General features: G+C 65.0%; 50 protein-coding genes (1 of these 50 running past the window's edge). 24 read left to right on the forward strand and 26 right to left on the reverse strand.

What is annotated here, in order from left to right; translation table 11 throughout:
• Positions 1–159: 159 nt before the first annotated feature.
• Entirely contained in the window at positions 160–1,128 is a 969-nt protein-coding gene (locus C493_RS21525; protein ID WP_007261618.1) for an alkaline phosphatase family protein, read from the reverse strand.
• A gap of 217 nt (positions 1,129–1,345) precedes the next feature.
• Here C493_RS21525 and C493_RS21530 point away from each other — a divergent pair, with 217 nt between their 5' ends.
• The 6 genes from C493_RS21530 (at position 1,346) to fdhF (ending at position 11,847) form a co-directional block, all read left to right on the forward strand.
• Complete coding sequence (locus tag C493_RS21530; protein WP_007261619.1) at positions 1,346–2,836, forward strand: flippase; 1,491 nt, start codon at positions 1,346–1,348, stop codon at positions 2,834–2,836.
• Between the two features lie 134 nt (positions 2,837–2,970).
• The gene (locus tag C493_RS21535; protein WP_007261620.1) at positions 2,971–3,807 is read left to right on the forward strand and encodes a class I SAM-dependent methyltransferase; all 837 of its coding nucleotides are present in this window, start codon (positions 2,971–2,973) and stop codon (positions 3,805–3,807) included.
• Between the two features lie 21 nt (positions 3,808–3,828).
• Positions 3,829–4,767, forward strand: a complete 939-nt coding sequence (locus C493_RS21540; protein WP_007261621.1) for a carbohydrate kinase family protein — start codon at positions 3,829–3,831, stop codon at positions 4,765–4,767.
• A 228-nt stretch (positions 4,768–4,995) separates the two neighbouring features.
• Entirely contained in the window at positions 4,996–6,198 is a 1,203-nt protein-coding gene (locus C493_RS21545) for a glycosyltransferase family 4 protein (protein ID WP_049889572.1), read from the forward strand.
• A gap of 493 nt (positions 6,199–6,691) precedes the next feature.
• Positions 6,692–8,401, forward strand: a complete 1,710-nt coding sequence (locus C493_RS21550) for an NADH-ubiquinone oxidoreductase-F iron-sulfur binding region domain-containing protein (RefSeq protein ID WP_007261623.1) — start codon at positions 6,692–6,694, stop codon at positions 8,399–8,401.
• On the forward strand, positions 8,398–11,847 hold the full coding sequence (gene fdhF, locus C493_RS21555; RefSeq protein WP_007261624.1) for a formate dehydrogenase subunit alpha: 3,450 nt from the start codon (positions 8,398–8,400) through the stop codon (positions 11,845–11,847). The genes C493_RS21550 and fdhF overlap by 4 nt, the downstream gene beginning before the upstream one ends.
• A 691-nt stretch (positions 11,848–12,538) precedes the next feature.
• Here fdhF and C493_RS21560 read toward each other — a convergent pair.
• Positions 12,539–12,976, reverse strand: a complete 438-nt coding sequence (locus C493_RS21560) for a universal stress protein (RefSeq protein ID WP_007261625.1) — start codon at positions 12,974–12,976, stop codon at positions 12,539–12,541.
• A gap of 130 nt (positions 12,977–13,106) precedes the next feature.
• On the opposite strand from C493_RS21560, the gene C493_RS21565 reads away from it, so the two are divergent.
• Complete coding sequence (locus C493_RS21565) at positions 13,107–14,366, forward strand: FAD-dependent oxidoreductase (protein ID WP_007261626.1); 1,260 nt, start codon at positions 13,107–13,109, stop codon at positions 14,364–14,366.
• Between the two features lie 75 nt (positions 14,367–14,441).
• Here the strand turns inward: C493_RS21565 and C493_RS21570 are convergent, their stop codons facing one another.
• The 3 genes from C493_RS21570 to trxA all read right to left on the reverse strand — a co-directional run bounded on the left by C493_RS21570 (position 14,442) and on the right by trxA (position 17,598).
• Positions 14,442–16,070 carry a hydroxysqualene dehydroxylase gene (locus C493_RS21570; protein ID WP_007261627.1) on the reverse strand — a complete coding sequence of 543 codons (1,629 nt, stop codon included), beginning with the start codon at positions 16,068–16,070 and terminating at the stop codon, positions 14,442–14,444.
• A 113-nt stretch (positions 16,071–16,183) separates the two neighbouring features.
• On the reverse strand, positions 16,184–17,242 hold the full coding sequence (locus C493_RS21575) for an NAD(P)/FAD-dependent oxidoreductase (RefSeq protein ID WP_007261628.1): 1,059 nt from the start codon (positions 17,240–17,242) through the stop codon (positions 16,184–16,186).
• Positions 17,239–17,598: a thioredoxin gene (gene trxA, locus C493_RS21580; protein ID WP_007261629.1), complete on the reverse strand. Its 360-nt coding sequence runs from the start codon at positions 17,596–17,598 to the stop codon at positions 17,239–17,241. Before trxA ends, C493_RS21575 begins: the two co-directional genes overlap by 4 nt.
• A 133-nt stretch (positions 17,599–17,731) precedes the next feature.
• Here trxA and C493_RS21585 point away from each other — a divergent pair, with 133 nt between their 5' ends.
• Positions 17,732–18,175 carry a pyridoxamine 5'-phosphate oxidase family protein gene (locus C493_RS21585; RefSeq protein WP_007261630.1) on the forward strand — a complete coding sequence of 148 codons (444 nt, stop codon included), beginning with the start codon at positions 17,732–17,734 and terminating at the stop codon, positions 18,173–18,175.
• 242 nt (positions 18,176–18,417) lie between these two features.
• On the opposite strand, the gene C493_RS21590 is transcribed toward C493_RS21585, so the two are convergent.
• From C493_RS21590 to C493_RS23565, 5 genes are all read right to left on the reverse strand, one after another.
• Positions 18,418–18,840 (reverse strand): CBS domain-containing protein, encoded by a 423-nt coding sequence (locus C493_RS21590; protein WP_007261631.1) that lies wholly within the window; start codon positions 18,838–18,840, stop codon positions 18,418–18,420.
• Between the two features lie 188 nt (positions 18,841–19,028).
• Entirely contained in the window at positions 19,029–19,433 is a 405-nt protein-coding gene (locus C493_RS21595; RefSeq protein WP_007261632.1) for a helix-turn-helix domain-containing protein, read from the reverse strand.
• Between the two features lie 524 nt (positions 19,434–19,957).
• A complete protein-coding gene (locus tag C493_RS21600) occupies positions 19,958–21,811 on the reverse strand; it encodes a cation:proton antiporter domain-containing protein (protein ID WP_007261633.1) in 1,854 nt (617 codons plus the stop codon).
• A 67-nt stretch (positions 21,812–21,878) separates the two neighbouring features.
• Complete coding sequence (locus tag C493_RS21605) at positions 21,879–22,910, reverse strand: sulfite exporter TauE/SafE family protein (RefSeq protein WP_007261634.1); 1,032 nt, start codon at positions 22,908–22,910, stop codon at positions 21,879–21,881.
• Positions 22,911–23,060 (reverse strand): DUF7512 family protein, encoded by a 150-nt coding sequence (locus C493_RS23565; RefSeq protein ID WP_007261635.1) that lies wholly within the window; start codon positions 23,058–23,060, stop codon positions 22,911–22,913.
• A 538-nt stretch (positions 23,061–23,598) separates the two neighbouring features.
• Here C493_RS23565 and C493_RS21610 point away from each other — a divergent pair.
• Positions 23,599–23,952 (forward strand): SHOCT domain-containing protein, encoded by a 354-nt coding sequence (locus tag C493_RS21610; RefSeq protein ID WP_049889575.1) that lies wholly within the window; start codon positions 23,599–23,601, stop codon positions 23,950–23,952.
• A gap of 25 nt (positions 23,953–23,977) precedes the next feature.
• Here the strand turns inward: C493_RS21610 and C493_RS21615 are convergent, their stop codons facing one another.
• From C493_RS21615 to C493_RS21635, 5 genes are all read right to left on the reverse strand, one after another.
• Positions 23,978–24,325 (reverse strand): DsrE family protein, encoded by a 348-nt coding sequence (locus tag C493_RS21615; protein WP_007261637.1) that lies wholly within the window; start codon positions 24,323–24,325, stop codon positions 23,978–23,980.
• 170 nt (positions 24,326–24,495) lie between these two features.
• Complete coding sequence (locus C493_RS21620) at positions 24,496–25,692, reverse strand: MBL fold metallo-hydrolase (protein WP_007261638.1); 1,197 nt, start codon at positions 25,690–25,692, stop codon at positions 24,496–24,498.
• Positions 25,693–25,829: 137 nt separating this feature from the next.
• Entirely contained in the window at positions 25,830–26,954 is a 1,125-nt protein-coding gene (locus tag C493_RS21625; protein WP_007261639.1) for an MBL fold metallo-hydrolase, read from the reverse strand.
• Positions 26,955–27,087: 133 nt separating this feature from the next.
• Positions 27,088–27,654: a class I SAM-dependent methyltransferase gene (locus C493_RS21630; RefSeq protein ID WP_007261640.1), complete on the reverse strand. Its 567-nt coding sequence runs from the start codon at positions 27,652–27,654 to the stop codon at positions 27,088–27,090.
• 123 nt (positions 27,655–27,777) lie between these two features.
• The gene (locus C493_RS21635) at positions 27,778–29,814 is read right to left on the reverse strand and encodes a heavy metal translocating P-type ATPase (RefSeq protein WP_007261641.1); all 2,037 of its coding nucleotides are present in this window, start codon (positions 29,812–29,814) and stop codon (positions 27,778–27,780) included.
• A gap of 375 nt (positions 29,815–30,189) precedes the next feature.
• Here C493_RS21635 and C493_RS21640 point away from each other — a divergent pair, with 375 nt between their 5' ends.
• Positions 30,190–30,627, forward strand: coding sequence for a thioredoxin family protein (locus C493_RS21640; RefSeq protein WP_007261642.1), 438 nt, complete (start codon positions 30,190–30,192; stop codon positions 30,625–30,627).
• A 108-nt stretch (positions 30,628–30,735) separates the two neighbouring features.
• Here C493_RS21640 and C493_RS21645 read toward each other — a convergent pair whose 3' ends face one another.
• The 5 genes from C493_RS21645 to C493_RS21665 form a co-directional block, all read right to left on the reverse strand.
• Positions 30,736–33,813 (reverse strand): PAS domain S-box protein, encoded by a 3,078-nt coding sequence (locus C493_RS21645; protein ID WP_007261643.1) that lies wholly within the window; start codon positions 33,811–33,813, stop codon positions 30,736–30,738.
• 139 nt (positions 33,814–33,952) lie between these two features.
• Complete coding sequence (locus C493_RS21650; RefSeq protein ID WP_007261644.1) at positions 33,953–35,122, reverse strand: inorganic phosphate transporter; 1,170 nt, start codon at positions 35,120–35,122, stop codon at positions 33,953–33,955.
• A 48-nt stretch (positions 35,123–35,170) separates the two neighbouring features.
• The gene (locus C493_RS21655) at positions 35,171–35,632 is read right to left on the reverse strand and encodes a YeeE/YedE family protein (protein WP_193787919.1); all 462 of its coding nucleotides are present in this window, start codon (positions 35,630–35,632) and stop codon (positions 35,171–35,173) included.
• A gap of 1 nt (position 35,633) precedes the next feature.
• On the reverse strand, positions 35,634–36,191 hold the full coding sequence (locus C493_RS21660; RefSeq protein ID WP_007261646.1) for a YeeE/YedE family protein: 558 nt from the start codon (positions 36,189–36,191) through the stop codon (positions 35,634–35,636).
• A gap of 20 nt (positions 36,192–36,211) precedes the next feature.
• Positions 36,212–37,405 carry an MBL fold metallo-hydrolase gene (locus C493_RS21665; protein ID WP_007261647.1) on the reverse strand — a complete coding sequence of 398 codons (1,194 nt, stop codon included), beginning with the start codon at positions 37,403–37,405 and terminating at the stop codon, positions 36,212–36,214.
• 243 nt (positions 37,406–37,648) lie between these two features.
• Between C493_RS21665 and C493_RS21670 the strand changes: the two genes are divergently transcribed.
• Positions 37,649–37,894 carry a sulfurtransferase TusA family protein gene (locus C493_RS21670; protein ID WP_007261648.1) on the forward strand — a complete coding sequence of 82 codons (246 nt, stop codon included), beginning with the start codon at positions 37,649–37,651 and terminating at the stop codon, positions 37,892–37,894.
• Position 37,895: 1 nt separating this feature from the next.
• Positions 37,896–38,486, forward strand: a complete 591-nt coding sequence (locus C493_RS21675; RefSeq protein WP_007261649.1) for a DsrE/DsrF/DrsH-like family protein — start codon at positions 37,896–37,898, stop codon at positions 38,484–38,486.
• A 246-nt stretch (positions 38,487–38,732) separates the two neighbouring features.
• Here C493_RS21675 and C493_RS21680 read toward each other — a convergent pair whose 3' ends face one another.
• Positions 38,733–39,182: a universal stress protein gene (locus C493_RS21680; protein ID WP_007261650.1), complete on the reverse strand. Its 450-nt coding sequence runs from the start codon at positions 39,180–39,182 to the stop codon at positions 38,733–38,735.
• A 51-nt stretch (positions 39,183–39,233) separates the two neighbouring features.
• Entirely contained in the window at positions 39,234–39,599 is a 366-nt protein-coding gene (locus C493_RS21685) for a winged helix-turn-helix domain-containing protein (RefSeq protein WP_007261651.1), read from the reverse strand.
• A gap of 200 nt (positions 39,600–39,799) precedes the next feature.
• Between C493_RS21685 and C493_RS21690 the strand changes: the two genes are divergently transcribed.
• The 4 genes from C493_RS21690 to C493_RS21705 all read left to right on the forward strand — a co-directional run bounded on the left by C493_RS21690 (position 39,800) and on the right by C493_RS21705 (position 43,385).
• Positions 39,800–40,489 carry a cob(I)yrinic acid a,c-diamide adenosyltransferase gene (locus C493_RS21690; protein WP_007261652.1) on the forward strand — a complete coding sequence of 230 codons (690 nt, stop codon included), beginning with the start codon at positions 39,800–39,802 and terminating at the stop codon, positions 40,487–40,489.
• 121 nt (positions 40,490–40,610) lie between these two features.
• Positions 40,611–41,027, forward strand: a complete 417-nt coding sequence (locus tag C493_RS21695; protein WP_007261653.1) for a universal stress protein — start codon at positions 40,611–40,613, stop codon at positions 41,025–41,027.
• Between the two features lie 79 nt (positions 41,028–41,106).
• The gene (locus tag C493_RS21700) at positions 41,107–41,880 is read left to right on the forward strand and encodes an ABC transporter ATP-binding protein (protein ID WP_007261654.1); all 774 of its coding nucleotides are present in this window, start codon (positions 41,107–41,109) and stop codon (positions 41,878–41,880) included.
• The gene (locus C493_RS21705; RefSeq protein ID WP_007261655.1) at positions 41,877–43,385 is read left to right on the forward strand and encodes a hypothetical protein; all 1,509 of its coding nucleotides are present in this window, start codon (positions 41,877–41,879) and stop codon (positions 43,383–43,385) included. Before C493_RS21700 ends, C493_RS21705 begins: the two co-directional genes overlap by 4 nt.
• Before the next feature lie 54 nt (positions 43,386–43,439).
• Here the strand turns inward: C493_RS21705 and C493_RS21710 are convergent, their stop codons facing one another.
• A complete protein-coding gene (locus tag C493_RS21710) occupies positions 43,440–43,988 on the reverse strand; it encodes a DUF7382 domain-containing protein (protein WP_007261656.1) in 549 nt (182 codons plus the stop codon).
• A 96-nt stretch (positions 43,989–44,084) separates the two neighbouring features.
• Between C493_RS21710 and C493_RS21715 the strand changes: the two genes are divergently transcribed.
• The 6 genes from C493_RS21715 to C493_RS21740 all read left to right on the forward strand — a co-directional run bounded on the left by C493_RS21715 (position 44,085) and on the right by C493_RS21740 (position 51,629).
• On the forward strand, positions 44,085–44,270 hold the full coding sequence (locus tag C493_RS21715) for a hypothetical protein (protein WP_007261657.1): 186 nt from the start codon (positions 44,085–44,087) through the stop codon (positions 44,268–44,270).
• Complete coding sequence (locus tag C493_RS21720) at positions 44,267–44,731, forward strand: DUF7311 family protein (protein WP_007261658.1); 465 nt, start codon at positions 44,267–44,269, stop codon at positions 44,729–44,731. The genes C493_RS21715 and C493_RS21720 overlap by 4 nt, the downstream gene beginning before the upstream one ends.
• 31 nt (positions 44,732–44,762) lie before the next feature.
• Positions 44,763–46,862: a type II/IV secretion system ATPase subunit gene (locus C493_RS21725; RefSeq protein ID WP_049889574.1), complete on the forward strand. Its 2,100-nt coding sequence runs from the start codon at positions 44,763–44,765 to the stop codon at positions 46,860–46,862.
• A 7-nt stretch (positions 46,863–46,869) separates the two neighbouring features.
• Positions 46,870–48,615, forward strand: a complete 1,746-nt coding sequence (locus tag C493_RS21730; protein WP_049889577.1) for a type II secretion system F family protein — start codon at positions 46,870–46,872, stop codon at positions 48,613–48,615.
• A 39-nt stretch (positions 48,616–48,654) separates the two neighbouring features.
• Positions 48,655–49,560, forward strand: coding sequence for a DUF7283 family protein (locus tag C493_RS21735; protein WP_007261661.1), 906 nt, complete (start codon positions 48,655–48,657; stop codon positions 49,558–49,560).
• A 104-nt stretch (positions 49,561–49,664) separates the two neighbouring features.
• Positions 49,665–51,629 carry a DEAD/DEAH box helicase gene (locus C493_RS21740; RefSeq protein WP_007261662.1) on the forward strand — a complete coding sequence of 655 codons (1,965 nt, stop codon included), beginning with the start codon at positions 49,665–49,667 and terminating at the stop codon, positions 51,627–51,629.
• Positions 51,630–51,673: 44 nt separating this feature from the next.
• Here the strand turns inward: C493_RS21740 and C493_RS21745 are convergent, their stop codons facing one another.
• On the reverse strand, positions 51,674–52,159 hold the full coding sequence (locus tag C493_RS21745) for a hypothetical protein (RefSeq protein ID WP_007261663.1): 486 nt from the start codon (positions 52,157–52,159) through the stop codon (positions 51,674–51,676).
• On the reverse strand, positions 52,152–52,982 hold the full coding sequence (locus C493_RS21750) for a ParA family protein (RefSeq protein WP_049889578.1): 831 nt from the start codon (positions 52,980–52,982) through the stop codon (positions 52,152–52,154). Before C493_RS21750 ends, C493_RS21745 begins: the two co-directional genes overlap by 8 nt.
• A gap of 1,065 nt (positions 52,983–54,047) precedes the next feature.
• On the opposite strand from C493_RS21750, the gene C493_RS21755 reads away from it, so the two are divergent.
• Complete coding sequence (locus C493_RS21755) at positions 54,048–56,000, forward strand: ATP-binding protein (RefSeq protein ID WP_007261665.1); 1,953 nt, start codon at positions 54,048–54,050, stop codon at positions 55,998–56,000.
• Positions 56,001–56,025: 25 nt separating this feature from the next.
• Here the strand turns inward: C493_RS21755 and C493_RS21760 are convergent, their stop codons facing one another.
• On the reverse strand, positions 56,026–57,135 hold the full coding sequence (locus tag C493_RS21760; protein WP_007261666.1) for a DegT/DnrJ/EryC1/StrS family aminotransferase: 1,110 nt from the start codon (positions 57,133–57,135) through the stop codon (positions 56,026–56,028).
• A 229-nt stretch (positions 57,136–57,364) separates the two neighbouring features.
• Here C493_RS21760 and C493_RS21765 point away from each other — a divergent pair, with 229 nt between their 5' ends.
• Positions 57,365–57,671, forward strand: the 5' portion of a protein-coding gene (locus tag C493_RS21765) for an alkaline phosphatase family protein (protein ID WP_007261667.1). Its footprint extends 1,319 nt past the window's final position; the window shows 307 of its 1,626 coding nt (coding positions 1–307); its start codon is at positions 57,365–57,367; its stop codon lies off the right edge, out of view.

The raw sequence follows: 57,671 nt of genomic DNA on the forward strand, positions 1-57,671 counted from the left end.
TTGAGTGCGGGTTGGAACCTCGAACGCCACGCTCGGCGGAAATCCGATGGTCGGATTCCACGTCCTTCAGGGCGTGGAGGAGGTCAATCTTCGAGCCTTTTGTACGGACGAGCCGAAGCTATCGGTGACGTGGTAATCGCAGCGACTGACGGGCGGCGATCAGACGTAGCCGAGGGCACTCAATCGATCCTCGACGACGTCTTCGTCAGACGCCGTGGCGCTTTTTTGCGGCGGTTCCGCAACAGTACGCCGGCGATCGGCACCCTCGACCTCGAGCCAGGGGACGGTTCGAACCTCGTCGCGATCGAGGCCGCGCGGATGGCCGTACATCCGCATCGGGATCGGGAACCCACGCTCGCCGATCAGGTTGCCGTGGTCGGCGGTGACGACGCTCTTTCCGCCGAGCGACTCGAGCAGCCGTTCGACGTGCGGAAAGAGGAGGTCGAGGTTCTCTCGGTAGGCAGTAAGCACGGTTTCGGCGTCGACGGTCCCGTCATAGATTAACCCGAACCAGGGGTTAGGCGCCTCGCTCCGCTCGTCTGCGTCGAGTTCTTCGATCCCCATATGATCGAACGTGCGCCCGGTCGGACCGAGAAACGGGAAATGTGGTTGCATAAAGTGGACGATCAGCCGTTTGTCGGGGTATCGCTCGTGAGCGGCGATCGCTTCCTCGACGACCGCCTCCGGCTGCACCGTTCCTGCGTCCTCGTCCCAGCGAGTCTCGAGTAGGTTCTCGACCGCGTGGAAGGTGTCGTCGGGAAGTTCGTAGACGTGGGGGTTGGCCGTCACGTACACCGTGTCGTGGAGCGCCCGTTCGGCGAAGTTCGCTTCCATGAACTCCCAGCTGTCGCTGCCCTTCGACCGCACCGCTCGGAGGTCGCCCTCGAGCGGATTCCGGGCCTCGAAGAGATCGTACCGACAGGCGTCGAGGATCAGCAGGTTGTCCCAGTCGGCGGCGATCGCGTCGAACCCGTCGTCGGTTCCGTCGAGGGCGTTCAGCGCGCGCCGGACCCGGGAGTTCACCCGGAGAGTCCAGTGGAACAGCTCTCGGTACACCAGACGCGGGTTCTCGAGCACTCGCCGGAGGTTCTCGCGGGAGTAGTGGTCAGGTAGAATCGCGGACACCATACGGCTACTCGCCTATCGCAGTTGCAATTGTAATGATGACGAAACAGACGCTGTATCGGCGCCATACGCGAGCCGGAAACAACCGTATGCTTCGAAAACCGCCGCCGGCCGCGTCGACGGAACGGGAACCGCTTACGTCCCCGTCAGCAGACGGGATCCGTGCCGTCGTCCCGTAACGACCGCACTACTAACTGGTCGGTACTGGAAATCGAGTCGAATGTCTGAGCAATCGTCCTCGGCACTGGGGTCGTTACGTTCGGTCGCTGACGGTGCGTCGCTTCACTACATCGGGACGATCGTAATCAACCTGGCTGGATTTCTGTTGACCCTCGTCCTGACACGGACGCTCGGCGCGACGATCTACGGGATCTACGCGTACGGAACGATGGTACTCCAGTCGGTATTGACCGTCGCTAATTTCGGAACCGACGTCTCCGCGACGCGGTATCTCTCGGCGAACCGGGACGATACGGCCTACCAGAATCGAATCCTGGGGCTCGCGTACGCGACGACGCTCGGCGTCAGTCTCGCCGTTGCGATCCTCCTCTTCGTCACCGCCCCGACAATCAACGCCTACACCCTCGATCAGCCGCTGTTCACGCCCGCCATGCAAGTGTTCGCGATCGCCCTGCCGTTTCAGGCGCTCACCTACGTCGTCTCGAGCACGTTTCGCGGCCTCGAGATGGCGGTCGGGAAGACGGTCGTTGCCGTCGTCGGTCCGGTTCTCCAGTTGCTTTTCGTCGTGATCGCAGTAGCGATCGGATACTCCGTCCTCGGGGTCGCCGCGGCGTATGCGACCGCCTGCCTCGTGGCGTTCTCGGTCGTGTTCTGGTACGTCCTCAAGCGAACCACTCTTCGGCCCGAGTTCGACTTCTCACGGCGCGAGGCGCTCGATTTCTACGACTACTCGGCGCCGCTGACGCTGTCGGAAGCCGGCAACTTCCTGTTCAAGCGCATCGACGTGTTCATGGTCGGAATCTTCCTCGCAGCTGCTGACGTCGGCATCTACAACGTCGCGGTGCTGCTCGCGACCGTCCTCGCGATGCCGCTGGTCGGCATCAATCAGTTGTTTCCACCGGTGGCCTCGCGACTTCACTCCAAAGGAGCGATTGACGAACTCGAGTCGGTGTACGCGACGGTGACCCGCTGGTCGATCACCGCCTCGGTCATTCTGGCGCTCCCGGTCGTGATCTACCGGACCGAAGTGCTGGCGCTGTTCGGTTCGGAGTTCGTCGCGGGGACGACCGTCGTAATTCTGTTCGTCGCCGGCCAACTGTTCAACGCCGCCGCCGGCCCCGCCAACGACCTGCTGACGATGACGAACCACCAGTATCTCGTCATGGTGAACCACCTGGTATTCGGCGGCCTCAACGTCGTCCTCAACTACATCTTCATCCTGGAGTTCGGTTTGGTCGGCGCGGCGCTGGCGACCGCGAGCGTGCTCGCCGTGTTGAACGTTCTCCGAGTTGCCCAGGTCTGGTACCTCGAGGGACTGTTCGCCTACACCGCGGCGCTGTGGAAGCCGCTCGCAGCTGCGTCCCTCGCCGCCGTCGTGATGTGGTTCGCAGGACTGTACGTCGACGGGTTGCTCCTCGTCGCCGTCGGCAGCGTCGCCGGTGTCGTCGTGTATCTCGCGTCGCTCTATCGGCTCGGACTGAACGAACGCGATCGCGAACTCGCCGGCGAGTACCTCGACATAATGGGCTAAGCGACTGTCTTGATACGACAATCGTCGATTTTCACCTACAGAAACAGATCAGGGAAAGCGGGCGTCGTACACCAACCATAGGTCGGGCTTGCTGAACATTACTAATGTGGCCGACCGCTGTGCAAGACTGTGACATGGATGGGGAAGCAGTCAGCCAGTATTTCGACGCGACGGCCGACGTGTATACCACAGAGACAGAAATCGACGAAATGGATCCGCCGCCGCTCGTCGACGAATTCATCGATCACCGCTGTAAGAAAGGGGATCGACTCCTGGAGATCGGCTGCGGTGACGGGAAATTGCTCGAGTACGTCCTCGAGTACACCGATATTTCGGAAGCGTACGGCATCGATATTTCGACGGAGATGCTTCCGGATCCCGACAACGACGCCCAGGGCCAGTATCTCCACGCCTCGGCGACAGACCTTCCGCTACCGTTCGAGCGCGAGGGATTCGATTTTGTCGTGATGAGCGACGTGCTTCACCACCTCGTCGGCCCATACCGCTGGGAAGCAAAGCGACGTGCACAGGCCGCCCTGGTCGAGGCGACGAACCTCCTCCGACCCGGCGGTTACCTACTCGTGAAAGACATCTTTTACGAGAGTCGAGCTGGTCCTGATACGCTGACCTCGCATCTGATATTTCTCGGGCTCAGACACTGCTCCGGAGTCGCCTCGCGGATCGACGTCGAGGCGTTACCCGGACTGTTAGTATCGTTTTACACTCGTGATGAACTCCGCGAATTACTCCGCCAGTCGGGGACAACGGTCGTCGATCGGTCGATCGAACGGGGGTCGAAACAATCGACTGTTCGTCGATTGCTCGTTGGTGACTCGGGGTGTATCCGGCTGTACGCCGAGAAGAAACGGCGGGACAATCCACCGACAAATGCGAAACGTGTCGACGCGGCCGGTTCGCGATCAGAGGGTGGAGCCGATGCCGAGAACGGGTCCGGAGCGCGCGATGGGTGACTCGCTCTGGAGGTGGGACGAATGACCGAGACACTCGACGTCGTGGCCGTCGGCAGCGCCCTACTGGACGAACAATACGCGGTCTCGAACCTCCCGGAACCCGACGGCGGTGCGTTCGCGTACGACGAATCGGTAGCTTTCGGCGGCGTCGCCGCGAACGTGGCGGTCGCGCTCTCGCGACTGGATCGGTCGACCGGCGTCGTTGCCCGACTCGGTGACGACGACATCGCCGACGCCGTCACGGCAGACCTCCGCACGGAGGGTGTGGCGCTCGACCGGGTTAGACGAGGCGACGAACGGTCGACCTACTGTATGGTCTTTCGCGACGCTGATGGGGAACGAACGATCGTAACCAGGGGAGGGGCCGCGAAGAACCTGCGACTGACCGAACGCGATGAAGCGACTCTCCGATCGGCCGACATCGTGTTCGCCAACGGATTCTGTCCGGACCGAGTCACGAGCAGGCTCTGTAGTCTGGCTGCGAACGGTGCGATCGAACTCGCCTTCGACCTCGCCAGCCCGCTCGACGGGCTAACAGATCGCGGAACCGAACGCGAGACGATCGACGATTTGCTCCCATACCTCGACCTGTTCGTCGCGAACGAGGCGTCCATCAGGTCCTACCTCGGGGATGATGGACGGGACGCGGTCGAGGTCCTGCGGACCAGCGGTGTTTCCCGCGGCGCGCTCACCCGCGGTGAGCGCGGTGCACTCCTCTGGACGGACGACTCGGTCGTCGAACTATCAGCGATGGACGTACCCGTCGTCGATACGACAGGCGCGGGTGACGCATTCGTAAGCGGATTGCTTCATCGGTGGGTGCTCGAGAACGAACCGATGCGGTCTGCCGGCCGATTCGCGACGGCAGCCGCGGGCTACAACTGTACCGAACAGGGTGCCCGTGGTGGGATGGTCGGTGAGGGGCAACTCGAGGACGTGTTGCGGAACCAGCTCGTGTAGGGGACTGTTGAGACGTCCTCGATCGCGGACGGCAGTGTCCGGTCGAGGATGCACACGGGGGAGACGAAACAACGGATCGTTGTCGACGGGTGGTATCGACGCGTCCCTGACGAACAGTGCTGTAATTGTATCCTGACCGTAGTATAACAATTCTATTTTGATACGTTCGTTACTATGGACGTCTGTTCGCTGCAAATGGTTATACCCGTCAATAGTTTGCTCGGCGGCATGAGAGTGGGTGTCTACCACGACAGCATCGGAACGAAACACGCGGGCGGTATCGCCGTCTACGCACGCGAACTGGCCATCGAACTATCGTCCAGACACGAGGTCTACGTGTACACGCAGGAAGGAGAGATCGCACCGGAACTAGCGGACTCGGACGTCGAAGTCGTGACCACGCCACGCTTCGACGTCCCGACGCTCAACGGTCGGCTGTCGTACTCGGTTGGGTGGCCTCTCCCGTTCGGACAGCAGCCGATCTCCAAACTCGCGATGATCGCCTGGTCGGCGTACAACGACGTGCTCGATCACATCGAGGAGCACGTCGACGTGCTGATCGACTACCAGCTCCCGGACGACCTCTTACTCTCGAACTTGGTCGACGTTCTGACGATCTGTGGCTTCCTCAGCGACGAGAGCGGCGGCATCGGGACGGCGCTCCACAGCCGGTACACGAAGACGGAAACGAACTTCGCTATCTCGCCGTATCTGGCCGATCACGTCACCGAAACGCTCGGCTACGACGTCGACGAGGTTGTGCTCCCCGGCCTCGACGTCGATCAGTTCCACCCGGAAACCCTACCGGCGTTCGATCGCGAGGAAGAGACGATCCTCTTCGTCGGCCGCCTCATCGAGGCGAAGGGTATCTTCGATCTCCTCGAGGCGGTCGCGACGCTCGAGCAGAACGTCCACCTCCGGATTGTCGGGGCCGGACCGGCGGAGGGAGCGATTCGCCGTCGGGCTCGGGCGCTCGGGATAGCTGACGACGTAATTCTGGAAGGCGAAGTCCCCCACGAGGAACTCCCAGCCTACTACACCGCTGCGGACGTCTTCTGTCTCCCGACGCACGTCGACAGTTTCGCTATGGTCAATCTCGAGGCGATGGGCTGTGGCGCGCCGGTCGTAACGACCGATCTGGACGGGATCAAGACCTACCTGACCCCTGATGAGAACGGCGTCGCGGTTCCCCCCGAGGATCCCGACGCGCTCGCCGCCGCGCTCGGGGACCTGCTCTCGGATCCCGTCCGCCGTCAAGAATTGGGGCGGAACGCGAGAGCACGAGCCCGCGAATTCTCCTGGAGCGAACAGGCTGCGAAACTGGAACGACTCTGTGCAGCCGAACTGGGGATCGAACCGCCCGAACGCGAGCAGGTCCGCACCCGCGGCGAACCGGTGACGGACTACACCCGATCGACATACGGTCGCTGAGTCTCCTGTCGACCGGTTTGGGATCGACGAGGTGCACAACCATCCCAACGGTCGGAAGCACCGAAATGGCCGGAACAGTTAGCTCTCCCTATCGTTCTGACTGTGGACCGCCGCCACGACGAGTTCGCGTTCGCCGAGGATGTAGCAGTTGCCGACACGCTTGATCGTTACGAATAACCAACGACTATTCGTTCCGCCGCCGAACGAAGCTACATGTTTGGGAACCGACCGTCGTCGTCGAGAAGCGACACCGAATCCGACTCCGAAGCTGCACCCGCGTCCGAAACCGGCCGAGGGCCTCTCGGACGGCCTGCTGCGCTCTTCCTCGCTGTAACGCTACTCGCGTTTGTACTCGTACTCGCACTGGCTGCTCGTCGAACCCGGCGACGCGACGAGCCGTCGCTCGAGCCCCCCTTCTAACAACCCGACCGATACCCCACGCGATCGCCCTCGAGCCCGGGGTTTTTCGTCCTGTGCGTGAAACTCGCGAGCAATGGACGAACGGAGCGAGTCGGGCGACGGGGCGGCGGTGATCCGCGTCGCCGGCGGCTCGACGCACGGACGACGGAATCGACGGGCCCTCGAGGCGATTCGGTCGGCGGCGACCGACGCTCGCGTCCTCGAGACGGGGCCGACGGGAATTTGCGAGTACGAGCCGCTCGTGATGCTCACGCTGGACGACCGGACGGCGTTTCACCCGTCTCCGGGCGCCGGGCGCCTCGAGTCGCTGGTCGACTCCCTCGAGCGCGGCGACCTGCCGACCGATGATGCGATCGCGGTCGTCGATCACGAGCCGACTCCCGAGGCGTTGCCGACTCCCGACGAGGGTCCGCTTTCGGTGGGACAGCGCCGGATTCTCGCCAGATGCGGCTGGCTCGAGCCGACGGCGGTTCCTGTGGGTGGAGTCCCCGACGACGGTACCGACGCCGCTGCTGACGGAGCCGACACCGACGGGGATGGCGATACGACGACCGAATCCGCAGCCGTCTTCGCGAGCGACCACCCCGAGGACGCGTTCGCTCGAGTGCGCGAAATCGGGCTCCTCGGTCGCGGACGGGGCGACTGGCGTACCGACGAGCCGGTCACAGACGAGTGGGAGATCGCCCGCGATGCGGCCGGTGGAGACGCCGCCGTCGACACCGACGACGCTCGAGCCCCCGTCGTCGTCGTGAACGCCAACGAGAGCGACGATCGGAACGAGACCGACCGGCTCCTGCTCGAGTCCGTCCCGGGCGAGGTCGTCGACGGCGCGCTGGCGGTCGCGGAACTGATCGGCGCCGACGACGTCGTTTGCTACTGCAACGAGGCGGACGACCGGGCGCGCGAACGCGCCCACGACGCGGTCCGCAACGCCGCGGAGACGCTCGGCGACCGACTCGAGCGCGCCGCCAGCCCGGAGGTCGTCGTCGGCCCGGACCGGTACATCGCCGGCGAGCCGACGATGGCCCTCGAGGCGATGGAGGGTACCGACCGACTCGAGGCGCGGCTCCGTCCCCCCTCGCCGGCGGAACACGGCCTCTACGGGCGGCCGACGGTCGTCCACACACCGCGGACGCTGGCGCAGGTCCGGCAGGCCGTGCTCGACCCCGACACGTTCGACGCCGACGACGCGGACCCCGGAACGCGACTCCTCACCGTGACGGGCGACGTCGACGCGCCGGCGACCGTCGAACTGCCGACCGGCGGGAGCCTCGAGGCCGTCCGGGAGGCCGTCTCGCTCGAGGGACGGTTCAAGCTGGCCTGCGTCGGCGGCCAGTTCGGCGGCTTCACGCGCTCGCTCTCGCAGTCGCCGTCGGCGCCGGCACTCGAGGGGGCCGGACTCGGCACCGAGGGCGTCGTCGAACTGCTGAACGAGGACACCTGCGTTCTCGCGACGGCCGGGCGCCGAGCGAACTTCGCGATGGAGGAAAATTGCGGACGCTGTGTCACCTGCCGCGAGGGATCCAAACAGCTCACTACCATGCTCAGAGACGTCTACAGCGGCGAGTACCGAGATGCGAAGATCCGCGAACTGACCCGCGTAATGGGCGAGACGAGCCTCTGTCAGTTCGGACGTTCGGCGGCGCGCCCGGCCGTTACGGGGCTGCGCGAGTTCGAACGCGAAGTGGCCGCCCACGCCGAGGGGCGGTGTCCGAGCGGCGAGTGCGAGGTCGGTGACGGCGCCGGCAACGGCGCCCTCCGGGGCCGGGGAGGTGGCCGATGAGCAGCGAGGACCCGGCGAGCCACGTCGACGACGTCGAGGCCGAACGCCGGCCGACGGCGGTCGCGCAACTTCCGTCGGTGCCGAACGTGACCGATCCGCGGCCGAGCACGCCGCTGACGGAGCAGTTCGAAACCGGAACCGCGAACGACCCCGACGTGCGAAGCGCTGGCGTCGGTACCGCCACCGGTACTGCCACCAGCGCCGGAACCGACGCCGACGCTGTCGAGGAAATGATCCGGCTCACGGTCGACGGCACCCCTGTCTCCGTCCCGCCCGGCTCGACGATCATCGACGCCCTCGAGGCCGTCGAGCCCGCTGCGGAGGTCGCGGCGCTCTGTTACTACGACCGCGATACCGAACAGGCGGACGCGATCGGGCCGCGAGGTGCGTGTCGGACCTGTACGGTCCATACCGAGGAACACGGCCTCGTCTCGTCCTGTTCGCACCCCGCCGAGGACGGGATGACGGTCCGGACCGACGAGGACGGGGCAACGGAGGCCCGCGAGGTCAACCTCGACCTGCAGCTGTCGGATCACAACCTGCGCTGTACCACCTGCGGCCAGAACGGCCGCTGCGAACTGCAGGATACCTCGATCGAGCAGGGGGTCGAAGAGCCGCGCTGGGGCGTCTTCGAGGACCGCGACGAGTACGAACCGCTCGACGACACCTCGCCGGCGATCCAGATCGACCGCAACAAGTGCATCCTCTGTAACCGCTGCGTCGAGGCCTGCAACGACGTGCAGGTCGAGGGCGTCCTGCGGATGGAGGGCAACGGCCAGGACACCCGCATCGCCTTCCAGAACGGCGAGGAGACGTTCGACGAGTCCACCTGCGTCTCCTGTGGCCACTGCGCGACCGTCTGCCCGACCGGCGCCTTAGTCGAGCAGGGACTGACCGACGCCGCGACGATCCCGCTGCCGGGCTTCACGCAAGCGAACTCGATCGGGACGGTCCTCGAGAGCCCCAAAGCCGAGACCGCCGACCAGACGGAGGCGCCGAACCGCGACCTGCCCTACGATATCGACGGCCGTGGCGGGGCCACCGATGCCGACGAGGACCTCGCCGGCGTCGCCCGCTTCATGTCGATCGCGAAGGCTCGAGCCGGCGACGCGCGAACCCGGGCTCGGCACACGCTCCTCGAGGCCGGCGACCGCGCGTTAGCGGAGTTCGAACACGTCGCCGAGGAGATTGCCAGCGAGGCGATGCCGGCTGGCCGGCTGTTCAACGTCGCGACGACGATCGGGGACGCGCGGCTCTCCCGAATCACGAAAGCCGAGACCACCTGTAACTACTGCGCCGTCGGCTGTCGATTCGAGCTCTACGGGAAGGACGGCGAAGTCCTCGGCGTCCGACCCGCGGAGGCCGAGGCGGCGCCGGCGAACGACTTCTCGACGTGCGTGAAGGGGAAGTTCGGCTACGACTTCGTCGACGCCGACGACCGACTCGAGACGCCGTTGATTCGCAAGGAAGACGCCCCGGACGGCCCCGTCGGCCGCGAGGCGTTCCGCGAAGCGACCTGGGCGGAGGCCATCGACCGGGTCTACGAGGGGCTCTCCGAGATCCGGGACGAACACGGCGCCGACGCGCTCTCGGTCATCTCCTCGTCGAAGACGACCAACGAGGAGAACTACCTCAACCAGAAGTTCGCCCGACAGGTCCTCGGGACGCCCCACGTCGACAACTGCGCGCGGCTCTGTCACTCCTCGACGGTGGCGGGGCTCCAGCAGACGGTCGGCTACGGCGCGATGACCAACCGGATCAACGAGGACATCGGCGAGACCGACTGCTACCTGATCACGGGTTCGAACACGACGGAGTCCCACCCCGTCCTCGCGACGCGGATCAAGCAGAACGTCCGCGACGGCGCCGAACTCATCGTCTTCGATCCGCGCGAGATCGGACTGGCGGAACATGCGGACCGGTACGTCCGGACGACGCCGGGAGAGGACGTCGCCTGGCTCAACGGGATGATGCGACACATCATCGAGGAGGACCTCTACGACGAGGCGTTCGTCGAAGAACGAACCCGGAACTTCGACGACCTGAAGGAGAAGGTCGAGCCCTTCACGCCCGAACAGGTCGAGGAGCTGACGGCCGTTCCCGCGGCGGAGCTGAAAGCGGCCGCCGAGACGATCGCCACCGCCGACACCTGTATCTTCGGCTGGGCGATGGGGCTGACCCAGCACACCACCGGAACGCGAAACGTGATGGCCATCGCCGACCTCGCGTTGCTGACCGGCAACCTCGGTAAACCCCGCGCCGGGCTCTCGCCGTTCCGGGGGCAGAACAACGTCCAGGGCGGCGGCGGCGACATGGGACCGGCGCCGCACACCCTCCCCGGCTACCAGAGCCTCGGCGACGAGGCCGTCCTCGAGAAGTTCGAGGGCGAGTGGGGCGTCCGCCCGCCGAACGATATCGGGTTGCGCCTCCCCGAGCAGTTCCACGCGATCGACGACGGGGAGCTTCGCGGCATGTTCGTCATGGGCGAGAACCCGGTCCTCTCGGAGCCGGATATCGACGACGTCGAGCGGTCGCTCCGGGAGATCGACTTCCTCGCTGTCCAGGACATCTTCCTGAGCGAGACCGCCGAGTACGCCGACGTCGTCCTTCCGGCCGCCTCCGCCGCCGAGAAGTCGGGGACGTTCACCAACACCGAACGGCGTATCCAGCGCGTCCGGCCCGCGGTCGATCCGCCCGGCGTCGCCGAACCCGACCAGGAGATCCTCATCCGGTTGGCTCGCCGCTTCGGCTACGACTGGGACTACGACGGTCCGGCGGACGTGATGGACGAGATCAGTAGTCTGGTCCCCATCTACGGCGGCGTCACCTACGAGCGACTCGAGGCGGAGCCGAACGGCATCCAGTGGCCCTGCGTCGACGAGGACGACCCCGGAACTCCCTACCTCTACGAGGACGAGTTCAACTTCGAGGACGGGAAGGCTCGGTTCGTCCCGGCCGACTACGCGAGTCCGCCGGACATGCCCGACGAGGAGTACCCGCTCACGCTCTCCTCGGGTCGGGTGCTGTATCACTGGCACACGGGGACGATGACCCGTCGCGTCGGGACGTCGATGAACCACGTCCCGGAGAGCTTCGTGACGATCCACCCCGAGATGGCCGCCGAACTGGGCATCGAGGACGAGGAGTACGTCCGCGTGCAGTCCCGTCAGGGCGAGATCGTCGTCAAATCGAACGTCGAGGACACCGCCGATCCCGGCGTCGTCTTCATCCCGATGCACTTCCCGCAGGGGGCGATCAACAAGCTCACCCAGCACGAACTCGATCCGACGTCGTACATCCCGCAGTACAAGGTGACGAGCGTCCGCGTCACGCCGCTCGACGTGCCGCCGTCGGAGGCGGCCAACCTGGTCGATCCGACGCCGGGCCAACTCGAGGGCCAGCAGGGCGACCCCGACGACGTCGGGGGCCGTCGCGCCGACGACTGACCGCGTGTAGCGCGAGTGGATCGCGAGCGATCGCTCGCTCGAATGGGTGGGTCGGTTGTCGATTCGGATTTTTCGATATGTATGGTGTAATGCCGAGCGATTGTGTTAGAACGGACCAGAAGTTGACGCGTGGCGACCGAACGACCATAATCTTCCTCCCAAATGAATATATTGGCACCTTAGTGCCAAAATAACCATGATTGTCCCATTATATCCTCAGAGTAGCAGTGTTTACCCGAGTAAATACCTTTATTATGGGACGAACGGTAAGTGTAGTCGAGGTGGTGATGACACGAACAACGATGCACCGCACCAACCGATAAGACGGAACCACTGTGGCCTGTGACACCGCATCAGTGTGTGTCGATACCGCATACGGCGAATACGAACGCCTCAACCATGCCCTGATAACGGCGTTTTTCGTTTTGCTGTCCGCGTCGGCCGTACTCGACGTGCCCATCGAGTTGCGTCCCGATCACTGACGCCAGCGGCCGACAGCCGATTTTGTCACCGTTCGCTCGTTCGACGATTTCAGCGTACACAACCCGACCAACACCGACGCGAGTCGCGTGACCTGCGCCGATTCTCGTAGCCACTGATCGTCAGTGTCCATCTGCTCGCAAGATGGCCTCGTGAGCAGTGTGTTACTCGTTTCGACGATACGATAGCAAACCGCTCTCGAAGACGATCGTTACCGAACGATCGTCACCGGCACCGCGACCCGACGACTCACCGTCTCGGCGACGCTGCCGAGTAGCACCCGCGACACGCCGGAGCGGCCGTGGCTGCCGATGACGACGTGATCGACGTCGTGCTCGTCGGCGTACGAGACGATCGTTCTCGCGGGGCGGCCGGTTTCGACGGCCGTCTCGACGTCCGCGACGGATTCGTACCCTTCGTCCTCGAGGCGCTCGAGGGCCTGCTCACAGAGGGTTTCGCCGCGCTCGCGGGCACGGTCGAACGCGTTGACGTCGTAGTAAGCCCCTTCGGTTCCCCCGTAGCTACCCGCGACAGGGTCGACGACGTGCAAGACGGTAAGCTGGCTGTCGGGAAACTGCTCGGCCGCACACTCGAGGGCGGCCCACGACGGCGGCGAGCCGTCGATCGGAACGAGTACGTGGTTCGGCATACGCGTGGAGATGCCGCGGAGCGACAAAGAAACCCCCCGCCAATTTTCACCTGCCGGTCTCCGAACTGGGCGCCGACTCGAAAGCGAACCACGGTGAAAGGTACGTCCCGTCGGAGCCCCTTGGGTCCGTATGGTCACGCAGACGGACGTCCTCGTCATCGGCGGGGGTGCGACCGGAACCGGAATCGCCAGAGACCTCGCGTTGCGGGGCGTCGACGTGGTACTCGCCGAGCGCGACGGCCTCTCCGCGGGCGCGTCGGGCCGCTCACACGGCCTGCTCCACAGCGGCGCCAGATACGCGGAGAGCGACCCCGAGGGCGCCCTCGAGTGCCTCGAGGAGAACCGAATTCTCAGGGACGTCGCCGGCGCCTGCGTCCGGGAGACGGGGGGGTTGTTCGTCCAGCGAAGCGAGGACGATCCGGAGTACTTCGAGGAGAAACGCGCGGCCTGCGAGGAGATCGGCATCCCGGTCGACGTAATCGACGGCGACGCGGCCCGCGAGGCGGTGCCCGGCCTCTCCACCGAGGTCGAACGCGCGATGTGGGTTCCCGACGCAGTCGTGGTTCCGTCGCGGCTGGTCGCGGCGAACGCGGCCGACGCCCGCGAGCACGGGGCGCGAATTCTGCCCCACTCGCCGGTCGCGTCGATGGCCGTCGCGAACGGACGGGTCGAATCGGTTACGCTCGAGCGCGGCGACGGAGCGACCGACGGCACCAGTACCGAGGAGACGATCGAACCGACGTACGTCGTCAACGCCGCGGGCGCCCACGCCGGACGAATCGCCGCGATGGCCGGCGTCGACGTCGAGATGCGGCCGACTCGAGGCGTCATGGTCTCGGTCGAACACGACGGCCTCGAGCCCGTGCTCAACCGCTGTCGCGACCCCGACGACGGCGACATCATCGTCCCCCACGACGGCCAGGTCGTCCTCGGAACGACGAGCGTTCCCGTCGACGATCCCGACGACTACGAGACGGCCGACTGGGAACTCGAGGGGACGATCTCGGAGTGCGCGACGATGTTGCCGGCGGTCGCAGACGCCGAGCGCGTCCGAACATGGTGGGGCGTGCGGCCGCTGTACGAACCCGAGGAGGCCGAACACGGCGGTCGCGGGATCTCGAGAGGGTTTCACGTCCTCGAGCACCCCGACGAGGGGGCAGAAAACTTCGCCAGCGTCGTCGGCGGGAAGCTGACGACCTACCGCCGGATGGCCGAAGCGACGGCCGACCTCGTCGCCGATCGACTCGGCGTCGACGCCGCGTGCACGACGGCCGAGCGCGAACTGACCGGCGCCGCCGACCCCGAGACCCTCGACGAATTCGTCCGCGAGTTCGACGGGCAGGGGCCGACTGACTCCGATTTGATCGGGAGTCCGACACCCGGTGCGTAGCGATCACGACTCCGACTCGAGACTGATCGGTGAGCGCGATAGTAACTCGAGTCCGACGAGGCGATTATCGGTGCGTCATCCGTTTTGGACGAGTCCGCGCGTCATCGTCCGGAGCGACTGCGTCACGGCCGCAGGGTGGGGTAATCCGAGCCGGTAGCGGATCCGATCCTGGCGCTTGAACGGCTCGAACACCGCGGGCTCCTCGAGGTCCCAGATCGTTGCACGGGCGTTCGTCCCACCGTGTCGGGACAGAATCGCGTTCGCGGCGCGACGCCCGGCCTCGTTGGCCGACTCCATCGACGCCAGATCCGAATTCGTCCGGACGTAGTCGCTCGCCAGCGTGAGGTTCGCAACGCCGACGTCGGCCGGCGGCCGGTTCCGAAGCGAGCCGACGGTGTTGATCAGCAGCGGCGAGCGGTTCTCGACCCCGCCGTCGGTCTCGACGATCGCCGGATCGAGGAACCAGTCGACGAGCAGCTCGTCCCGGAGGCGCTCGGCCGGAGCGTTCAGGTGCGCTTTCAGTTGCTCCCAGATCTCCGTCGCGATCTCCTCGCGCGTACACTCCCTGGCCGGCCGCTCGTAGACCAGTCCGGGCGTCTCCCAGTCCGAGGCGATCGCCGAGATAACGCCCGTCGCTTCGTCGGGACCGCGGCCGTCGAGGTCGTAATCGGTCCAGAACTGGCGCTGGGAGATCGACGTGAGCGCCCACGGCGAGTCGGCGTAGACCTGATGACCGCGAGTGAGTGTGACGTCCTCGCTGAGGTAGAACTGGATCCCGTTCATCCACGCCGTCTCGAGCCGCTCGATTCGACCGAGTTCGGGCGCCGCGCGGGTTAGCGCCGGCGTGACGAGTTCGGGAGCGACCTCGACCGGCACGGCGAGGACGTACTCGTCGGCGACGACCGTCTCGCCGTCGGCCAGCGCGGCACCCGTGATCCGCCGACCGTCGAACTCGAGTTCGGTTACGGGTGCGTTCGGCCGGAATTCGACGCCGAGGGTCTCGAGGTGGCGGATCCAGGGATCGATCCAGGCCTCGCTGGTCGGCGCGTTCAGGATGCGCTCGGTCGGCCGCGTCGGATCGAGTTGGCCGAGTAGCAACTGCAGGTAGATGGTTCCGATCGTCCGGGCGCTGCCGAGTTCCGGTCGCAAAGCGACCAGCGACTGGGTTGCGAACGCGAGCCGGTCGCGAAACTCCGGAGAGCGGTTTTCGGCGTCGACGAACGCCCACCAGGAGACGTCGTCGAGCTCTTCAGCCCGACGCGCCTCGCACGACGTCAGCAGATAGCACAGTCGCTCGAGCAGGAAGCGAACGTCTCGGGCGGGCACGTCCTCGGCGAACGCCGGTCGGAGCGACTCGAGCCAGCCGCGGACCGGATCGGGCGTCCGGGTCTCAGCGACCTGATCCGCGGCCGTTGCACTCGCGATGAGCGTCGCTTCGGTTTCGACGAGGTTGTCCGCGACGGTGCTGTCGCCGTCGGGGATCCGCGCCATCGTCTCGACGACGTGGCGATAAAAGGCCGGAAAGAATCGAAATCCGTGTTCGCCGTGCAACGGTCGCTCGGCGTCGGAAAGCGGGATCGATCGGGCCTTCCCGCCGAACTGATCGGTCGCTTCGTAGACGGTCACCGACAGGCCGCGGTCCGCGAGTTCGTGGGCCGCGGTGAGGCCGCCGATTCCGCCGCCGAGTACGGCAACGTCGGTCATCGGGAAGGACTCGGAGCGCTAGCGACCTAACGCTCCTCCCTAACGAAATAGCAATCGCAGTACCTTCGAACGGCACACCAGCGGACCCGCCGAACGAGACCGTTCCCGCGCGGTCAGTCGTCGGCCTGGGCTTCCGCAGCGGCCGGCGCTTCGGCCTCGAGTTCGAGTTCCTGCGCATCGAGCCACGTCTCGGCGTCGAGGGCGGCCATACTGCCGGTTCCGGCGGAGGTGATCGCCTGCCGGTACTCCGGATCCATCACGTCGCCGGCGCCGAAGATGCCCTCGACGGCGGTCTCGGTCGTCATTCCATCGAGCGTCTCGAGGTGGCCCGACTCGGCGAGTTCGACCGGCGTTTCCTCGAGGAACGCGGTGTTGGGGACGTGGCCGACGCCGTAGAAGACGCCGCCGGCGGCGACGTCTTCGCGGTCGACTTCGCCGCCGGCTTCGAGTTTCGATTTCGGCCGTCCGTCGGGGTGAGAGACGAGCGTCGCCCCGGTGACGCCCTCCGCTTGCGAGCCGTGGATTTCGAGCAGTTCGGCGTTCCAGCGGAACGAGATTCGCTCGTGGTCGCGGGCTCGCTCGGCCATGATATCGGAGGCGCGCAGTTCGTCGCGACGGTGGACGACCGTGACGCTGTCGGCGAACTTCGCGAGGAACAGCGCCTCCTCCATCGCGCTGTCGCCGCCGCCGATCACGAGGACGTCGTCGCCGCGGTGGAAGGCGCCGTCGCAGGTCGCACACGTCGAGACGCCGTAGCCCATGAGTTCGTCCTCCCCGTCGGCGCCGACCCAGCGCGCGCTCGCGCCAGTCGCGACGATCAGCGCGCGCGTTCGGAGCGCGTCGCCGTTCGCGAGTTCGAGTTCGAATGGTCGCTCCTCGAGCGACGCGTCTTCGACGGTTCCGTGGACGAACTCGGCGCCGAATCGCTTGGCCTGCTCTTTCCCGCGCTGGATCAGTTCCATGCCGCCGACGCCCTCGGGGAAGCCGAGGAAGTTCTCGACGTCGGTCGTCAGCGTCAGCTGGCCGCCCGGCTCCGGTCCCTCGAGAACGAGCGGCTCGAGGTCGGCCCGTGCGGCGTAGACGGCGGCCGAGAGGCCGGCGACGCCCGAGCCGACGACGACGACGTCGCGAACGTCCGCGGCGGTCTCGGTTCTCTCGGTCCCCTCGCTCATTCCGTGTATCCCTCGATCAGGTCGCGAAGGCGGTCTTCCGGCAGCACGCCGGTGTGCTGTTCGGCCTGTTCCCCGTTCGCGAAGAGGACGATCGTCGGGACGCCGCGAACGCCGAACTCGCCGGCGAGCGGCTGGTTGTCGTCGACGTCGACTTTCGCGATTACGGCCGCAGTGTCACTCGCCAGCCCGTCGAGAACGGGCTCGAGCATCTTGCAGGGACCACACCAGTCGGCGTAGAAGTCCACGAGCACGACGTCGTGCTCGTCGACGACCTGCTCGAGGTGATCCGCTCCCTCGATGTAGACTGGTTCGTCGACCGAGGCGCCGTCCGATCCGCTGTGTGCATCAGTTGCCATCACGTCTTCGTAGGAGCCGATAGCGTTTAAAGGTTTTGTGAGTAATGTGCAATATTGGCACGCCGGAGATCACAACCGGCCGTCCCTCGAGATCCGTGGCAGATTCATACCCCTCGAGACCGTTCGACAGTCCATGGATCGAGTCGAATTCGTTTACACGCTTGGGATGTCCGAAGCGGAGGTCGAAACGCACCTCGAACGCGTCGAGACCGGCGTTCTCTCGCTCGCGTCGGACGACGACGCGTACGCGATTCCCGTCGCCCACCACTACGAGGACGGGTCGCTCTACGTCCGCCTGTCGACCGACGGCTCGAGCACGAAGCTGTCGTACCTCGAGGAGACCGAAACCGCGTGTCTCACGCTGTACGACGTCGACGTGTCCGGGGACTCCTGGAGCGTCGTCGTTACCGGGCCGCTCCGGCAACTCAGCGACTCCGAGCGCGAGGCGTTCGACGCGGCGGCGGTCAACGAATCGTTCCTCGAGTTGCGGGTCTTCGACGAGGATATCGAGGCGATCGACCTCGAGATCTACGAACTCGAAATCGAGACGATCGCCGGTCGGAAAACGGGGGCGTAACGGTCGAAAACTGTCGGCGAAACGTGGAGTACGAACCACGCTGTGTTACAGGACGTGTGGGAAGTTTGTTTTATCTGCACAATATACGCGCGCAAACGTGTCGGCCACACCGTACCGTCGGTACCGCACGCTCATACTGTCGGACACCAGTCAGTGAGACGTCGGTCACGAATTCGCGGTCGTCTCCGACGGTGACGACCGCAGTAGCGCGACCGATCGTCAACTCGTGCTGTCCGGCAGTATCAGTAGGGCGGTCGCTGTGCTCGAACGACGGCGGCGAGTTGCTGGTGTTCGTCTGCGAGCAGTTCGTTCAGGTCGTCGACAGTGATGATCCCCGCCAGTTCGCCGCCGGAATCGACGACGGGAAGCCGACGAACCCCGTGTTCGCTCATCAGTTCGGTCGCCTTGTAGAATCCGGCGCCGCGATCGATCGTACACAGGTCGGTCGACATAACGTCCTCGGCGGTGAGGTCGTTCGGATCCGCGCCGCTCGCGATGACTTCGAGGGTGAGGTCGCGGTCGGTGACGATACCGACGGGTTCGCCGTCGTCGGAAATCACGACGCTTCCGACGCTCTCCGCTTGCATCGTCGTCGCGAGTTCCTGGACTGACGTATCCGTCGCCGCGGTAACGACGTCGCTTCGGGCAAGGTTGTCGACTGGCATGGGTCGGGTATTTCTCCCCACGCTCGAGCGTATAATACTGTGTGGTGTCAGCCCGGCCACAGAGCAGTCACGCCCGGAGCAGTTCGCTACCAGCGGTCGGTTCAGACGCTCGTCACGATTGCCTGCGTGGACGCCACAGTAGTGTTGAGGTACCGCCGTTTCGACACCGACGCAGCGAATCGGACCGATCAGCTCTCGGCCATCGCCGGCTCGCTCTCGACGTGGTCGTACTTGTCCTCGAACTCCTGGATGAGCTGGCCCATCTTGGCGTACCAGTCGTTTAGCATCCGCTGCATGTCGTTTGCGATCTGCGTCGGATCGGTCGGATAGTAGACGTGGTAGTAGCCGCCCTGGTCGTAGTTGACCTGCTCTTTCTGGATGAAGCCGCTCTGGAGCAGCCGCTGGATCGAGCGGTAGGCCGTCGAACGCTCGCGGTCGACGCGCTCGGCGACCTCGTCGATCGTCAGCGGCTCGTCGCTTTCGACCATCGCCCGGAAGCAGTCCTTGTCCAGTTGCTTGAGTCCGTGAATACACTCCAGCAACCCTTCGCACTCCATATCTTGCTGAAGTTGTTCTGCCATCGAATTAGCCATGGTAGCTATACCGAGGGGCCCAACGGGTATAAGGGTTATGCGAATATTGTGCAATTGTGTTGTGCCGCCGTCTCAGAACCTCTCAGTACGAATCCAGCAGTGGCTTCGGCTATTCGAGATCGTCGCACTCGATCAACCGAACGCTGACACAACGTGTGTCTACAGGCTGAACAGGGCGAGTGCCTCGGGGCTTGCCCCCGAGGTACTTCACGTGCGTATAGTACGAAACTCTCGCTCCACTCGACTCTCTCACGGCTGACGTCGTGGTCTCCCGCCTGTGACTCCTGTAACAATTTCCGGTCACAGGTGCGTTGACGACTCGAGTTAGGTTCCGGTTGACCATCGGAACGAACCGTAAAACGCCGCACGCGGCGGCGAGTAGCGGCGCCCAGAGAAGCGTAGACGATATTGTGGGTTGTGCACATAGGGCAATAGCGGTGCACCGTTACCGAACAAGTCGCACAGACGTGTGAAGGCCGTCCAGCGGAACACCCGGTTCGCGCTCGAGCGACGCAATCGACCGCTCAGTCGTGTGGGTGGAACCGTTTGACCGCACGGTCGACGGCCTCGGTTTGGCCGAGGAACGTCACCCGGTCGCCGTCCCGGAGTTCGTGGTCGCCGGTCGGGACTTCGGTCGCGCCGTCGCGATGGGTGAGCAAGCCGACGATGACCCCGTCGGGGATTTCGGCGTTGAGTTCGGCGATCGTTTTCCCGACGAGATCCGTCGCCGTCACTTCGATCTCCTGGACGTCGCCAGTGCGGCCGAGTTCGTTCATCCACGCCGACAGCGACGGCCGTTCGAGGACGTTTTCGAGCGACCACGCGGTCGCCATCGAGAGGTCGATCGCGTGGACGCCGAGCGATTCGAAGGCGTCGACGTTGTCGGGCTGATTGACTCGCGACGCGACCTGTTCGACGTCGAAGGTCGTCTTGGCGAGCTGGCAGACCAGCAAGTTGACGTCGTCGTCGGGCGTGGTCGCGATGACCGTTTTCGCGCCGTCCGCGCCCGCACGTTCGAGAACGTCGGCGCTGGTTCCGTCGCCCTCGAGCGCGCTGAGGCCGCGCTTGCGGGCCGTTTCGACCGCGTCGGGATCGTGATCGACGAGGAGTACGTTTTCGCCGTCCTGTTCGAGCCGTTCTGCGAGGGACAGGCCGACCCGTCCCCCGCCAATGAGTATCGTGCGCATGGGTGAAACGTCGAGGTAGTTCGCGATCTGGCGCGCGAGGCCGGCCTGGAGGACGACCGTCGCGAAGATGATGAGAAAGACGGTTCCGGCGAGCAACTGGGCTTCCTGTGGCCGGCCGAGCGCCTGCAGTTCGACGGCAAAGAGCGTCGCGACGCTGGCGGGGATGATCCCGCGCGGACCGACGGCGCTCAGGAAGAGCCGTTCGTTGCGCGTAAACCGTGCGTTCGTCGTCGAAAGATAGATGACGGCCGGTCGGAGCACCACGGAAATCGCGACGACGACGGCGAGTCCGGCCAGTCCGAGCGCCCGGATATCGCCGAAGTCGATCAGCGCCGCGAGCGCGACGAAGACGAACGAAAGGACGACGACCGAGAGGTCGTCGAGGAAGTCGATCACGTCCTCGTGATAGGGGAGATCGACGTTTCCGAGTGCAAATCCGGCCATCGCGGCGGCGGCGATACCCGTCTCGCTGGCGATCGTTTCGGCGCCGGCGTACGCGACGACGATTCCGGCGAGGACGATCAACCGGGCGTGAAGCGGTGCCGAACACGGCCTGGACCGCCCGCGATCGAGGAGTAGCCACACGACGGCGGCGACGATCGCACCGAACGCGAGTCCGATGACCAGCCGCATCGCGAAGTCGCCGACGAGCGCGGCCGGGGTTCCGTTGCCCGCGACGAGCACTTCGAAGACAGCGACCACCAGGATCGCCGCGGTCACGTCGTTGATGATCCCTTCACCCTCGAGAACGGACGCAACGTGGTCTCTGACGGTAACGACCTGGAGGATGGGACCGACCACCGTCGGACCGGTTGCGATCAACAGTGCACCGACCAGCAGGCCGACCTCGAGGCTGGTCTCGAGGAAGACGACGACCGCGGCCGCCGTCCCGAGCCAGGTGATCGCCGCGCCGACGGTGACGAGTCGGGTCAGCGCCGTCGGACTCTCGCGGAGTTTCTCGAGGCGGAGGTGGTAGCCACCCTCGAAGAGGATGATCGCGACGCTGACGCCGACCATCGCCGAGAGCCCGCCGCCGAACGTCTCTCGAGAGACGACGCCGAGCACCTCGGGGCCGATCGCGATCCCCGCGACGATCAAAAAGAGGACGCTCGGGATCTGCAGCCGGTCCGCGAGGACGCGAGAGGCGACGCCGAGTGCCAGAACGAGTGCGACAATCGCGACGAGACTCACGGCTGTGTACGTTTCGAGCCGAGTGTGTGGTGCCCGTTTCGGCCGTACGGGTGGTTCGACGACTCCATCAGTCACCCCCGTCGGGAGTCGCGCGTGCGTCCGATTCGGCTGCGCCGATCGACTGGATAACCTGATAGAGGATCATCGAGGCGACGAAGAACGACGAGCCGACGAGCAGGAGGACGCTCACCAGATCGAGCGCGCCGGTCCCGAGCCAGTTTGCGAGTTCGCTCAGGGCGATCCCGGCGCTGGCGAGCACCATCATGATGCCGAAGTAGATGATGACGTCGTCTTCTTCGACCATCGTCGTCGCCGCCGAGCCGATACGGGCGCCAAGTGCGCTACCGACCAGCAGCAAGGAGACGACCGTCAGGTCGACGCTGCCGGACATTCCGTAGGTGAACGTGCCGAACGCACCCGAGAACAGCCCGGCGAACAGGCTGGTCCCGACGGCGGCGGTCAGCGGCGTCCCGATCAGGTAGTAGATCGCGGGCATGCGGATGAATCCGCCACCGACGCCGATGAGGCCGGAGATGAGGCCGACGCTCCCGCCGGCACCGCCGATCGTCCACAGCGACGCCCGGCCGCCGGAGGTCAGGTTGATCATCGGCGGCACGTTGTACGACTGGATCTTCTGGCCGACCGCCGGGATCTCGTCGTCGTCGACGTCGTCTTCGCCCTCGGCTTCGTCCTCGTCGTCGAGTTTGGACGCACGGCGTAGGAACAGCGCGCCGATCCCCGCAAGCAAGACGACGTACGCGATGCCCGTGACGAGATTGGCGATTCCCAGCGCTTCCAGACCGAACACGAGTCGACTCCCGAGTTCGATCCCGATCGAGAGGACGACGAACAGGATCGCGCCGAGTTTGTAGTCGACCTGCCCGACGTCGTAGTGTTTCAGGACGGCGATCACGGACGTCCCGAAGTAAAACGCCAGCCCGCTGCCGATCGCGACTGAGGCGGGATAGTCGAGGATCAACAGGGTCGGCGTAATCAAGAAGGAACCGCCCATCCCGAAGAAGCCGAACAGCACTCCGACCATGAAGCCGAAGCTCACGAACAGGGCCAACAGCGGCAGGCTGAGTCCCAGGAACTCCATCTATCGTGCGTTGGCGATCGTCTCGATCAGCGGCGTTGCGACTCGCTCGAGGGCGCCGTACCCGACGTAGAGGGCGACCGCCTGGGCGAGGATAACGCCCACGAGGAGCGTTGCCTGTACCGGTGCGGGGAGGGCTGCGGCCTCGATCATGCGCCCCGACCTCCATTCGTCTTCGATAGTGTGCGGGTCATGGATTGCTACTCACTACTCTCTATTCGGAGAGTGCGTATAACGCTTTTGGGACTGTCGCACAATATTACTGCAGAGTATGTAACGGCTAACCCATGGAAATATCTGTATAGGTTATGCAGATATAGCGCCGATGCTGTCCCTCTCGGATCGCACTGGTGGGTCGTACTACTTCTATGATTAGTTTTGGCGGAATTGTCATAAAGATAATAGCAGATAATTCACTGTGCTAACAGACGGTGCAGTGATGAATGTGTACAAAATGGCACAATAGTCCAACGCAAACGGTGGACCGTTCACCGAACTCCACTAACTTGGGCAGACACGGTCATCGCTGGGACTGCTCCGCGGCCATTCCTGTGACTTCTCGCTCGAGTGACCGAACGGACCGTTCGTCCCGACGGTCTGAGGGAGACGGCACCCTTCGACCGGTAACGCTATTGCGAATTCAACGGAATTGTGACCGAGCTTTATGCCCGACTCGGGTGAACTGTTCCGTATGGCCACCAATACGACGTTCCTCCGAGCCGTGTTACTCGTCATCGCGCTCGTCGTGCTCGTTCCGCTGGTAATGATGGCCGTCGCGTGGCCGACGATGGGCATGTGGGGCGGCGGACACGCATGGAACGACAGCACGTGGACCGGCCACGGTGGGACGGGAATGTGGCTGTTGAGTTGGCTCCCCCTTCTGTTGCTTCTCGCCGTCGGTTACCTGGTGTACAGAGCCGCCGTCCACTCGACGCGATCCGAGGACGATCCGGCGCTCGAGGAACTCCGCCTCGCGTACGCTCGTGGTGATCTCTCCGACGAGGAGTTCGAACAACGGCGCGAACGACTCCAGCGAGAAGAGTAAGCGAAACGACGGAACGTGGCGTCGATCAGCCGATCGTCAGCACGCGGTCGGACGACGTCACGATCTCGAGAAGGTCCGACATCGTCGACATCGAGCAGTACTCGCTCTCCTCGCTGTTGCGAATCTCGAGACACGTCCCGCACGCTTGCAGGTCGCCGCCGGCGTCGACGAACGCTTCCATCCGGTCGCGGACATCGAACTGCTCGTCGGTGATCTCCTCGGCCTCGACACCCTCGCCGAGGAGAAACACGGAGACGTCGTGGCCGTCCTCGGCGGCCGTGATACCGAGTCGAAGCGCGTTCCAGGCGCGTTCGGAATCTGCGGTCTCGAGGACGATACCGATCCGTTCGGTCGCTGCATCCTGTTCAGACATAATTGTGTGTAGGATTCCCAAGTCTATAAATTACTGGGTCGATGCCGATCCAATCCGCGGACGGACACACAGCGAGAACGCACACGGAGCGGGCTGACGTCCGCCGGTGCCAGCGCAACCGCTGGACGGGTCGCGATTCCATTCGGAACGGATCCGTGTGCGAGACGACGCTAGGCCGCGCAGTTGTTCGGCCCCAACTCGAGTTCCGTCGCTTCCGACTCGTCGTCGACCGGGTCTCGACCCGAATTGATCTCGATGACCCGCTCGTAGTTCGGGGGCTTGTCGGGCGCGTTCTCGGTCAGTCGCGCCACGAACTCGTCCTCGTCCAGCCCGAGCAGTTCGAGGTCCGAACGCAGCGTTCCGAGTCGTTCGGCGATCGGATCGCCGGGCGAGCCGACCCCGTAGCGGTTCTCTTCCGACACCGAGACGTGGCCCGGACAGATTCGCGTCTCGTCGGGGAGCTCGAGGATCGTCTCGTGGAGCGTCTCGTAGAGGAGTTCGGCGCCCTTCGAGGCGTCCGCGGGAATAGCGGTTTCACCGCTCTGCTCGTCCGAGGCGCTGTGCGCCTCGCTATCGCCGAACTGGAGCTCCGTCCGGCCGACCGACTCGACGAACAGCGTGTCGCCGGTCAGCAGCGCCTCGCCGTCGACGAGGTAGTTTACCATATCGGACGTGTGACCCGGCGCGTGGAGCGCCTCGATTTCGATCTCGCCGACCTCGATCGTTTCGCCGTCCGCGAGCGGTTCGAACACGTATTCGACGTCCCGTTCGGCCGCGTGTTCGCCGAGGTGATAGGGAACGTCGAGTTCGTCCGCCAGTTGCCGGCCGCCAGAGATGTGATCGGCGTGAATGTGCGTGTCGAGAACGCGCTCGATGGTGAGTCCAGCGTCTGCGGCGGCGATTTTGAACCGGTCCGTCTGTCGAGTCGGATCAACGACGACCGCTCGGCCGGACGACGCCGAACCGACGACGTAGCCGAGACAGCCCTTCGCTCGGCGCTGTAGCTGAATAACGACGAGATCGTCGCGCTCGGTCTCGAGCGGGACGACCTCGTACACTTTGCTCCAGTCTTCCATCCCGCCTTTCACGACGGAGACGTCGTCGTATCCTCGTTGCTGTAACTCGAACGCGAACGGCGTCGACGTCAGCCCCTTGCCGCAGATGGCGACGATCGAGTCGCCGTTCTCGGCCCCGATGTGCTCGAGTCGGTCGTCCGAGAGTTCGTCCTCGGGTCCGAACGGGACGTTCGTCGCGCCGTGGATTCTCCAGCCCTCGTAACTGTCCTCGGGACGCGTATCGATCAGCGTGAACGATTCCTCGGAATCGAGCTTCGCCGCGAGGTCGTTCGCAGATATCTGGGTCACCATTGGAATTGCTCTACAAGACCATATCGGCGGAGTGCCAATAGTGTTCATCCCTGCAAAGACATCCGCGAGCGAACGAACAACCCAGCACTCTCGGCGACGACACCCACGCAGACGCCAAACTCGGGAGAGCGAGACCGTCAGTTCGCAGCGCAGTTGTTCGGCCCCAACTCGAGTTCCTCGACGTTCCCGTCCGGCTGTTTTTCACCCCAGTTGATCTGTTTGATCTCGTTGTAGTTCGCCGGTTCGTCCGCGAGGCTCTCGACGATGGTCTCGACGAACGCCTCCTCGTCGCCGTCCGCCACGTAACTGAGGAGTTCGTTGGTCGTTTCCTCGCGAAGCTCGCCGAGCTCGGTCGCGAGCGGACGGATCGACTCGTCGCTGAAGTGACCAGGCAACACGACGGTCTCGTCGCCGCGGTCCATCAGCCGGTCGAGGCTGTCGAACAGCCGGCTCGAGGCCGTTCGGATCGCCTCCTCCTGGCCGTCCTCGAGGTCGGGGCGGCCGACGCTACGCAAGAAGAGCGTATCGCCCGACAGCAGGGCGTCGCCGAACTGGAACGAGACGCTACCGGGCGTGTGCCCCGGCGTCTCGACGACGTCGAGGTCGCGTTCGCCGACGGAAATCGATCGGCCGCCCTCGAGTTCCGAAACCCGCTCGAGGGAGCCGGCGTCGTCGCCGTGCAGGTAGTACGGCACGTCGAGTTCGCCGGCGAGTCGGCGGGCGCCGGAGACGTGGTCGGCGTGGGCGTGCGTATCCGCGACGCCGACGATGTCGAGGTCGCGTTCGTCCGCCGCGTCGAGATACCGGTCGACGTACTGGCTCGGATCGACGACGAGGCCCTCGCCGTCGTCGTGAACGAGGTACGAAACGCAGCCCGTACCGGGGCGAACGATCTGGACGACGCCGTCCGCGGCGTCGACGTCGTACGTCCGATGGACGCGGCCCCAGCCGTTCATTCCGTCGTCGACCGACCGCGCGTCGAAGCCGCGGTCGCGGAGAAACGACGCGGCCCGCGCGGACGTGATGCCGGCGACGCAGACGACGGCGATCTCCGCATCTCGAGGGAGTTCGTCGACGTGAGACTCGAGCGTGGAGAAGTCGGACTCGAGCAGTTCGTCGTAGATGGGAAGGTTCGTGCTTCCCGCGATTTGCCACTCTTCGTAGTCGTCTTCGTTGCGGACGTCGAGGACGAAGAGGTCCGTCGTCGCTTCGCCGTGGACGCGCCGGGCGACCGTCTCGGGTTCGATATCGGTATTGCTCATTTCACTCAATAATCTCGGCCCGACGACCGTAAACACACCGCCTGAGAGACTGTCAGTTTCGACTGTGCTATCGGAGTCGCCGAACGTCGCTGCGCGCGAACGCCTCCAACCGGGGTCGACAACGTGCGGACGACTACCGGCGGGCGACGACCGCCAGCGTCTCGGGACGGTCGTGTGCGCGGTCGACGGAGAATCCGGCGTCCTCGAGGTGGCCCGCGACCTCGTCGGGGCCGAACCGCTCGTCCATCGACGGCCCGTCCTCGCCGGTGCCGGCCGCCGACCAGTCGACGGTGACGAGACGACCGCCCGGACGGATCACTCGGGCGAGTTCCGCGAGCGTCTCGTCGGTCGCGTACTCGTGGTGGGTCATCGTCGAGAACGCGCCGTCCAGTTGGTCGTCGTCGAAGGGGAGCGAGTCGACGCCAGCCGTAACCAGTTCGACGTTGGCCGCGACGCCCTCCTCGCGGTGGCGCTCGTGCATCTCCTCCTGGACGTCGACCGCGTAGAGGGTGTCGACGAACGGCGCCACGTCGCGCGAGTAAAAGCCCGTTCCCGACCCCAGGTCGGCGACGACGGCGTCGGAGTCAGAGTCGGAACCGAGATCCAGCATCTCGACCAGTTCCTCGCGCGAACAGAAGCGATAGCGCGATGGATCCTCGAGTTTATCGGCGCGCTCGACGGGGAACGTGTGGAATCCCATGTCGATACGTTTGGGCGGGAGTTACAAGAGTGTACGTTTTCGCATCCGTCCGTTTCGGAGATGCGCGTCGCGACGCGTCCCGACGAGGCGGCGAGGCGGCGAGGCCTCGGTCGACCAGCCGTCTCAGCCGTCGAAGCGAAGCAATCGGAGACCGATCAGGCTGACGAGGACGGTCGATCCCTCGTGGCCGACCACCGCGACCGGGAGCGGAATCCCCGCGGTGAGAATCGCGATCACCATGATCGCGATGGCGCCGAACGCGATTGCGAAGTTGACGTACAGCGTGCGTCGCGTCTCCTTGCTGAGCGCGAACGCGTAGGGAAGCCGATCGAGTTTGTCCGACATGAGCACGATATCGGCCGTCTCGAGGGCCACGTCGGTTCCGGCGCCGCCCATGCCGACGCTGATGTCCGCCGTCGCGAGCGCGGGCGCGTCGTTGACGCCGTCGCCGACCATCGCGACGGCCTCGTGGCGCTCCTGGAGCGCCTCGATGTGATCGACCTTCTCTTCGGGGAGCAGTTCTGCATACACCTCGTCGATCCCGAGTTCGTCCGCGATGTACCGGGCGACCCGTTCGTTGTCGCCCGTGAGCATGACGATCTGGTCGACGCCGCGCTCGCGGAGTCGGTCGATCATCTCGGCCGCGTCGGGGCGGATCGTATCGGTGAAGGCGAGCCAGCCGAGCACGCACAGGCGCTCGTCGGTTTCGCTCACGACGAGGACGCTCGTCTTCCCGTTCGCTTCGAGGTCGCGGACGGCTTCGAGGCCGGCCTCCCGACCGTCGATCCGTCGGTCGGCAAGAACCGTCTCGACGTAGCGCGGATTCCCGATGTGAATCGTCCGGCCGTCGACGGTCGCGTTGACGCCCTTGCCGACGACCGCCTGAAAGTCGGTCGCGTCGGGGACCTCGAGCCCGCGGTCCGCGGCGACGTCGACGGTCGCCTCGGCGAGGTGGTGTTCCGAGCGAGACTGGACGGCGGCCGAAAGCGCCAGGAGTTCGTCGTCGGTCAGCGAGTCGTCCTCGGCAGCGCTGTCCGCGGGCAGATCGCTATCGACGGAGCCGCCGTCGGTGTACGCGGACACGGAGACGTTTTCGCGGGCGGTCACGTCCGTCAGGCGAGTGTTACCCTCCGTCAGCGTTCCCGTCTTGTCGAAGGCGACGGCGTCGACGTTACCCGCCGTCTCGATGTGTTCGCCGCCCTTGAACAGGACACCCTGTCGTCCGCCGGCGGAAATCGCCGAGAGAACCGCCGCCGGCGTCGAGATGATGACCGCACAGGGCGACGCCGCGACCATGAGCGTCATGGCGCGGTAGAACGTCGGTTCGAAGGAGTGATTCAAGAGCGCGATCGGAAGCGCGATCGCGAGCGCGGTCATCACGAAGACGCTCAGCACGTACGGCTGCTCGAAGCGATCGATGAGTTGCTGCGTCGGCGCCTTCTTGTCTTGTGCTTTCTCGACCATGTGAATGAGTCGAGAGATGGCGGACTCCTCGGCTTCCCGCGTTACGCGAACCTCGAGGCTCCCCGTCTCGTTGATCGTGCCGCTGAACACCTCGTCGCCCGGCTCTTTCGGGACGGGAACCGACTCGCCGGTGAGCGACGATTGATCGACCGTACTCTCGCCGGCCTCGACGACGCCGTCGAGCGGCAGCCGATCGCCGGGGCGAACGACGAACACGTCGCCGACGTCGACGTCGTCGATGCTGGTCGCCACTTCCGACCCGTCGCGGAGGATCCGTGCCGACTCCGGGCGCATGTCGACCAGCGACTTGATCGCGGTGCGCGAGCGGCCGATCGCGTACTCCTCGAGGACGCCCGAGAGCGAGAACAGGAACAACAACATCGCGCCCTCGAACGGCGCGCCGATGTAAAGCGCGCCGAGTGCCGCGATGATCATCAGGAGATCGATCTCGACCTCGGGCTCTCGCAGCGCGTTAATGGTCTCTTTGAGTCCGTCCCAGCCGCCGAACACGTAGGCGACCGCATAGCAGCCCCAGACGAACCACGACGGGGCGCCGAACCAGCTCCCGAGTAGCCCGCCGATCATCCCGAAAAACGTGAGGGCGACGAACAGCGCTTGCCGCTGTACGTCCGCTCGGCCCGTCGCCGCCGCTGGCTGCGCATCGATTGACGACTCGGAACTCGGGGACGGCTTCATCTGTATACGAACATGGTCGGTATGGGCGGTTTGATACGCGTTCGTGTGCGCTGTTGTGGATCTTCCCGGTGTCGACACCGATCACTCGGCCGCCGAAGAGATCGTGGGCGTGTCCGAAGGGTACATCGAGATCACAGCGAGCGATCGTGATCCTACATTGGATTGTAGTGCAAAGACGCTATCGAAAATTACGAGTCGACGAGAACAGACGACGAGGGGATTCGTTTCGAATGAACCCGAGGACCGGTCGGCGTGTGTCGGTTGTATCGAAGCGGAGGCGAGCGCTGCGAGCAACTCGAGTGGTCTCCGGAAACTCCACCCAGTATTGCCCCCTATACACAATACATATAGTCGACGACGCCGTACGAGACGTCGATGAGCGATTCTGGATCACTGGACGACGAACGGGACCGAATCCGCGAGCGGAAGAAACGGGAACTGCAGCGACGCCTCGAGAACGGCGGCGAATTGGGCGCGGACGACGGAGCGGCGACGCCGTCCGAACCGATCGCGATCGAGGGACAGGCCCACCTCGACGACGTCGTCGACGAGCACGACGTCGTCCTCGTCGACTGCTACGCCGACTGGTGTGGTCCCTGCCAGATGCTCGAGCCGACGATCGAGGCGCTGGCCGAAGAGACCGACGCCGCGGTCGCGAAAGTCGACGTCGACCGCCATCAGCGACTGGCCCAGCAACTCGGCGCTCAGGGCGTCCCGACGCTCGTGCTGTACGCCGACGGCCAGCCGGTCGAGCGAACGGTCGGGGCGCAAAGTAAGGGACAGCTCCGGGGACTGATCGAACAGTACAGCTGACGCGGACCGCCGCCGTCGCGAGACGCAGTCACTGAGCCACGCTCGAGTCGAACTCACGACGCCGTCTCGGTTCAGAATTGAACGACTGATCGCAAGCCGACTCGACTCTCACGCGAGCGAGAGCGTAAGCGAGAACGTGGCCCCCTCGCCGCGCTCCGAATCGACCCAGATGCGGCCGCCGTGGCGCTCGACGATGCGCCTGGAGAGGGCGAGCCCCATTCCGGTACCCTCGTGTTCCTCGCACGAGTGCAGGCGCTCGAAGATTTCGAAGATCCGATCCTGATCGTCCGGCTCGATGCCGATCCCCTCGTCTCGAACCGAGAGAACGCACCGCCGCCCGCGCCGTTCGACACCGACGTCGATTCGCGGCGATTCGTCGCCGCTGTAGTCGATCGCGTTGCCGACGAGGTTCTGCAGAACCCGTCGCAACTGGCTGGCGTCGCCGCGAACGGTCGGCAACGATTCCCTCGTGATCTCGGCGTCGCTCTCCTCGATCCGGAGTTGCAGATCGTCGAGGACGTCGTCGAGCAGGTCGTCGAGATCGACCGGTTCGAAGGAGCTGCCCCTCGTATCGACGCGCGAGTACTCGAGGAGTCCATCGATCATCTCCGTCATTCGCTCGGCGCCGTCGACGGCGAACTCGATGAACTCCGTCGCGTCCTCGTCCAGGTCGTCGCCGTACCGACTCTCGAGTAATTGCAGGTAACTCGAGACCATCCGCAGCGGTTCCTGCAGATCGTGACTCGCCGCGTAGGCGAACTGCTCTAAGCGTTCGTTGGACTCCTCGAGTTTGCGTTTGTACTCGTTGCGCTCGGTGACGTCGACGGCGACGAGCATCCCCGCGAACACGTCGCCGTCGTCGTCTCTGACGGGAACGATGTGGACGCTCCAGAACCGGTCGAGATAGGAGACGTCCGTCTCGGTCGATTCGCCGTCGAAGACGGCCCGAAACGCCGGCTCGAGTTCGGTAACGAGTTCGTCGGAGTAGATGTCGTAAATCGTCCGTCCTTCGAGTTCGTCGACGGGGAGATCGATCTCGTCGAGAATCTGCCCGTCAGCGAACGTATACCGGAGGTCCTCGTCGAACATCGTGATCGCCCCGTTCGGAAAGTTCTCGACCAGCGTTCGGTAGCGTTGTTCGCTCTCCTCGAGTCGGCGCTGATAGGCGAGTCGCTCGGAGATGTCCCTGACGACGCCGATTCGGCGTTGCGTTCCGGCGTCGGAGACGTGGGACGTAACCGCCGTCTCGGTGGGGACCGCCTCGCCGTCGGCCGTCTCGATCGTCGTCGTCAGTTTCGACGCGGTCGACTCGTCGGCCACCGCTCGAGTGCGGTCGACCACCTCGTCGTCGACGACGAGCGACTCGTGTGCCCCGAGCAGCTCCTCGCGATCGTAGCCGGTCAGGTCGACGAAGGCCTGGTTGACGATGGTGTACCGGTTCTCGTCGTCGACCGTGTAGACGCCGTCGTCGATCGCCTCGATGATCGTTCGATACTTCTCGAGTTTCCGTTCGCGTTCTTTCCGTTCCGTGACGTCGGCGTCGATGCCGACGATGTGCTGTACCGCCCCCTCGTCGTCGGTGACCGGAATCGCCTGGGCGTGAATCCACCGCCGGTCGCCGTCCGGCCTGACGACCCGGAACTCCTCGTCGAACGGAATCTCCGGCAGCGCAGTGTAAGCGTCTCGAACGCGACCGCGGTCCGCCGAGTGGACGAGTTCGAGCCACGAGAAGCCGTCGTCGTACAGGTTCTCGCGGTCGTCTCCGAAGACGTCCTCGTAGGCGGGGTTCACGTAGATATACTCCGACGGATCCGCGTCGGTCAGCCAGATGACCTCCTCCAGGTGTGCGCTGAGCGTTCGGAACCGACGTTCCTTCTCTCGAAGCGCTTCCTCCATCCGGCTTCGATCGGTTACATCCCGGACGACCCCGACCCGCTTCTCACCACCCTCTTCCTCCAGAAGGACGAATCGGTTCTCGACCGTCCGGTTCTCGTCCGGACCGGCGATGATCGTCTCCTCGAACGTCGGGGGATCGTCCTCGCACCCGTCGCTCCACTGTTCGGCCTCGATCGACGCGAACTCCTCGCCGAACACCGTCGACGCGTGTCGCCCTCGCAGCTCCGACCGCGAGAACCCGGTCAGGTCGGCGAACGAATCGTTGACCAGTTCGAATCGACGCTCCTCGTCGAGGACGTAGATGCCTTCGTGGGCCGTTTCGACGACCGTTTCGTACCGCTCGAGTTCCCGATCCCGCTCGAACTGGTCGGTTACGTCCTCGATCGCGAAGACGACGCCGGTGGGTTCGTCGCCGCCATCGTCGTCGTAGAGCGGCGCACCGTTGACCGATATCCACACCCGTTTCCCGTCCGGACGCAAGACGCCGCTTACCTGATCGAACAGCGGCTCGCCCGACTCGAGAATCCGCGGAAACGGTAGCTCCTCCCGCGAGAGCGACCGGCCGTCCGTCCCAATTTCGTCCCACTCGGGATCGTCGAACCGGAGGTCGTTGATCCGCTCTTTACTGCGGCCGAAAATCTCCTCGGCACGGTCGTTGGCAAACCGCATCTCGCCGTCGGTACCGACGATCGTGATGCCGATCGGGCTCGTCTCGACGATCTTGTCCTTGAGGGTCGCCTCCGCATCTCTGTGCCGGTTCGCTCGCTCCCGGTCGACGGCCGAACCGAGGACGTTCGCGACGCTCTGGACGAACGTCCCGTCCGGGTCGTCGAACGCGTCCGTCGCCGTCGTATAGGTCGCGAGGACGCCCCACGGTCCCTCCGTCGAGCCGATACTGACGCAGATGGCGCTTCCGAGCCCGCGATCGGGGAGAAACGCCGGGTGCTCGAATCGGTCGTCGGCCTCGAGGTCGTCGACGACGACGGGCTCCGCCGACCCCAGCGCCGTTCCGTGTGCGGTGTCACAACAGTGGGAGGTCGTCATCGTTCCGAGGGAACCGTCGATGCCGTCTCCGTGTCGAATGACGAACCGGTCGTCGCCGGTCGTCGATTCGAGAACGGCCGTGAACTCGGCCTCGAGAACGTCGCTGACCGCGGTGATAGCGTCGTGAATCAATTCGTCTAGATCGTCCGTTTCGAACGCTCGGCGACCGAGTTCCGCGACGAGATCCTGCTGCCGGATAGCCGACCGCGTCGTCGAATTCCCATCCGGACGAGGAGGTGGGGTCATTGGCTGTGCTAGCGCAGCGAGTCCGTAAAAGGGCACCTCCTCGGACGGCGAGGCGACGGCACCGAAATCAAACCCGGCCAGAACCGGACGTCGGTTCTGCGGACCGGACGGTCCGCGGTTCCGGAAGCCGAAACGAGGGTTACCCCACGACGAACATCGACCCGTAGCCGAGGACGAACGCGAGGACGAACGAGCCGATCCAGGCAAGCACCGTGAGCCCGAGCTTTCGGGGACTGACGCCGGCGCCGCCGCCGACGGCCAGTCCAGCCCCGATGACGGCGCTGACGATGATTTCGTTGAACGAAACCGGAACGCCGAGCAGGACCGCCGTCTGGGCGATTAGGAACGACGGAACCAGCGTCGCGATCGAGCGGCGCGGCCCCAGCGAGGCGTACTCCCGTGAAATCGCCTTGATCATCCGCGGCGCGCCGGTCCACGAGCCGACGAGAATGCCGAACCCGCCGCCGAGCAACACCGCGAGCGGCGAGACGATCGAGACGTCGTCGAGCAGCGGCAGTAACGGTCCGACGGCGAGCCCGACCTGGCTCGCACCCGCGGAAAAGGCGACGAGACCGCCGAGAGCGAGCAAGAATCGTCGCAGTCCGCCGGTCCGATCGCGACCGATGTCCCACCAGACGAGCAACGCCGCAACCGCGCCGGCGAGCAGCGATATCGTGATCGCTGCACCGGCGTCGTCGAGCGGAAGAACGGGAGAGCCGGCGGCGACGAGCGTCCCGCCGACGCCGTCGAGAAAGACGAACTCGAGGTTCGCGAGGACGGCGCCGACGACGCCGGCCAGCAACGCGACGCTGACCCGTTCGGGAACGTCCGGTCGGGGAAGTACGCTGGCGATGGCGTACGCGAGGCCGCCGCCGACGAACGGCGTCAAAACCCACATGGCGCCGATTTCGGCGTACTTCTCCCAGGCAGGCTCGCCGCCCAGCGCGAAGCCAACACCGATGACGGCGCCGGTGACCGTAAACGCCGTCGCGATCGGGTAGCCGGTGACGATTCCGATCATCATCAGTCCCGCCCCGATCAGAAGGACGACAATGACGCTCGTGGCGGGCAACGAGATGCCGACGACGAGGTCCCTTCCGACGGCCTCGGAGACGCTCGCTCCCTGCGTCACCGCGCCAGCGAAGCCGAGGAGGCCGACGAGAAACGCGGCGCGCATCGTTCCGATCGCGTTCGCGCCGACGGCCGGAGCGAACGGCGTCGCGCCGCTCGAGCCGGCACCGATAACCCAGGCCATAAAGAGACTCGAGAGCGCGGCAACGGCGAAGAGTAGTATCGTCGTTGGATCCATTGTAACGAAGCCGCGATCGGCTACCGGTTGTGGCGAGATCGAACGGGCTCAGTCGGCGCTCGTGGGTGCGGTTTCGGACGCGGCGCGCTGGCTTCGCCAGTAGCCCTGGACGTAGGCGCCGACGAACATCCCGGCGAGCGCCCAGAGGATCGTGACGTTGCCGACGCCGAGGCTGGCGTAGGCCGCGCCGGGACAGATTCCCGAGAGGCCCCAGCCGACGCCGAAGATCGCGCCGCCGATCAGGACGTTGCGGTCGAACGATTTCAGCCGTCGGCCGTAGGCGTCGCCCGTCAACGGGGCGCGGTCGAACAGCCGCGGCACCAGCGCGAAGGCGATTCCGGTGACGACTGCCGCGCCGCCCATGACGAACAACAGCCCGAAGTCCTCGAACTGCAGGAAGTTCAGGACGACTTCGGGACGGGCCATGTGGCTAAAGCCGAGACCGAAGCCGAAGATCAGGCCGCCGACGAAGATCAGCGGCATGAACAGGGGGTGTCTTTGCTGACTCATACTATGGTGTCACCCCCAGTGCCATCACGACCTGTGCTGTTCCGATCGCCACGATCAGGAACGTCATCACGCCGACGATCGACGTCTTCGAGGCCGAGCCGACGCCACAGACCCCGTGGCCCGACGTACAGCCCTTGCCGATTCGGGTGCCGATCCCGACGAGAATCCCGCCCAGGAACAGCCGCCAGGGCTGGACGTCAGTCATCCAGACCGTGAGGCCGCCGACGTCGTACAACTGGCCGGTCGTGCCGGACTCGTAGAGCCCGCTCGAGACCAGCCCCGACTGGAACGTGAGCGCGTAGACGAACGCCCCGGCGATGATCCCGAGCGTGAAGACGACGCGCCAGTCCCGCGAGGAGACGTATCGCTGGAACCGCGACTGGTCCGAGACGTACGACAGCGTCGACTCGAGGAACGTGCTCGCGCCGGCCGGAATGCCGGTCCCGAGGTAGATGACGACGGCGCCGAGGCCGACGAGCAGCCCCCCGACAGCGTAGCGACTGATCCCGACGGGGAACAGCGTCTCGTACAGCGCGGGTGCGAAGAGTTCAGTTACCATTCGACTGGTGGAAGGTGGGGTTAGTCACCGGCCAGCGACTCCTGGCTGGCGGCGCAGTTGTTCGGGCCGAGCTCGAGTTCGAACGCTTCCTCGTCGCCGGTCTCTTGCTGACCGAGGTTCGTCGCGATGATCGCCTCGTAGTTGGCCGGACGGGGCGGCATGTCTGAGAGGATCAACTCGACGAACTCGTCTTCGTCCATCGTCAGGGCGGCCATGTCTTCCTCGAGTTGGCCGATCGGTGCCGTGTACGTGCCGTCTTCGGCGGGAACGGCTGCGTCGCTGAAGTGAGCGCCGCCGACGAGCGTCTCGTCGGGCAGCGAGAGCACGCGCTTCTGGAGGGACTCGTAGAGCTGTTTGGCGGCGTCTTCGGCGCCCTCGTCGCCCTCTTCGAGGTCGGGACGGGCGACGCTCTCGACGAACAGGCCGTCGCCGGTCGCGAGCAGCGAGTCGTCGATCAGGTACGAGGTCATTCCGGACGTGTGACCGGGCGTGTAAACCGTCTGGATGGTGGCGTCGCCGACCTGGAACTCGTCGCCGTCGTCGGTCACCGTCACGTCGTCGGCGTAGGTGACGCCGCGGTCGACTGCGGCCGCGGGAACGACGCCTTCGACACCCTCCTCGACGAGGTTTCGAACGCCCGAGATGTGATCCGCGTGGATGTGCGTGTCGATCGCGTATTTCAGGTCGACGCCGAGGTCGTCGGCGTCCTCGAGATATCGGTCGGTAAACGCGCGCAGCGGGTCGATAACGGCCGCTTCGTCGCCATCGTGGACGAAGTAGCCGAGACAACCCGAGGAGGGACGCTGGTACTGGAGGAGCGTCCCCGCGCCATCGTAGCGGTCGACCTCGACGGCCTCGTAGATGCGGGCCCAGCCGTTCATCCCGTCCTCGAGGTGGTTCACGTCGTAGCCTTCTGCTTTGAGCGAGCCGGCGACGAACTCGCTGGCGCCGCCTTTCGCACAGAGGACCGTGACTTCACGGTCGTCCGGAACTCGTGCAAGAATCTCGTCGTCGACGTCCTCGTCAAGGAAGTTGAAGTAGGGAACGTTGATCGACTCGACGGTCTCACCGTCGATGCTCCACTCCTCGTAGTCCGACTCCATTCGGGCGTCGAGGAGAACGACGTCTTCGCCCGCGTCGATACGTCCTTTCAGTTCGGCCGGCGTCACCGATTCGATCTCGACGTCCGGCGTTGGAAAGTCCATGTCGTCCATATTGTACAGTTTCCAGTACCGGCTACGAGCACTTAAGGGTTTGTATGGTATTTCCCCGATTGCACAATATAGAAGAGGAAGTTATTGTGTGAACGAACCCATTACGCGCGCTACTAACACTAGATATAATAACTGTCCGAATAGCGCCGATGACAGAGTTTTGTATACTGTGCAATAACCGATATCCTTTTATGGACGGAACCAATATTGTGTAATAGCTCCAATAGAGCACAGAGATAGACTATGAGTTCGGAATACGACATCACAGAGACGCTCGACGTGAAAGGACAGTCCTGCCCAATGCCTATCGTCAAGACGAAACAGGCTATCGACGATCTCGAGGCCGGCGCCGTCCTCGAAGTCGTAGCAACTGACTCGGGTAGCATGAGCGACATTCAGGGCTGGGCGGACGGTACCAATGGGGTGGACCTCCTCGAGCAGGTCGAGGACGGGGACCACTACATCCACTACGTCGAGAAGACGGCGTAACATGAGCACGGATAATCCACCAGCGTCGGTCGACGACGCCGACCGCGAGTTCGACGCCGCGGAGTTGCAAGCGCTGCGCGAGCGCGTCGACGACCTCGAGTCGTCGATGGCCGATCTGGACGACGGTGACACCCAGAAGAAGATGACCATCGTCGCCACCCAGGGAAGCTTCGACATGGCGTATCCGCCGCTGATCCTCGGAAGTACGGCGGCCGCCTTCGGCTGGGACGTCGTCGTCTTCCACACGTTCTGGGGGCTCGACATCCTCCACGAGAAGAAGTCGAAGAACCTGAAGCTGTCCGCCGTTGGCAACCCGAACATGCCGGTTCCCAACGCGCTCGCCGCGATTCCCGGCATGGATCGGATGGCCACGCGCATGATGGAGAAGAAAATCGACGAGAACGGCACGGCCACCATCGAGGAGTTGATCGATCTCTCGATCGAAAGCGGCGTCGACCTCCAGGCCTGCCAGATGACGATCGAGCTGATGGACTACGACGAGGACGACTTCTACGACGGCGTGACGACGGGCGTCGGCGCGGCCACCGCGTTACAGCACATGGCCGAATCCGACATCCAGCTCCTCGTGTGATCGCTGCTTCGACGCAGTCACGTCTCGAGCGACGTCGCCGACCGAAACGAGCCTCGAAAGGTCGGACCCTCGGTTCCAACGACCTAACGGCACGCTCACCCACCACCGACGGCCGATCGAGCCACCCTCGAGCAGGCGGGCGGATCGGCCACTGACACGCACTCGTTCTGTGGCGCGGCAATTCGGACGGCAGTCAAAACTCGAGCGGGAGAGTCGGTGCGCACAGTCGAACGCGGGCGAACGAACTTAGCGGACGAGGCTCACTCGCATCGGCGCTCGGAACACGACCGACTCCGTCACGCTCCCCAGCAGAATGCGGGCGTCTTCCTCGCGACTGTGACTTCCCATGATGATCTGATCGACGTCGTTGTCAGTCGCGTACCCGACGATCTCTCGGCCCGGTTCTCCGACGGCCGTCTCGAGCGTGAGTTCGGCATCGTGCTCAGCGGCGACCGACTGGGCTTCCTCGAGGAGTTCCGTCGCGAGCTCGTCGGCGCGGTCGTGCCACTCCTCGGAACCGTGGATCGGTTCGCTCTCGATATCGTACGGGACGTCGTAGACGCTGTACCCCGGTTCGAACGGGTCGGTGACGTGAAGGGCGACGATATCGCCATCGGGATACTCAGTTAGCGCCGTTTCGAGTGCCTGACGCGACAGCGGCGAGCCGTCGAACGGAACGAGGATGCGCGGTGACATGCTCCATCACGTCCGACGCACAGCGTGAAAAAACCAGTACCCACGACCGTTCTACAACTTCCGAATCGCGTTCGCCCAGCCGCCGAGCGATTGCGCCTGCGATTGGTCGACGTCGATCCGGAACGTCCGCTCCTCGTCGAGGCAGATTCCGATCCGATCGAACGTCGCGACGTAGCGCGATTTGGTGTGTCGACCCTGTCGGACGCCGACCGTCTCCTCGACCAATCCGGCCTCGGTCAGTCGGTCGAGTTTTCGGTAGGTCGTCGACAGCGGGAGGTCGGCTGCGTCCGCGATATCGGACACAGTCTTCGGCGCTTCGAGTACGGCAATGATCTCCCGACAGGCAGCGTCGTCTAACACGCCGACGACGCGTTCGAGACCGGGGGTCTCATCGGACGACGAGAACTCGAGAGGCATATACTGCGACCACGTTGGAAGCGAAGCCTAATGACACGTTTGGTCCTCGAAACGGTCGGTCGACTCGGGCGCCTCGGCGGAATTTTCAGCGGTAACCACTCGCAGTGCTCGTGGCAGAGTGGTGTTCCCTCGAGAGGTCAGCGTTCGTCTGCGAATCCGAGGAAGCTAATTACATGTAGATCCGCTCCGACGCGTTCCGTATGCGCGACGAAACGACGTCCGACTCGACGGTCGAAAACACGCCGGGACAGGGCCGATCGCCCGAACCCGAGCGAATCGAACCCGCGGCGCCGGAGGCGTTTGGCCTCGTGCAGGTCTGGTGGGGCGACGGGAAAGGAAAGACCACGGCGACACTGGGTATGGGGATGCGCGCGGCCGGTCACGGCTACCGCGTGCACATGCTTCAGTTCATGAAAGGCGGCGCCTCGAGTGTCGACGCTGTCCGCGGCGAGTACAACGCGATCGCCGCGTTGCCGGGGATCAGCTACGAGAACCTCGGCCACTACGGCTGGCACGGGATGGCCGACGGCAGCGACGAGGCAGACCACGAAGCGCAGGCGCAGGCCGGACTCGAGCGCGCCCGCGAGTTGCTCGCGGCGGCCGACGACGCCGACCTCGAGGCGCCGATCGATCTCGACTCGCCGCCCGAAGACGGCGTTCACATGCTGCTTCTGGACGAAATTCTGTACGCTGCCGACCGCGATCTGGTCAGCGAGGCCGACGTGTGTGAACTGATCGACTCGAAGCCCGCCGACCTCGAACTCGTGCTGTCGGGGAGCCACGCCGAACCGACGTACCTCGAGGACCGAGCCGACCTGATCACGAACGTCCGGAAGGTGAAACACCCCATCGAGGACGGACAACGGGCGCGACGCGGGACTGAGTTCTGACCTCCGTCCGTCGCCCATCCCTCCGACGGCACAACCGTCACGCTCTCGTGACCGTTGAGACGGTACCGGACTATGCGTAAAACACCCATGATATATGTTACCAGAGGACAATTAGTCGAACATGCACGTACTGGTTCCGATCGACGACTCCGAACCCGCTCACGCGGCAGTCGAGTACGCGCTCGAGCAGTACCCTAACGCCGAAATCACCGCGCTCCACGTCGTCGATCCGTCGATGTCGGTCTACCACGGTGACAGTTCCCACAGTATGCAGCGACTTCTCGCACTCGAGGAGGAAAACGCCGCGACGCTGTTCGAGGACGTCGAAGCGATCGCGGCGGAGTACGACGCCTCGATTACGACGGAGACGACGCTCGGCATGCCCATCGACGGCATCGTCGAGTACGCCGAGGACCACGACGTCGACAGCATCGTCATCGGAAGCCACAGGCGGTCTGGCGTCTCGCGCGTGTTGCTGGGAAGCGTCGCCGAACAGGTCGTTCGACGCGCGCCGATGCCGGTGACGGTCGCTCGGTGAATCGGGGCCGCAGCGCCCGGCTATCCGCGATCGTCGCCAGCACAATTATTACCAGCTACGACGAACGATCAGCTATCCGATGGGTGTAATTCAGGTCGACGGGCTGTGGAAAACCTACGGTGATATCACGGCGGTGAACCAAATGAATTTCGCCGTCGAGCGCGGCGAACTGTACGGTTTTCTCGGTCCCAACGGCGCGGGGAAAACGAGCACGATCCGAATGCTCACGGGGCAACTCCAGCCGGACGCGGGCACCGTCCGCGTCCTCGAGACGGATCCGACGGCGACGCCGCTCGAAACGCGACGGCGGGTGGGAATTCTTCCGGAACAGCAGTCGCCGCCGAGTTTCCTGACGCCGCGAGAGTACCTCGAGTTCGTCGGGGACGTCCGCGATCTCGACTCGGAGTGGATCGCCGAGCAGACGGCCGTCTGGGCCGATCGACTCGGGTTCGAGAGCAAGCTCGATACGCTCCACACCGACCTTTCGCGGGGCCAGCAACAGAAGGTGATGATCACGCAGGCGTTCATCCACGAGCCGGACGTGGTCTTCATCGACGAGCCGCTAGCGAATCTCGATCCGCTGGTCCAGGAGCAGGTCAAGCGGTACCTCGTCTCCTATGCTGCCGGCGACAACGCCGTCTTCGTCTCGACGCACAACATCGACGTCGCCGAGGAGATCTGTTCACGGGTCGGCATCGTCGCCGACGGCCGGATCGTAACCGAGCGGTCGCTGCAGAGTGACTCCGGGGAGCGACGCGACGAATCGCTGCTCGAACTCTTCCTCGAGCGCGTCGAGGGCGCCGGCGTCCGCGACGCGCCGTCGCTCGGACGGATCGGGGACCGGGAGCGATGAGCAGGGACTTCACATCGGGGAGTTCGGATGGCGGGCCACCAGTCTCGAACGCGAATCGGCGCACTGCCGGAACGACGCGGCGACTGTTCGTCACGCTCCTTCGCGAGGAGTGGCGCCTGCACACGCGGCTGTTCGGCGGCTGGCGTTTCGCGCTCTTTCCGGTCGTCATTGCCGCTCTGGCAGTGGGTGCGACCGTCGCGCTGCTCGAAACCGGGACGGCCGAGGGGACGATCATGACGGGTATACACGTGCTCGCGCTCGGTTTCGGCCTCTACAGCGGAACGGCTGGCTTCGCGGGTTCGGACATGCTCGAGAACGTGTTCGGGCGGCTCTCGCTGGTGCTTTCGACCTCGACGACGCTGCCGCTCTCGAGGAAGCGACTGCTCGGCGTCTTCCTCGTGAAGGACGCGCTGTTTTACGCGGTCGCGTTCGTGTTGCCGATGGCGCTCGCCGGCGCGACACTCGAGGGTGTCTCGGCGACCGCTCCGGTTGCCGTCGGCGCGCTCTGGCTCTCGCTCGTGGTGACGTTTCTCGCCGGCATGGCCCTGACCGTCGCGTTGATCGCGATCCGCACACAGGGAGTCCCGACGTGGGCGATCCTCGGCCTGATCGTCGCGGGCGTAGTGAGCCTCTGGGTGACGGGAAGCGCCGGTGCCGTCAGGAACGTCCTGATCCCGCTCGAGGGGGCGCCGATCGGCGCGCTCGGACTACTGGTCGGAACCGTCCTCACGAGCGCGGGTGCGCTCGCGTTGTACGACCCGACCTACGGCCGGCCGTCGCGGACTGCCGGCGATCGGTTCGCCGATCTGAGCGACCGACTGCCGGTCGAGGCCGTCGGTGCCGATAGCGCGCTCGTCTCGAAGACGCTGCTCGATCTGGCCCGGTCGTCGGGCGGCGTCGCGAAGCCGTTCGTCTCCGCCGCAGTCTTGCTCGCGCTCGTGGCCGCACTCGTCGGCGTCGTGGATTCGATCACCGGCGTCGCACCGGCACCCGGGATCTTCTTCGGCGGCGTGCTCGGGTTGACCGCGTTTACCACCTACAACTGGCTAACCCAGTTCGACTCGCTCGAAGACTACCTCGCCTACCCCGTCTCGATCGCGGACGTCTTCCGTGCGAAGCGGGTTGCGTTCGTCGTCGTCGGCACACCGACCGTCGCCGTGCCGTATCTGGCGGCCGTCGTCTGGTTCGAGGCGGCGCTCGTCGACGCCGCCGTCGGCGCCCTGTTGCTCGTAGGCTACGCGCTGTACTACTACGGGCTGACGGTCTACATCGCCGGATTCGACCCCAACGAGTTTCTCTTCGACGCCGTCCGGTTCTCGCTGTTCACGCTCGGGGTAGCCGTCGCGCTGGTACCGACGCTCGTCGTCGGCTTCGTCGTCGTGCCGCCGACCGGTCTCGTCGCCCTCGCGCTCGGCGCCGCCGGCGTCGGATTCGGTGCGATCGGAGTCGTGCTCTCGAGTCGGGCAGGCCCACGCTGGGAAACGCGGTATCGATCGAGCGATTGAGGCGAGTTGCCGCCGGTCAGTTCCGGCCTGACGACCGCGTTCCACGAAGTGGCGTCAGAGACTCGAGGCGACTCGGATATCGGGATTCGGCTGTTCGTCGATGTAGTTGCTGTCCGAGGGCGGGATGATCTCGAGTTCGATCTCACCCAGGTCCTGATCGGCGCGGAGATCCTGATCACCGTCGAACACGAGGACGGCCTCGTTGTCCTCGAGGTTGCTGTAACCGCCGATCGACGGATCGGTCCCCGTTTCTGCCCTGACGACGCCGTCGAGCTGTGCCGAATCGGCCGTCGCGACGACCGTCGCGTCGGGAACGTTGTTGCCGTTCTCGTCGATCACCTCGACTTTCACCGCACCGTCTGCACCGGTTGCACCGGCCTCGATGAGTTCGTCGTCGACGATTTCGATCGTAACCTCCGTGTCCCCGACGTCGCCAATATCGCCGAGCATGCTCAACATGAGTGCCAGCGCGGCGACGCCGACGGTCAGCGCGATCACGAGTCGGATCGGTAACCCCTCGATCGCGCGGTCGTCGCGACCGAACGACGTTCGGAAGCGATGCGGTCTGTCGACGTCGTTCGACGTCGATCGGCTCGGAACCATACCCCCCTGTGGCCCCGGCTTCCGACTTAAACCTCAGAATCGACGTGCAGCCGTGCGATGCAACCGTTTAAGTACGATCGGGCGGCGAGAAGCGCTATGCTCCACCGCGTGCAGGCCGGGACGCGCCGGCGTTCCAACGAGAATCGCGTGCTCGGCGCCCTCGAGAGGGGTGGACCACTCGAGCGAGTTACGACCATCGTCACCGCCAGCGACGACGGGAATGGAATCGGGAACGAGAACGGGAACGTTGGCGAGTCGAGCCGACCGGCGGGATCCGCGTGATTCGATACGTACTCGCGGCGATACTCGCGGTCGCGATTCTGGCGGTCGCCGTCCCGGCGGTCGACCGGGCCGCGTCGATGAACGCCGAGCGAACGATCGACGCGAGCATCGCCGACATCGACGACGCGGCATCGTCGCTTACAGCCCACGACGAACCCACGCCGGGGTCACACCCCGATCCGAAGCGAATCGTCACGGTCTCACTCCCGGACCGGTCGCTGACCACGGCGGGCGTCGATCACGTCGAGATCGTCCCCCACGACAGCGGCGAGTTTAGCACGGCGCGGTACGTCCTCTCGGACGGAACGACTCGGGAGGCGACGATCGACGAGCGGATCGTCCACCGAGAACCGGACGGTGACGAACCAGTCGAACTCGGCGGCTCGGGCGAGCAGCAACTGCTCCTGACGCTACAGACGGACGCGGACGACGACCCCGTCGTCGTCGCCCGGCAGGCGTGAGTTTATACCGGAACACGCGGCCAGTGGCTCCATGACTCGAGACGGAACGATGAGCGCCATTCGAGCCGCCGTCGACGGGCTGACAGCGGGGACCGTCCTCGACGGAATCGGTCCGCTCGGTGGACGCGAACGGAGGGACGCGTGTTCGTGTCGCGCCTCGATCGCGGACGGTACGCTCGTCCTCGAGGCGAGCGACTGTCCCGGAGACGGCCGACTGTCGGCCGAACCGGCATGTCGCCGGACCGCCGTCGACGCGCTCGCCAAGCGCGACGCGGATCGAATCGTCGTTCGATCGAACGGCATCGAACGCCACCACTACGGACAGAGTGTCGACCTGTTCGCCGCGGCCGGCCGGTTCGTCGACCGGTTCGGAAACACGAACGACGAGTTGGCAGCGACCGCACGAGCGGATCCACTTTCGATCGGGGCGCAATTACGGCAACCGGGTACCGGTCACGCGTCGGAATTCGGTTCCGGTGACGGCTCGCCGCTCGTCCACGAAACGGAACTCGTCGCCCTCGCGAACGAGTTCGACGCGTACGAATCGATCCCGTCACCGACCGTCGGCCTCACGATCGGTCACTACCGTATCGACCCGACGATGCCGGACGACGCCCGACTCCGGGACGGCCGCTCGCTCGAGACGGGCAGCGACGTGCGGCTCTACGACCGCCGTCGGGGCGTCACACGGTATACGCTCGACCCCGCCGAGTTGCGACTGACGGAGGACGAGCGCTCGCAGCTTCTCGAGGGGTACGAAGCGATCGCCGAGGGCGTCGTCGACGGCGACCGCGCGGCCGCTCGAGCGCTCGAACACGTCACCGGCGAGCCGGCCGATCCGCTGCTCAGGGAGATCCTCGCGAAACACACGGCGGGATACGGCGTGCTCGAGGACCTGTTCGCGGATCCGCGTCTGACGGACGTCTACGTGACATCGCCGGTTTCGCGAAACCCCCTGCAGGCGGTCGTCGACGGCGAATCGATGCGGACGAACGTCTACCTGACGATCGAGGGGGCGCGAGCGCTCGCGTCTCGGATCCGCCGGACCAGCGGTCGTGCGTTCTCGCGGGCGAAGCCGACGGTCGACGCGACCGCACCGCTCGAGAGCGGAACCACCGTCCGCGTCGCGGGCGTAACCGATCCGGTTAGCGACGGCGACGCCTTCGCGTTTCGAGAACAGACGGACGATCGGTTCACGCTGCCGGCGCTCGTCGCGAACGGAACCGTCTCCGCGAAAGCGGCGGGATTTCTCTCCGTCGCCGTCGAGCGAAACGCCGCGGCGCTGATCGCTGGGACCCGCAGCGCGGGGAAGACCACCCTCCTCGGGACCCTGCTGTACGAACTCTCGCCCGAAACGCGGACGGTCGTGCTCGAGGACACCCCCGAACTGCCGGTCGAAGCGCTGCAATCGGTCGGGAGAAACGTCCAGCCGCTCAGAACGGGCGGCGAGGGCGGTCCGGAAATCACGCCCGAGAAGGCACTCAGAACGGCGCTCCGACTCGGCGACGGCGCGCTCGTCGTCGGCGAGATACGGGGCGAAGAGGCCCAGGTCCTGTACGAAGCGATGCGCGTTGGCGCCAACGCCAACGCGGTGTTGGGAACGGTACATGGCGACGGCGCCGACGACGTCTTCGAACGCGTCGTCACCGACCTCGGCGTCGCTCCCTCCTCGTTCGCCGCGACGGATCTGGTCGTTACCCTCCAGTCGACTCGAGTGGACGGCGAACGGACGCGACGCCTCTCACAGATCGAGGAGGTCGTCGGCGACGGCGACGAACACTGGTTCGAGCCGCTCTACGAGCTCGGTGAGTGCGAACGCGAACGCGAACGCGGCGTCGGAACCGACCGCGGGAGCGCCTGTGCGACGGACGGCGGGAACGACCCGACGGTCCAGCGACCGGAGCGTCAGCCCTCCGTGACGGCGGTTCCGACCGGCCGAATCGACCGCGGCGAAAGTCGCGTCGTCGAGCGACTCGCGGCCCCGGACGAATCGTACGCCGACGTCCGACGAGCGATCGAGCAGCGAACGGAACGGCTGGCAGCACTCGCCGCGGACGGCCGAACGCGTCCGCGAGAAGTTGCAGCTGCCTGTGCCGGACGACACGACCGCGGAGGGACCACCGGAGGGTGATCGGTCGATGCAACGACACCACGTCACCGAGCGGGCGGGACGACGGGCTGCGCTCCTCGAGGGACTCGCCGCACTCGCCCCGATCACCGTCGACGAGCCACCGACGAGCCTCGAGGACTCGCTCTCGTTCGTCGATGCATCCTACGACGCCGAGACGGTCATTCGGGCGAGCTACGGTGCCGGAATCGTCGCCGGGGTCCTTCCGCTGGGGTTATTGCTGTTCGAGGTCCCGCTCTCGTTCGTCCTGTTTTTTACCCTGGCGACGCCGATTGCGGCGGGCTCGCTCGTCCGGCAGCTACCACACGTTCGGGCCGCGTTCCGTCGCACGGAATCACTCGGCGAAACGCCGAATCTGATCGGCCGCGTCGTGCTCCGAATGCAGGTTCAGCCGGCGCTCGAAGGGGCGACGCGATTTGCGGCCGAAACGGGAATCGGACCGCTCTCCGAGAGCCTGTCGGCACACGTCGATCGGTCGGTCGGAACGTCGAAGACGGGACTGCTCACGTTCGCCGAGGAGTGGGCGGCGTGGTTTCCCGCGCTGCGACGGTCTGCCCATCTGCTCGCAGCAGCCCAGGAGGCGCCGCCTGGGGAACGCGCACGGACGCTCGACCGCTCGCTTGCAGCCGTACTCGACGGAACGCGGGGACAACTCGCCGAGTTCACGGCGTCGATCCGTGCGCCGACGACTGGGCTGTTCGCGTTCGGAGTCATGCTTCCGCTCGCGCTCGTTGCGATCGTTCCGGTCGTTCCGATGGCCGGGTTTTCGGTCAACATCTGGATTCTCGTGTTTCTGTACACGCTCGTGCTCCCCGCCTGTCTCGTCGCTGCTGGAGTTCGGCTCCTCGTCCGTCGCCCGGTTGCGTTTCCGCCGCCGACGATCGGACGCGAGCATCCAGACGTACCCGACTCGCTGCGTGTTCGGGCGCTGTGGGGGCTGCTCGCCGCCGTCGTCGGGTACGTGATCCCGACAGTCGTCGGACCGGCACACCTCGTGCCGATCACGACCGTCGGATTCGGCGCTGGCGTCGCGCTGCTCGCCGTCTACGGCCCGATCCTCGAGGTCAGACACTACGTCCGAGCCGTCGAGGCGAATCTCGCCGACGCGCTGTACATCGTTGGCCGACAGGTCGCCGACGGCGAGTCCGTGGAGTCCGCCGTCGAACTCGCTGCCGAACGCGTGCCGGGCGAAACCGGGGCCGTCTTCGAACGCGCGGCTGGTGTCCAGCGTCGCCTCCGAATCGGCGTCGAGGCGGCGTTCCTCGGCCCCCACGGGGCACTCAGAAACGTCCCCAGCCCCAGAGCTCGCGGAACGGCGACGCTACTGGCGATCGCCTCGCGAGAAGGAAAGCCCGCCGGCCGCGCCATCGTGTCGATGGCCGACCACCTGGACGAACTCGCCGAAGTCGAAGCCGAGGCAAAACGGGATCTGGCCAACGTGACCAGCACGCTCGACAACACGGCCGCCTACTTCGCCCCGCTGGTCGCCGGCGTCACCGTCGGTCTCGCCACGATGATGGCGGGCGGCGACCTGTTCTCGGCAACCGACCTCGACGCGGCCGCGTTCCCGGCCGAATCGCTCGCGATCGTCATCGGCGTCTATCTCCTCATGCTATGTTTCATCCTGCTCCCGCTCTCGATCGCCCTCAGACACGGCGTCGACCGCGCGCTCATCGGCTACCACGTCGGCCGGGCGCTCGTCTCCTCGATGGTCTGCTATACTGTCACCGTCGGACTCATCGACATCGTCCTGTGAACGCTCGAGTTTACATACCAGAACGCGGCCACGGTGTCCATGGACTTGGAAGCCCCCGCCGACGCCTGGTACGTCTGGGTCGCCGTCACCCTCGTCAGCCTGGCGATCGGCGGCATCGTACTCGGACTGCCGACGGGACCGCCGCCGGACGCGGCCCAGGCCGCAAACACCGTCGAACGGACGGCCGGGAGCACGATCGACACCAGCGGCCGCTACGAACACGACGCCGACGAGGTCAACATCGACGGAACGACCGTCGCGCTTCGGAACGAACACGGGACGACGCGAGCAAGCAGCAGTTACGGCCGCCTCGTTCCGGTGATGGGCAACGACGACCTCGAACGAATCGCTCGCGGAGACTCGCTCGAGGACGTGTACGGAACCAGTGATGCGGACGGGCAATTTCTCGCGGATCTCGCCGCCGCGAACGAGCGCGTCGCTGGCGAATGGCAGACGGCGGACGGCGAACTGGCCGTCAGAACGCTTACGCTCGAGGCCGAAACCGGTCCGTCGGTGTCCCTATTGGGGACGCAAGCGGCCGCCGATTGGGAGTCAGACGATGATCGCGGACTCACCGAAGCGACGATTCAATACACCGCCAGCGCCGAGACCGACCTCTCGATCGAACTCTCGATGCCCAAATTCATCAGAGGAGAAGAGACGACCAAAACTGCATCGCTTCCGACCGACGGGACACAGAGCGAACACGAACTCGAGTTCGTTTCGAGAGACGACCCCGATATCGAATCAGCTGTCGATTATAAGATTTCGGCCGAGGTGTATACTGACGGCACCCTCGAATGTGACGCCTTCCTGAACAGCCCGGGACGATTCGGGACGATCTGTGACGGCGGCGCACTCGCCGGCGAGACGGGCGACGCGGTCGAACAGATCGCGGAGTACAGGGGCAACGGAGAGTACCGAGTCACCGTCGTTACCGCGTGAAGATCGTCTCTAGGTGGTATGGGAAGATAGCGGTCTCGGAGCGGCCAGTGCTGCCGCCAATCCGAACGAAATCGGTTTACTTCCACCGCCGCTACGGGCGGGCAGTGAGCGACGAACGTGCTTCGGACGTGACCGGCGAGCCCCAGCAGGCAGACGACGCGGCGGCTGAAGCCGACGGCGAACCGAGCGACGACGAGCAGTTCTCCATCGCGGACTTCCACGACGCCTCGCAGGAGGCCGGACGACCCGTTCTCACGGCCGCGGCTGTCGCCCGTGCCCACGAGATTTCGCAGGACGCCGCCCGCGAGGCCCTCGAGTCCCTCCAGTCGCGAGACGAACTCGAGCGGCTCTCCGTCGAGGCCGATCCCGTCGTCTGGTATCCCAGCGAACTCGAGGATTTGACCGACCGCGAGCGGGTGGTCGTCTTTCCGAAGCGACGCGAGATCGTCGTCGACCGGCCGGACCAGTTCACGCGCGCCCAGCTCTCGCAGTTCGCCCACCTCGCGGACGGAAACGGCGAGCAGGGGTATCGATACGTCGTCAGGCCGGAGGACGTCTGGCAGGCGCCCCACGACTCCTTCGACGACCTCGCCAGAACGATGCGCCAGGCGCTGGGCCAGCGCTCGGACGCTCTCGAGGACTGGGTCGAGAGCCAGTGGGATCGGGCCCACCAGTTCCGACTGACGACCCACGAGGACGGCTACACCGTCCTCGAGGCGAAGAGCCCGGAGGTCATGGGTAACGTCGCCCGCCAGAAACTCGACGAGGAACACGTCCACGCGCCGATCTCGGAGACCGAAGACTGGGTTCGCGAGGGGTCAGAAGCCGCGATCAAACGGATTCTCTACGAGGCGGGGTATCCGGTGCAAGACCACCGCGAACTCGAGGCTGGCGAGGACCTTCAGATCGACCTCGAGGTATCGCTGCGAGCGTACCAGCGAACCTGGGTCGACCGATTCGCCGACGCGGGCGAAGGCGTCTTCGTCGGTCCGCCGGGCAGCGGGAAGACGGTCGCCGCGATGGGGGCGATGGCCCACGTCGGCGGCGAGACGCTGGTGCTCGTCCCGAGTCGCGACCTCGCGCGCCAGTGGGCCCAGACGATCGAGGAGTACACCTCGCTCGAGGCTCACCAGATCGGGCAGTACCACGGCGGCCAGAAGCACGTCCGTCCCGTTACCATCGCGACCTACCAGATCGCGGGGATGGATCGGCACCGATCGCTGTTCGACGACCGCGAGTGGGGGCTGGTCGTCTTCGACGAGTGCCAGCACGTTCCCTCTGACGTCTATCGCCGGAGTACGCACCTGCAGTCGCGCCATCGCTTGGGGCTCAGCGCGAGTCCCATCAGGGAAGACAACCGCCAGACCGAGATTTTCACCCTCGTCGGGCCGCCGATCGGCACCGACTGGGAGGCGCTGTTCGACGCCGGCTTCGTCGCCGAGCCCGAACTCGAGATTCGCTACGTTCCGTGGGGCGACGAGGAGCAGCGAAACGCCTACGCCTCGGCGGACGGACAGGAACGCTACCGGATCGCCGCGAAGAACCGCGGCAAAGTCGACGAGGTGCGGTACCTGCTCTCGGCTCACCCCGACTCGAAGGCGCTCGTCTTCGTCGACTACCTCGAGCAGGGCGAGGATCTCGCGGCGGCCCTCGACGTGCCATTTCTCAGCGGCGAGACGCGCCACCACGAACGCCGTCGGCTCCTCGAGGAGTTCCGACGGGACGAACGCGACCTGCTGATCGTTTCGCGGGTCGGCGACGAGGGGATCGACCTGCCGACAGCCGACCTCGCCATCGTGGCCTCGGGACTCGGCGGCTCCAGGCGCCAGGGAACGCAGCGTGCCGGTCGAACGATGCGCCCCGCCGGCGGCGCGCTGGTCTACGTCCTCGCCACGCGCGGGACCCGTGAAGAAGACTTCGCCCGCAAACAGCTCCAGCACCTCGGTCGAAAGGGGATGACGATCCGAGAGCAGACGGTCGAGCGCGGGGACGGTGGCGGCAGTGGCGGTGCGGGCGGTGGCGGTGACGACGACGGCGAAGAAAACGACGGAAACGGCGAGACGGAATAGTCCAGGCCGTCAGTGCCGTCTACTCGAGTCGATTCGGCCAGCGCTCACTCGTCTCGAGCGTCGAGGATTTCCTCGATCAAGCCGTCGGTATCAGTCGCCGCGAGCCGAAAGACGGCGTCGTAGAACTCGCGGCCGGTCAGATCGCGAACGTCGTGGTCCGTCCGGAGCTGTGCGTCGACCAACGCTCGCGCGTCGTCGACGCGCTCGAGGGTCTCCGGGCGAACGTAGACCGTCTTCTTCTCGGTCGCGTCGAACGGGAACGCGGTCGGATCGTCGGGGTCGATGTCGGCGTCGCCATCGGTGTCGGTGTCTGCGACGTCGGCCGTGTCATCGGCGGTCGCCGCGGACGCGTCCGTCGACGCCGTCTCGGTTTCCGAATCGGTGCTCGAACGGGCGGAATCTGCGTCAGTGTCGGCGTCACTGCCGGCCGAGTCTGACCGATACTCGACCGCCGTCGACTCGTCGGCGTCGCTCGACGTGTCGTCTTCGACGGCGTCGCTCAACCCCGCGAACCGGTTGTCCTCAGGCATCGGCGACACCCCCGCGTTCGACGACGGCGGCCAGTTCGTCCAGTCGGTCGAGCATATCGCTTTCGGGGTCGTACTCGGCCAGCGGCACGCCCTCGCGCCACGCGCGCTTGAACGCGATCCGTTCGCGCAGGCCGGGACCGGGAGAGTCCGGATCGTCGAAGTGAGCCGAGCGTGCGAACTCGGGGAGGTACTCGCCGAACTGCGACTCCTCCAGATCGCCGATGATCCGCTTTTCCTCGTTGTCGCCGGCCAGCGAGTTCGGAACGATCGCGAGGATATCGAGGTCGATCTCCTTGCGGATCGGGCCGATCTGCTGGGTGTACATCCGCTCGAAGCCGCTGACGCTGGGCTCGCTCATCCGCAGCGGAACGATGACGTTCTGCGTCGAGATGAGCGAGGCGTCGGCGAGCGGACCCAGGTTCGGGGGCGAGTCGACGACGACGTAGTCGTACGCGTCGCCGAGGACGGGGTCGACGATCTCGTTTCTGATCCAGAGTTCGCCGAAGGTCGCGCTGCGGATGCTGTTCTCGACGCTATCGAGATCCTCGTGGGCTGGCAAGACGTCGAACGCCTCGGTCGAACGGATCACGTCGCCGAGGGTCGTCTCGTTGCCGTCCTCGAGAACGTCCCCGAGGTGAACGTCGCTCGAGTAGGCCTCGGCGAGGCCGACGCCCTCGGTGGCGTTGCCCTGTTGGTCCAGGTCGACCAGCAGAACGTCGTTACCGCGGTTAGCGAGGCGTTCGGCGAGGTTGATCGCGATGGTCGTTTTGCCGACGCCGCCTTTCTGCAAGGCGACGCTGACGGCGCGTGGGGTCGTTGTCATTCGTGGGTACACCTCCGTCGTCTCCGATCGCCGCGGCGTCGTTCGGTCCGGCGTCTCGAGTCGATCGGCGAAGTGGACACCGTGTACACAGTGTGAACAGTACGAACCGTTCGAGATGTGAATCCGGTCGCAGTGCCGTCGCTTCGACTGATCTGGAGCGGACACCTGCCTCGAGAGGCCCTAGAATACCGTTCGAACCGTTTCCGCGGTTCTGACGGTTCACACCTGGTGGACGGTGGAGACAGTCCACACATTGTAGACAGTGTAAACGCGTCACGCATTGCGGACAGCGTATGCCGTGTGAACGGTACGGGACAGCGGATCGATCGCTGGTTCAGGAACTGTCCGAACAGTTCGAACAGTCGGAACCGTGGACACGGTGTGGACATCGTGTAAGGTTTGGTTGACGCCGACGCGTATCGGATGCGACGCGTGATACGTCTACCATCCGACCAGCGTGACTTAACAGTAGCGGAAACAGTTACACATTGCACACGGTGTAGACAGTGTGTCCGGAAATTTCGGTAGCACGGTGAACGGTACTTTCCGGGTAGTGCTTTCAGCGGGAACCACAGGCCCTGAGGGGCGAGATACCTAGAGGGTGAATCGAAGACCCCTAGATGAAAAGTCCAAACGGTCCACACTGTGGAAATCAGTACCCTATCTACAATGTGTGGACTTTTCAGAGCGTTCACACGGTTTACCCCGCACGGTAACAGTGAGTTGGCGGAGAACTGATCGAAGCGTTCCGTCCGAACGGCGGCCAAAACTGTTTGAACAGTCCACACTGTGTAGACGGTTCGTGAGTTACACGACGGCCGGTCGATACCGAGTGAAACGGATACCGGCGCGCTGGACGGGAGTGTCGAGAGCCGGACACAGTGAGAGACGTATTTCAGTGGAGACAGTTTACACTGTTCAGACGGTGTCAAATGTGTAGACGGCTCGAGGCGACGCGAGTGAGTGATCCACGTCGGCCGGCGGCGTCGAGGCCAATATTCAAGGTGCCGTGTTCGAAGTGTACCTGTATATGAACACGTCGCGCGCGCTCGAGGTGGGTCGTCGGTGAGCGACCAGCGGGAGATTATGGTCGGCGAGACGGCTGCCGACTCGGAGCTGTGGCTCCCCGTCGTCGAACTGCTGACCGGCCGCGGCTTCGTAACGGGGAAGTCAGGGTCGGGGAAGTCGAACACCGCGTCCGTTATCGCGGAGGAGTTACTCGAGGCGGGCTTTCCCCTCCTGATCGTCGACACGGACGGGGAGTACTACGGGCTCAAAGAGGAGTACGAGATGCTCCACGCCGGCGCCGACGAGGAGTGTGACATCCAGATCGGACCGGAGCACGCCGAGCAGATGGCGACGCTGGCCCTGGAGGAGAACGTGCCGATCATTCTGGACGTTTCGGGCTACCTGGACGAGGACGTGGCGGACGAACTCCTGCGGGAGACGGCCAGGCAGCTGTTCGTCAAAGAGAAGAAACTGAAAAAGCCGTTCTTGCTCGTCGTCGAGGAGGTTCACGAGTACATTCCCGAGGGCGGCGGCGTCGGCGAGACGGGCAACCTGCTGATCAAGATCAGCAAGCGCGGGCGCAAACACGGCCTCGGCATCCTCGGGATCAGCCAGCGCCCCGCCGACGTCAAAAAGGACTTCATCACGCAGGCGAACTGGCTCGTCTGGCACCGACTGACCTGGGACAACGACACCAACGTCGTTGGACGGATCATCGACACCGAGTACTCGGAGCTCGTCTCCGACCTCGACGACGGCCAGGCGTTCGTCCAGACCGACTGGAACGAAGTCGACGTCCGAAAGGTCCAGTTCCGACGCAAACGGACGTTCGACGCCGGGGCGACCCCCGGCCTCGACGACTTCGAACGACCCGAACTCAAGTCGGTCTCGGACGCCCTCGTCGGCGACCTCCAGAAGATCTCCGAGCGGAAGGACCGCGAGGAAAACCGCATCGTCGAACTCGAGAACGAACTCGAGAAGAAAGAAACACGCATCGAGACCCTGGAAGACGAACTCGAGTCCGCGCGGGATATCTCCTCGGCGGCCAAGCAGATGGCCGACGCGCTGACGAGACCCGAGACGGTCCAGACGCAACTCGGCGCGGGGGGAGCGGACGACGGCGAGGAACTGCGCCGGCTCCACGACGAAATCGTCGACCTCGAGGACGAACGCGACGAACTCCGGGCGCAACTGGACGAGCGAGACGAGCGGATCGAGAGCCTGGAAAGCGATCTCGAGTCGCGGGCGGAGACGATCGAGCGTCTGCGAGCGGAGAACGAGCGGTTGCGTGTGCGCGTTACTGATACCTCGACTTCGGTGGACGCGCCGGCGACGAACGCCGACGGCGGCGTCGCCGATACCGTCTCCGGTGGCGCTTCCGACGCCGACGACGAGATCGTTCACGCCGGCGGCGACGAGATCGAGTTCGGCTTTACGTCGATCAGCGAGGAACTCGAAAACGTCAGGGCGCGAGCGGACGCGGAACGCGGCGAAAACGAGTCGGCGGTCGGATCGGCGATGGCCGGCAACGGAATCGGGAAAGCCGACATCGACGCCGACGTCGACGCCAACACCGACACCGAACGCGACGAAGACGGACGAAGCGAACGGACCGCTGGGAGCACCGCAGCCGGCACGGCGCGGTCGTCGACGACGCAGTCGTCGCAGCCGAACGGCGACGAATCGATGCCGGAGGCGGAGCGGTTCACCGGCGACTGGATCGACGAGCGACTCGAGCGCGCCGCCGAGCAGTCACGCTGCACGGCGAAGACGGGACGGCGGGCGCTCGCCGTACTCGAGAGAGACGGCCCGCTCGGAACCGTGGCCGTCGCCGAGGCCGTCGGTCGATCGACGGTCGCGGTCCAGAGTTTGCTCTCGGAGCTTCGGACCGAGGGACTGCTCGATCGGCCGAGCGAGCGAACGTACGCGCTCGACGCCGACGTTCGGTCTCGAGTGTCGGACGAAAAAACGGAAAGAGAATCGGAGACGGGATCGACGAGCGCCGACTGAGACGGATCCGTGTCGCGGTTCCGGCTCACCGACGGAGCCGGGCGCCGACCGACTCGATCGACGACGGCTCGATGTGTTGGTGTACGGGGAGGACGACGATCTCTCGAGCGAGCCGTTTCGTGACCTCGTACCCCGGGTCCGCGACGACGGTCTCGGAGAGTCGTGGCCAGGTGTGTGCGCCCACGCCGCAGTCCTCGAGGTCGGCGAGGAACCGCTGGGGGTCGTTCGCGCGGACGGGGACGACCTGGGGGCAGATGCCGGCCGGGAGCGAGTCGTAGCAGGCGTCGACGTCGGGACAGTCCTCGAGGATAGCTAGCCAGGTCCGGTAGTTCTCGCGGCGTGCGTCCCTGATCGCGGTGGGATCGGCGTCCTCGATGACGTACGCCGAAAGCTTCGACATCTGGGTCTTGCCGGACTCGTACCGGGCTCGTGGGTCGGGCACCGACGGGCCGCGGCCGGCGACGAGTTCGTCGACCGACTGGCGAAGCGTCGCGTTCCGGTCGAGAAGTTCGGCGACGAACGACTTGAGGGCGAACCGACAGTCGGTCGTTCCGAGCTGGTCGCGGACGCCGGCGATCGAGGACGGTTCGAACCGCTCTGCGACGGTCTCGTCGTTACAGTAGAGGATCGCTCCGTCCGGAATCGGCAGGAGCTTCCAGAGGCTCGTCACGCCGAGATCGCCGCGAGTCCCGAGAAGCATCCCGTCGGCGACGCTCAGGGGGGCGTGAGCGTTGTCGTCGATGAGATAGCAATCGTACTCCGAGACGAGCGCCGAGAACGAATCGAACCCGGGCTGGGGAAATCCGAAGTAGTCGACCGAGACGGCGGCCGCCGTCTCGTCGTCGAGTCGCCGCTCGACGTCGGCGAGGTCAGGGGAGAGATCCGATTGCAGGCGGTAGTACCGGGGCTCGAGGCCGAGTTCGTGAAACGGCTCGGCGACTGCATCGGGAAGATACGCCGGAAGCAAGACGTTCGAATCGGGCTCGACGAACCCGGCGAGACCGTCGTATAACGCCGCCTTTCCGGAGCCGTAGAAGGTGACGTGGGCGGCGTAGCGCTCGAGGAACGACTCGATACCCGTCGGCTCCGGTTCCGACAGTGACCAGGCGACCAGCGACGGGCTCTCACTAATCATCCGTATATCGACTCCCGAGTGAGTTTCTGTCTCGCTGCACAGTTAGTACGCTGAGAGTTAGTCGAACGACACCTTAGTGATTGTGACGATACCACGTGACACAGCGAGCATAGGCAGCCCTTACACCGAAACGCGCGCGTTGACTATCGTTCATTGCAAATTCACAGTCATTGCTTACAGCGGACCAGCAGTCGAATAACAAAACCGGGGTGGATCAACGGCTTCAGGCATGGGAGATTCGACAGACGAAGACGATCTGCGCCTCCTGGTGGTCGGACTCGACGCTGGCTGTCGTCCGATACTCGAGCCGTTGTTCGAGGCGGACGAAATCCCGACGTTAGAACGACTGTTCGAGACCGGGACCAGCGGCCCCCTCGAGTCACAGATACCGCCGTGGACGGCCAGCGCCTGGCCCTCGATGTACACCGGAAAGAATCCGGGCAAACACGGAGTGTACGACTTTCTCTCCTTCGAGGGCTACGACTGGGACGTCGTGAACGCGAGCCACGTTCGCGAGCGACCCGTCTGGGAGTTGC

Source organism: Natronolimnohabitans innermongolicus JCM 12255 (genome assembly GCF_000337215.1).
Classification (GTDB): domain Archaea; phylum Halobacteriota; class Halobacteria; order Halobacteriales; family Natrialbaceae; genus Natronolimnohabitans; species Natronolimnohabitans innermongolicus.

Bases quoted from the DNA above. Each gene is read 5' to 3' on its own strand.
- C493_RS21525 (WP_007261618.1), bottom strand. From the start codon at position 1,128: ATGGTGTCCGCGATTCTACCTGACCACTACTCCCGCGAGAACCTCCGG.
- C493_RS21530 (WP_007261619.1), top strand. From the start codon at position 1,346: ATGTCTGAGCAATCGTCCTCGGCACTGGGGTCGTTACGTTCGGTCGCT.
- C493_RS21535 (WP_007261620.1), top strand. From the start codon at position 2,971: ATGGATGGGGAAGCAGTCAGCCAGTATTTCGACGCGACGGCCGACGTG.
- C493_RS21540 (WP_007261621.1), top strand. From the start codon at position 3,829: ATGACCGAGACACTCGACGTCGTGGCCGTCGGCAGCGCCCTACTGGAC.
- C493_RS21545 (WP_049889572.1), top strand. From the start codon at position 4,996: ATGAGAGTGGGTGTCTACCACGACAGCATCGGAACGAAACACGCGGGC.
- C493_RS21550 (WP_007261623.1), top strand. From the start codon at position 6,692: ATGGACGAACGGAGCGAGTCGGGCGACGGGGCGGCGGTGATCCGCGTC.
- fdhF (WP_007261624.1), top strand. From the start codon at position 8,398: ATGAGCAGCGAGGACCCGGCGAGCCACGTCGACGACGTCGAGGCCGAA.
- C493_RS21560 (WP_007261625.1), bottom strand. From the start codon at position 12,976: ATGCCGAACCACGTACTCGTTCCGATCGACGGCTCGCCGCCGTCGTGG.
- C493_RS21565 (WP_007261626.1), top strand. From the start codon at position 13,107: ATGGTCACGCAGACGGACGTCCTCGTCATCGGCGGGGGTGCGACCGGA.
- C493_RS21570 (WP_007261627.1), bottom strand. From the start codon at position 16,070: ATGACCGACGTTGCCGTACTCGGCGGCGGAATCGGCGGCCTCACCGCG.
- C493_RS21575 (WP_007261628.1), bottom strand. From the start codon at position 17,242: ATGAGCGAGGGGACCGAGAGAACCGAGACCGCCGCGGACGTTCGCGAC.
- trxA (WP_007261629.1), bottom strand. From the start codon at position 17,598: ATGGCAACTGATGCACACAGCGGATCGGACGGCGCCTCGGTCGACGAA.
- C493_RS21585 (WP_007261630.1), top strand. From the start codon at position 17,732: ATGGATCGAGTCGAATTCGTTTACACGCTTGGGATGTCCGAAGCGGAG.
- C493_RS21590 (WP_007261631.1), bottom strand. From the start codon at position 18,840: ATGCCAGTCGACAACCTTGCCCGAAGCGACGTCGTTACCGCGGCGACG.
- C493_RS21595 (WP_007261632.1), bottom strand. From the start codon at position 19,433: ATGGCTAATTCGATGGCAGAACAACTTCAGCAAGATATGGAGTGCGAA.
- C493_RS21605 (WP_007261634.1), bottom strand. From the start codon at position 22,910: ATGGAGTTCCTGGGACTCAGCCTGCCGCTGTTGGCCCTGTTCGTGAGC.
- C493_RS23565 (WP_007261635.1), bottom strand. From the start codon at position 23,060: ATGATCGAGGCCGCAGCCCTCCCCGCACCGGTACAGGCAACGCTCCTC.
- C493_RS21610 (WP_049889575.1), top strand. From the start codon at position 23,599: ATGGCCACCAATACGACGTTCCTCCGAGCCGTGTTACTCGTCATCGCG.
- C493_RS21615 (WP_007261637.1), bottom strand. From the start codon at position 24,325: ATGTCTGAACAGGATGCAGCGACCGAACGGATCGGTATCGTCCTCGAG.
- C493_RS21620 (WP_007261638.1), bottom strand. From the start codon at position 25,692: ATGGTGACCCAGATATCTGCGAACGACCTCGCGGCGAAGCTCGATTCC.
- C493_RS21625 (WP_007261639.1), bottom strand. From the start codon at position 26,954: ATGAGCAATACCGATATCGAACCCGAGACGGTCGCCCGGCGCGTCCAC.
- C493_RS21630 (WP_007261640.1), bottom strand. From the start codon at position 27,654: ATGGGATTCCACACGTTCCCCGTCGAGCGCGCCGATAAACTCGAGGAT.
- C493_RS21635 (WP_007261641.1), bottom strand. From the start codon at position 29,814: ATGAAGCCGTCCCCGAGTTCCGAGTCGTCAATCGATGCGCAGCCAGCG.
- C493_RS21640 (WP_007261642.1), top strand. From the start codon at position 30,190: ATGAGCGATTCTGGATCACTGGACGACGAACGGGACCGAATCCGCGAG.
- C493_RS21645 (WP_007261643.1), bottom strand. From the start codon at position 33,813: ATGACCCCACCTCCTCGTCCGGATGGGAATTCGACGACGCGGTCGGCT.
- C493_RS21650 (WP_007261644.1), bottom strand. From the start codon at position 35,122: ATGGATCCAACGACGATACTACTCTTCGCCGTTGCCGCGCTCTCGAGT.
- C493_RS21655 (WP_193787919.1), bottom strand. From the start codon at position 35,632: ATGAGTCAGCAAAGACACCCCCTGTTCATGCCGCTGATCTTCGTCGGC.
- C493_RS21660 (WP_007261646.1), bottom strand. From the start codon at position 36,191: ATGGTAACTGAACTCTTCGCACCCGCGCTGTACGAGACGCTGTTCCCC.
- C493_RS21665 (WP_007261647.1), bottom strand. From the start codon at position 37,405: ATGGACGACATGGACTTTCCAACGCCGGACGTCGAGATCGAATCGGTG.
- C493_RS21670 (WP_007261648.1), top strand. From the start codon at position 37,649: ATGAGTTCGGAATACGACATCACAGAGACGCTCGACGTGAAAGGACAG.
- C493_RS21675 (WP_007261649.1), top strand. From the start codon at position 37,896: ATGAGCACGGATAATCCACCAGCGTCGGTCGACGACGCCGACCGCGAG.
- C493_RS21680 (WP_007261650.1), bottom strand. From the start codon at position 39,182: ATGTCACCGCGCATCCTCGTTCCGTTCGACGGCTCGCCGCTGTCGCGT.
- C493_RS21685 (WP_007261651.1), bottom strand. From the start codon at position 39,599: ATGCCTCTCGAGTTCTCGTCGTCCGATGAGACCCCCGGTCTCGAACGC.
- C493_RS21690 (WP_007261652.1), top strand. From the start codon at position 39,800: ATGCGCGACGAAACGACGTCCGACTCGACGGTCGAAAACACGCCGGGA.
- C493_RS21695 (WP_007261653.1), top strand. From the start codon at position 40,611: ATGCACGTACTGGTTCCGATCGACGACTCCGAACCCGCTCACGCGGCA.
- C493_RS21700 (WP_007261654.1), top strand. From the start codon at position 41,107: ATGGGTGTAATTCAGGTCGACGGGCTGTGGAAAACCTACGGTGATATC.
- C493_RS21705 (WP_007261655.1), top strand. From the start codon at position 41,877: ATGAGCAGGGACTTCACATCGGGGAGTTCGGATGGCGGGCCACCAGTC.
- C493_RS21710 (WP_007261656.1), bottom strand. From the start codon at position 43,988: ATGGTTCCGAGCCGATCGACGTCGAACGACGTCGACAGACCGCATCGC.
- C493_RS21715 (WP_007261657.1), top strand. From the start codon at position 44,085: ATGCTCCACCGCGTGCAGGCCGGGACGCGCCGGCGTTCCAACGAGAAT.
- C493_RS21725 (WP_049889574.1), top strand. From the start codon at position 44,763: ATGACTCGAGACGGAACGATGAGCGCCATTCGAGCCGCCGTCGACGGG.
- C493_RS21730 (WP_049889577.1), top strand. From the start codon at position 46,870: ATGCAACGACACCACGTCACCGAGCGGGCGGGACGACGGGCTGCGCTC.
- C493_RS21735 (WP_007261661.1), top strand. From the start codon at position 48,655: ATGGACTTGGAAGCCCCCGCCGACGCCTGGTACGTCTGGGTCGCCGTC.
- C493_RS21745 (WP_007261663.1), bottom strand. From the start codon at position 52,159: ATGCCTGAGGACAACCGGTTCGCGGGGTTGAGCGACGCCGTCGAAGAC.
- C493_RS21750 (WP_049889578.1), bottom strand. From the start codon at position 52,982: ATGACAACGACCCCACGCGCCGTCAGCGTCGCCTTGCAGAAAGGCGGC.
- C493_RS21760 (WP_007261666.1), bottom strand. From the start codon at position 57,135: ATGATTAGTGAGAGCCCGTCGCTGGTCGCCTGGTCACTGTCGGAACCG.